This is a genomic window from Bacteroidota bacterium (assembly GCA_016715425.1).
Taxonomy (GTDB): Bacteria; Bacteroidota; Bacteroidia; order Chitinophagales; family BACL12; genus JADKAC01.
The window spans coordinates 173,015-230,685 of the sequence record JADKAC010000007.1 but is presented as its reverse complement, the minus strand read 5'-3'; the positions used below and the strand labels follow the sequence as shown (position 1 = coordinate 230,685).

Below are 57,671 nucleotides of genomic sequence, written 5' to 3'. Positions count from 1 at the left end.
GGTTGCTATTCTTGCTTTTGTTGTAGCGATAGTAGCTTATTTATTTTCGTTTTTATTTTAAGTTAAAAAAGTAGAAATAGAATTTTATAATTGAAGAGAAATAAATTTCATCTCCCCTTATTTCGGTATTTTTAATGTATTAATGTTGCAACATATTTGCAGAAAACAATGGATATCAAAGTTTCTATATTCGAAGATAACAAACACCTTAGGGAGAGTTTACAAATTCTTATCGGTGGCACACCGGGTTTTAAATGCATTGGTATTTATCCCGACTGTCGAGATTTATTGTTTCAATTAAAACAACATACACCTGATGTGGTGTTGATGGATATAGAAATGCCGGGCATGAATGGCATTGATGCGGTAACAAAAATTAAAGAACATTTACCTACAGTTCAGGTGCTGATGCAAACCATGTTTGATGAAGATGAATATGTATTTAAAGCTATCTGCGCCGGTGCCTCCGGTTATATTTTAAAAACTACAACGCCTTCCGGTTATATAGAAGCTATTCAAAATGTATTCAGCGGTGGTTCGCCCATGACGCCTTCTATTGCAAGAAAAGTGTTTGATTTATTTAAAAATAATGTTTCTCTGCCGAGTCAACACAACTATAAACTCACTGAAAAAGAAAAGGAAATTCTGCAACATCTTGTAAAAGGGAGAAGCTATAAAATGATGGCGGATGAAATGCATATCTCCACCGAAACTGTAAAGACACACATGAAAAACATTTATACTAAATTGCATGTGAACTCTAATACAGAAGCTGTTGCATTAGCCTTGAAAGATAGGATTGTGTAATCGCATATTGAATTAAAAATAACACTGAATTTTTTTATTACTCTCCCCCAATCTCGGTATGTTGTTTTGTTTAAAAATGATAGAATTTTACTTCGAATATTTAAAACTAAACTCTTATGAAAAATACAACTTTACAACTCACATCATTTTATTATAGAATTTTTTTTGTTGCTTCCTTTCTTCTTTTGCAATCATTTATAAGTTATTCTCAAACCTCGGGAGTTTTAGATATTACATTCGGCGATACAGGAACATTCACTACTGCTTTCGGACCACAGTATGACGTTCCTCAAGGATTAATAATACAGCCCGATGGAAAAATTGTGGTGTCAGGAACCGCAGGAACAATAGATGGGACAGTTACGAATCTTGTTCTTATCAGATTAAACCCTGATGGCACTTATGATACCTCATTTGGTGAAGATGGTATTGCAAGTGTTGATCTGGGTATTTCACAATTTGTTGAACAAAGTATTCCGTTAGCCATTCAGGATGATGGAAAATTAGTAACGGTGTTACACAAAAAAAATGGTGATTATTATGATTATGCAGCAATTCGTTTTAATACCGATGGCACATTAGATACATCTTTTGATGGCGATGGTATTGCAGAACAAGATGTCTTCTACCAAAATGATTTTCCAACTGCAGTTGCTATACAAAGCAATGGTAAAATTTTAGTGTACGGCACCGGTACGTCGGGTTCATTTTATAAAATAGGGTTAGTAAGATTTAATTCTGATGGAAGTTTAGATGAGAGTTTTTCTATTGATGGACAATTTATTTATGATTTTGGATATGGAGATAATAGTTCATCAGATGTACATGTTTTACCCGATGGCAAAATTATGTTGGCAGGTTATGCTGCTATGGATGGAACATCTAGGGATGTGTTTGCAATAAAGTTAAATGAAGATGGAAGTTTTGATACTTCCTTTGGGGAGGATGGGATTGCTGTATTTGCAATATCTGTTTACTTTGATTTTTGCGGCTCCTCTTTTATTAAAGAGGATGGGAAAATATTATTTTGTGGTAGCATAACTCCAGGTAGCGGAGATTATGATCCTTTTGCTCTGCAAATTAATGCCGATGGAACTATGGATACTTCATTTGGTACAGATGGTATTACTGTTATTGATTTAGGTGACAGACCCGATTATGGTCGTTTTATAACTGAACAAAGTGATGGAAAAATTTTGATTACCGGTTATAATGATCAATTTGATACTATCAAATGTGTAGTCATTCGATTGAATGAGGATGGCAGTTTGGACAATACTTTTGGAACTGAAGGTAAAACTATTTTTTCTACTGGAAACCCCGATTATCGTGGTGAGGCAATGGCTATTCAAAACGATGGTAAAATTGTAGTAACTGGATGGAACAGGGCTGGCACTATTGGCGGCGGGGGACTTAGTTTCGAATGGAGTGTAAGCAGATTTACTACTTCAACACCGGTTGCAATTCAATCTATTAATGAGTTGTCAATTACTTTATACCCAAATCCTGTTTCTGATAATTTAATAATTCAAGTTCCGGATGTAAATACAATATATACCTTGCAAATAGTAAATAGCAACGGCGAATTAATAAGTGAACAAATAATTAATCATACTTCTTACAAAACAATTTCTGTTCAGCACTTGCCTTCAGGATTTTATTTTCTTCAACTGAAAAATGAAAATGAAAATTATGTAATGCCTTTTCAAAAATTATAATGTAAAATGGCATACAAGTTTTAACCTGCTTTTATACATCGGTTAAAAACTGGTTTCTAGAATCAAGCAGAGTTTTATAATAATATTTATATTTGAAGAATAATATTTTCAGTTAAAACTTCTGTAACCAATTCACTCAATGAAACAATATCCTTATTCCTTTCAAATTGCTTTAGATGGTAATGGAATTAATGGACTTGAGGGAATGGCAGGTGTTTGTAATTTTTTATTTGATCCTTCAGACAATTCTTTTGCGTTTAAAGTAAAATATTTTAATGGAATGGCAGGCGGGCATGCTGTGAGTTTAAGTCCGGATGGAAAGCATGGTTACATGGGTACTTCAGGTCAACATCTTGCCTTGTACGATCCACATTCCTTAAACGAATTAGACCGAATTACCACTCTTAATTTAGAAATTAATGATACCAGCATAAGAGGTAGTACGCATGTTGCCTGGCTTAATTCAACTGAATTTATTGCTGCTATCGGCGATTACTTTTACAAATTCAATATTAATAATTTAAGAAAGGGAGAAAAGCTCGGAGCCCATAAACTGATGTTGCCACATAGCATGAAGTTTACTGCTTCTAAAAAATATTTATGCTACGGCAGTATGGATAATCCAACATTTGGCAAAAATGGTGAAGCAAAAATGGTGGGTGTACTCGATATGGAAACAGGCGAGGCCACAAAAATTGATCTGCCTGCTACTTGCTGGCATTTAATTCCGCATCCGCAAAAAGATATTTTTTATGCCGTTTCATTTCGTGTGTTACCGCAAGATCATCAGGATTATCACGAATGGGCAATTGCATTTTTTAAAGAATACGCTTTTGAAATTGATGCAAAAGAAAAAAGAGTGTTACGCCATTGGTGTTGTAGTCGTGAAATACCTTCACATATTAATTCTGATGTTACTATTTCTGATACAGAATTAATATTTTGCAATGGAGGGAGTCATACAATCGTATTTATTGATTTGAATAATTTTTCAGATTTTAGAATGATTGATGAAAAGCCGGATTTTTCGGAGTTATTAAATCATAAAAGAACCGTGTCTAATACTATTTTTGATGTGATGCTCAGAGGTGGAGTTTTTACTAGTACTAAACATATTTTAACTGCGCTGCGAGTAAGCCGTTTTCGTTTTATGGATTCTATACATGCCTGCCAGTTATCCGACAATCAGCAATTATTATTTACAGCAAACAGAGGTATGAATCATATCACCATTTATGATTATCCCTCATTAAATAAAAGGATAAGAGTTAATATGCCCGACATACAGGAGTTTACTCCTTACGCAACAAAAATGGCAGATCCCAGATTAGGTTTTCATCATAGTTATTTAAAAAGTCCGGTATAAATTATTTTAAAAAAAATATTATGAAAGACGAAAAAAAAACATCCAACCCATTTGACAACATTTTTGATTTCTACTTTGAGCAAGCAGAAAAAGCAGAGCCACAAGTGAAGCAAGGAATCGAAGATTGGTTTATACTCTGCGATAAGGTTGCAGAACAAACTATTTCTTTGCAAAATAATTTGTTTACTTCTACTGCGGATAAAAAAAGCAATAACGATAATGTTATTCAACAGAGTAAATCCTTAGCTAAAGTAATTATTGCCACACAAAAGGAACTTGCATTAAGTATGACAGACTTTGCATTTAAAGGATTGCAGACGTTAAAGAATACAAAGAATAAATAGTCAAACTGCAATTGCAATATGCCTGAATCAAGAGTTTCCATTGTTACCAGCAGAGAAGATGATATGTTTTTTCTCTTTGATAACATGCTTAATACATCGGGTTTTTGGAAAGCTATTGAAGCAAAAAGAAAAAAATTAAAAAAGACGAAACAACATTTCCGGATACTTATAAAGCCGGATATTGATTTTTTTGTTCTCAATTCTTCCACTTGTATTCAACCTGCACTTGTAGAATATTTAATTGATACACTTGTAGAAAAAGGATTTGTAAACTGCGTGATTGCAGGTTCTGATAATTCCACTGATTTCTATCTTGAAAATCGTGATGTAAATATTCTGGCAGATCTTGTCGGATATAAATATATTACTCCGGGAAATCATCCTTATGATATTATTAATCTGAGTGAAAATTTATCACCTGCAAATTTTGATTCTAATTGTGTTTTAAAAAATGAAATGCTTTCTGCAGATTGGCTGGAAGCAGATTTTAGAATTATAATATCTAAAAATAAAACCGATGAGGAATTTTATTATTCACTTTGCCTGAATAGTCTCATTGATATTCTTCCTGAAAAAGCAAAGCATTTTCATTATTATTTTAAATATAAACCGGATGAAGTTGCGCTTGCATTGTACAATCGCAATGAAGTGGATTTCTGCATTATTGATGCGTATGAAAGCAATCATGGTTCGCTGGGTGCTTTGCATCAAAATCCTATTGAAACCAAAACATTTATTGCCGGTAATCATGTCTTGTTAACTGATTGGGCTGCGGCTTTAAAAATGGGACTGGATCCTTATGCATCTTCCATGAATAGTTACGCATTAAAAAATGCAGGACTTCCGGAAAATTATAAATTAACGGGTGATCTTTCTATTTATCCTGAATGGAAAAATGTTTCGCTTACATTTTCAGAATCTGTAAAAGCAAGAAATATAAATCCGGTAATGCGACAACTTTCTCAAGCTTGGTTACAGGAAATTGATACAGATATTTTTCCTTTTAAAAATATTGCAGATTCGCAAGTGAATAAAATATTATCGCCAATTATAAAAAATATTGATGAACATCCTTTAGCTTATTCTGCACTTATATTTTTAAATTACTCTTTAGGTAATATTCAAAAATTTATTGAGTCGTGGCAAATATTATATGATAAAGAAAAGGTGTTCAGAAAAGATACCGACTTGGGATTTGATCCCGCAGAATTCAGCAGCAAAAATTATCAGGATGTTGTAAACTATATTAAACCGCTTGCACAAATAGTTGAGCATATTGAACCCGATGCAAATGGGTTGAAATGGAGATATATCGATGATTCAGTATTGTTTGAATATACACGGACATTACCTTACAACTTCTCTGCATTTATTGCCAAAGTGGATATTGCACAAAGTGTTCAATTCATGTTTGATAATATTGGTGGAGCTCGAATTCCTGTTAAGTATAATCAAAAAAATAAAATCATTCATCAGGCAGAAAGAGATTTGTATTTACCGCAACCCAATTGGATGGTTTTTTTCGGTGGAAAATATATTGACGTTTGTAAAATTGAATGCATTGAATATGCAAGCAATAAAGAGACAATGTATTGGCGAACAATCAAGAGTTTGAATAACTCTGCGGATTATGATGATGGCATGGTGGAAATAAGTGCAGCCGGAAAGAATATTACGCAAATAAAAATTGTTGCCCGACAGAAATTCACGTTGCCTTTATTTTTTCAGGTAATTAACATGGATTATTTACCTAAAGTAAAAAATGCCTTGGTATCAGATGCCTACAATAATTTCTTTTCAAAAACTATTGCAAATTTTGAAGCAGCATATGAAGGTCGCAATGTAAAAGGCGGAAAAACTATTGACGAAAATTTCATTGCACATAATGAATACAATCAACCATTTGAAGCTGAACAATTTAAAAATGTAATTGCTGTGTTTAGCGGAATAATTGAAAAGTGGGTAAATAGAAATAAAAAAACTACGGATGAGTTGGGAGCAGTTACTGATGAAAATGGTTATCGGCATTTTGGCGGAAACACGGATAAAGATGCTGCGGATATTCTTAAAGAATTTGCAAGTGGTGTATCAGATGCACTTAAAAAAGATATGAAATATTTAACCGGTAATAATTAAATAACATTGAAAGTATTTGTCACAGGCGCAACAGGATTAATTGGTAATCATCTGGTAAAAGAATTACTGGCAAATGGTGATGAAGTAAAAGTATTTGTGCGTAAAACAAGTAATCTTGAAATTCTATCCGGCTATAATGTGGAGTTTGCTTTTGGTGATATCAATTCAGAAGAAGAATTAACAAAAGCTGCAAAAGGCTGCGCACTTATTTATCATACTGCCGGAGTTTTTGCGTATTGGGGTTATGATGAAAAAACATTTATAGCAGAAGCAAAGCAATCCATGGAAAATGTAATTCATGCAGCAGCAATAAATCATATAAGCAGAGTTGTTTTTACTTCTTCATCTGTTACACTTGGGGCAAGTGATACCAAAGAAATATTATCAGAAAATAAATCCGGTAATTTTAATGATGCACCTGCTTATATTAAAGCAAAAGTGATTCAGGAAAACAGTGCATTTGAAACAGGAAAGAAAAATAATGTGGAAGTAATTGCGATTTGTCCAACCATAACAATTGGCGCTCCCGATTTTCATTTAACTGAGAGCAATCGCATGATTGTAAATTTTTTAAAAGATCCTTATAAGGCTACATGGATAGGGGGTTGCAATATTGTTAGTGCAAGAGATATTGCAAAGGCGATGATTTTATTAGCTCACAATGGAAAGAGTGGAGAGATATATATTGCAGGAAGTGAGAATATGGAATGGAAAGAGATACATAGCATGATTTCAGAACTATGTGGTATGTCCGGTCCTTATTTTGAAGTGCTGCATACATCTGCATATTTATTATCTGCAATGCATGAATTCTTATATCATTTCACTAACACCCGACCAACATCAACTCGAGAACAAGCAAAAATGGTTGGTAAATATTATTGGTATAGTTCTGATAAATTAAAACAATTAGGTTATTCTCCTCAATCAGCCGAAGATGCTTTTATAGAAACTATTTCTTGGTTGGTTACCTCAGAACATATTCCGGCTTCGCTAAGGGCATCAATAAAACTATCAGAAAAGATTTATGCATATAGAAATAAGAATATTTCTGAGTAACATTTATTTTGATTGAGGATTAAATAAAATTATATTTGACTTAACATCACCCAATAATTAATTCATGGATTTTACAACGGTAAGTATATTAAAAATTCCAACTGAACAAGTTTGGGAAACTATGTTAAATCATCTGCCTGATATTGCCGAAGGAGTTGCTGAGTTAAAAACTATAAATGTAATTGACAGAATACAATTGCCAAACAATACTAACACTGTAATTAGTATCTGGACTGCATCACCACAACTGCCATCATTTGTAATAAAATATATTAAACCAGATATGCTTATTTGGACGGATACCGCAGTTTGGAATACCGCAGACAAAATCATTAATTGGAAAATTAAATCTCACTACTTTGAAAATGCGATGCAATGTGAAGGAACCACCGAATTTATTTCTGCATTGGGTGGCAAAGGATGTCGCTTAACATTTAGTGGAAGTTTACATATTGATGCTACACATATTTTGCCCGGAATAGGTATGCTGGATAAAACAATTTCAAAATCAATTGAAGGAATTCTTGCTCAACTCATTCCATCAAATTTTAGAAAATTATCAGGATCAATTGAAAAATATGTGCAATAATAAATTGACAAATTTTATATGCATTTAAAACATTAACACAATCGTGCATAAATAAACCTTCGACGTTATTGTACTTTTTATTTTTAATAGTTACATTTGATAAAACAAAAAGAATATGTCAACTTCATTTTCTATCCCATCAAAATATACTTTCACACTTGCAGGTGGCTTGTCCATAACTGCAATGGATGTAGAAACGAAAGTAACAGGTGATCCATCAAAACCTGTTGCGGCACTTATAACCGGAGACTCTTCAAAACCTGTGGCGACATTAGTAACAGGTGATTCTTCAAAACCAATTGCTACACTTGTAACAGGAGATTCGTCGAAGCCTATTGCAACATTAGTTACAGGAGATTCCTCAAAACCGGTTACTGCATTAATTACCGGAGATACATCAAAACCAGTTGCAACAATTTCTACATTACAAGGTGATCCTGCAAAACCAATTTCAACAGCAATTGATCTTTTAAATTTTCCAAAATTTACATTGGATGATATTAAAGAACTTGCTATACCGAAAATGAGAGTGCGCATGCCCAATTATTCGCAAGCATGTTTTAAAATGTTAGGAATGGAAATATTTTCATTTTGCGTGAGTGGTGAATCACAGGCAATTACTGAACCTTATATTCCCAATTCTTTTGAAAAATGTGAGGATGGTTGTTGCGAGCCTGACACCCGACCTTTTCCCGAGCAGCAAACACGAACAGATAATGTAATTACAAATACAACAAATATTAAAGAGGTGGCTACGGATGCAACAAGAGATGCAAAAACTGATTCAACTCGAAATGTAGATACGGATGCAACAAGAAAAGCGAAAACGGATGCAACAAGAGATATAGCTACTGATGCAACGAGAAAAGTAGATACCGACACTACCAGAAATGCAAATACAAATGCAAAAAGAGATACCAATTCAAATGCTAATAGTGGTGCATCTACAAATGCAACAAGAAAAGCAAAAACAAAGGCAACACGGACCGCCACAAGAAGAAATAAATAAATTCATAGTTTAATTTTTAGTTATGCTTAGAGTTGATAGCAAAAAGTTTTCAAAACATGTCACATGTTCGGAAAATGAAATTATTCTTTCAGGGCCACCTGATGAATTGGCGGGTTATATCACCTTAAATAATGCAATGGATGAATCTGTTTTTATAAAAGATATTGCATTGCATTCTACCGATAAATCTGAAAAAAATAGAAAAGCATCTGTTCCAAACATGCAGAATAGAATTCAGATTAATACTGCCTTATTACCCCAATCAAAAAAATCTTTTGAGATGTTGCATCAATTAGATTCTACAACTCCTCCCGGCACTTATGAAATGATGATGGAGATAGGTGGCGAATTAAAAAAGGCAAAGTTAATTGTGCATGAAAATCTGGATATTCAATTTACTCCGGATCATCTTACGCTTTCAGGTATAAATGCCGGAGCTGTGCATACCCGAGAAATTAATTTTGTTAATCAGGGAAATATTCCGGTTACAATTCCAAACATCCGCCATAATACTATGCTTGACATGGATATTATTTGTAGAAACTTATCCAATGCGGTTCGTGAAAAAGGTACTGAAGGAACTGAAGCCACATTAGATTCTTTTGTGAATGGAATAAAAAAAGATATGGCTGATTGGGTAAAAATTTCAATTAAAGAAGCAGGTGAAGTGATAGAGCCGGGAAAAAATATTTTACTGCATGTGCAAATAGAATTACCAAAAGATTTGCAGGAGCAAAGATTTTATGAAGGTGAAATTCGCATATTCAATCAATTATTAAAATATCAGATTGTACAAAATACTACACCACGAATTAATAAAATTCAAAAAGCAAATTATGAAAAACAATAACAAAGGTATTACCGATATATTCTCAAATTTTCAAAATTTGAATGATGCTACATTAAAAATTATGAAAGATAATTTGAATGCAAATACAGAATGGTGGACTGAATTCGGGAAGTTATTTTCCAACCCGGGTGAAAAAAAATCCAAATCGAATCATGTACCCGGATGTAATTGCAATGACTGTTGTCCGCCTTGCAATGAGTGTCCTCCCAATTGTCTTATCTCAATTCATCGGGAAGCAAATGCAGGCGAAACAATTAAAGTACCCTTCAAAATAAAGAATGATTTCTTAGTTGCAAAAACTTATCGCATTGGTGTGCGCACAATTTATGATGCAGATGGAAATACAATTAATATTCAACCAACACTTGATAAAATCACTGTTACCCTGCAACCCGGTGCATCGCAATTAATTACTATGACACTTCAGATTTCTGCGGATTATATGCCCGGTTATAGCTACGAAACTGAAATTGTTATTCGGGAAAAAGATGTAAATCAAAATATTTGTTTTTCACTTGCAGTAAATGCGTTTGAAAATATTCCTGTTGCATGTCCGAGAAATGAAAAAGATTATTTTATTAAATGGCAAAGTTGGCAAAGCCATTTTTATTGTGAAGAAAAGCTACCGGTTTCAACTGTAACTCTTAATCCTGTTGTTGAAGGTCAAATAGTTGGCAACAAAGTAAATCTTCAAAGAAAAAAATAGAAGTTATGGAAAATGATAATATCAATGAATTACTGAATTCTTATAAATCACTGTTGGAAAAATCCGGGGAGGCCAATAAAGCTATAATGGATGAGGCAGGTGAAATATTCAAGAAAATTTTAAATAATAAATTAGAACTGAGTCAAATCAGTAATTTCAATAACGAAGTAATGAGTAATGCGGTGTCGAATTTAATGCGCTTAAATATTGCATACACTGAAAATTTATTAAACCTGAGTGTTATCACATCGAAAAGCATTAGTAATTTTTTTGATCAAGATAAATCTACCGCCAACACTAAAGAAAAGGAACAAGTAGTTGCTGAAGAGAAAATTCAATATACCAAGAATGTAATTAATATTTTAGCACATCAAGGAGAAACGGTTTCCACCTATTTTACAATTGAAAATGGTGAGCGTCGTGTACAAACCGGAAGATTTATTTACAATACATTCATTTCAGAAAATGGCAAATCTGCTGCAGGTATTCAATTAAAAATTAAGCCTGCAAAATTCGATTTACCCGCCGGGCATTCCACTGATATTGATATGATAATAACTGTTCCCGAAAAAATGATGGCAGGTAATTATATGAATTCAGTAATTATTGAAGGAATAGAAAATTCTGAATTTGATATTGAACTGGAAGTAATAAAAAAGACAGTGAAAAAAACTCCTGCTAAAAAAAGTAAACCTACTACAGCCGCTAAAAAATCGGTTTCCGCAAAGAAGTCAAAAAAATGATATAGTATAAGGTATCTCTAAATTGACAATTGACAATGAAAAATAAACTTAGACTATTGACTTTTGACTATTGACAAAAAGTGTTTCGGGTTTCGGGTTTCAGGTTAAAAAAAACTCATCATTGATCACTCATCACTGATTTTTTTATTCACCTTTCACTATTCACCATTCACAAAAAAAACTCATCACTGATCACTCATGACTAATTTTTTACTCACCATTCACCACTCGCTATTCACTAGAAAAAAAATTTGCATTTCGATAAATAAAACTCTACACTTGTAAATCCAATCAACTTAAAAATTAACTGCCATGAGTAATTTTTTACACAACCCGGTTCTCAGAAACTCACAACCAGTTGTTTTCAATATGGATATATTTGAAGATGATCCATCTACTGAAGTTCAAATGGGCGCAGAAACCCATAACATAATTTTATTAAATCCTGCATCTAATACTGCCTATTATAGAAATGAATTTTTTGATATTGTAAATTATTGAAGTATTTAATATTTCAGGACAAAAAATGGATATCAAATTCAATTTAGAAAGTCAATCAATTGATATAAGTAAAATTAGTGAAGGATTTTACTTAATTAAATTTATAACAGAAGAAGAAATCATCACAAAATCTTTATTAAAATTGAATTATGAATAAATTATTAATTCTAATTTTTTTTCTGATAAATTGTGCCTATGGTTTTTGCCAATGGGAACCAGTTTTTCATAGGGAAGGATCTCCTTCTTTTAAAGAATTATTTTTTTTTAATCAAGACACAGGTTTTATAATAACCTATAATAGCCTAATTAATACTTATGATGGTGGTAATAATTGGGAAGAACAATTTATGGATAATGTTTACTTTCAATTTGCGGATGTCGTTTCAGATTCTTCTGCTGTCATTTGTTGCAATTATGAATTTGATAGTCTTTTTGTTACAACGAATAGAGGTGTCACTTGGATAAAATATCCAACTAATTTGGAATCATTCATACCAATATCTGATATAGATTATATCAATCTACATAAATCGCTGGCAATTTTCCAGTCGGGGTCATTAATATATTCAATTCAAGGTGATTTCCCTTATGGATATATATATTCATACTCATTGATGGAAGCAACAGGTATAGTTAATGTTATTACTATGATAAACGAAGACACAGGTTATGTTTGTGGCGAATTAATTGGTTGGGATAATATAGGAACGGTATATAAAACTACAGATGGAGGATACTCATGGTTTAGCAATAATGATATGTTTGGACCAACTTATTTTATGCAATTTACAGATGTAAATACTGGATTTGGCTGGGGTTACGATGGTTTTTGTAGTACAACCAATGGAGGGCTTAATTGGAGTTTTTATGATATTAATATAGGTATAGAATATAAATATCGATCCGAAGGGCAATTATTTTTTTTAGATAATTTATCTGGATATACCTTAGTACATGATGTAAAGATTGACTCCAGCCATATTACAAGTTTGGTTAAAACAAATGATGGCGGATTGAATTGGTATCGAACTGATTTTATCTTATCAGATTTTGATTTTGGATATCAAGATTTATATTGTTTTAATGATGATACTTGCTTTATACTTACAACAAATACAATATACAAATCCGAGAATGCAAGTGCACCGGATTTAACCATAAATATTTTAAATGAAACCAGAGAATTATTTCATTTATCTCCCAACCCGGCCACTACCATTCTTCATTTACAATTAGCATTAAAAGAAAATAATTACACCATCCAAACATTTAATTTAGTTGGAGAATTAATGCCAGTAAATTTTCAAAACAATCAAGCAGATATTTCTCACTTGCCACCCGGCATTTATTTTACAGAAGTAATTACCGAACAGGGTAGGGCAGTGCAGAAATGGGTGAAGATGTAAGTAAGCAATTGACAGTTGACAATGGACAGTTGACAATGAAAAAAAACTTAGAAAATTGACTTTTGACATTGACAAAAAAAGTGTTTCGGGTTTCAGGTTTCAAGTTAAAAAATTATCGTTCGTCTTTGCATTAAAAGGCTATTGGCTTTTGGCTTTTGGCGATAACTTTGACTATTGACAGTTGACTATTGACAGTTGACAATGAAAAAACTCATCAACGAAATTCATTATTGATTACTCATCACGGATTTTTTTTATTCACTACTCACCACTCACTATTCACTAAAAAAACTCATCACTCATTACTAATTTTTTATTCACCATTCACCACTCACTATTCACTAATAAAAACTCATCACTGATCACTCATAACTGATTTTTTTATTAACCACTCACCACTCACCACTCACCACTCACTACTCACCACTCACTTTTCACCATTCACTTTTCACTATTTTTATCCTCAATGAAGCCCATTTTAAATTCTATTCACTTTAGTATCGCTCTGCTGATAACTATACATTCTTTCGGACAGCAAAATATTGATTCTTTAAAACACATTATTGATTCTTCCTCTGATGAAGTTCAACTTATGCAGACTTATAATGATTATGCTTTTTTATTCGTCAGAAGCAATCCCGATACTGCAATTTTTTATGCAGAGAAAGCGCTAGCACTTGCGGAGAAATTAGATAATACAATCGAAAAATATTCTGCTTATAATGGAATGGGACTTTCTTATCACACTAAAGGTTTATACAAACTTTCAATAGATAATTATAATAAGGCATTACAAATTGAAAAAATTAAAGATCAGGATAGGGCTAAACTGTATCACAATATTGCGCTTTCGTATAGATCAGAAAGTAAAAATACCGATGCATTGAATTATGAATTAAAAGCCATCAATATTATGGAAGATAAACAAGATTCGCTTGTACTCGGTGTAGTGTATCAATCCTTATGTAATATTTATCGTGATCTCGGGGATTTTAAAAAAGGAGAAGAGTATATTTTAAAATCTATAGCTATATATCAAAATATGAAATCTGAAGGAATGGATAATCTGAAAGCTTTTCTGGCAAATAGTTATAGTGGTTATGGAAATTTATTGCAGATGTCAGGCAGGTTAAATGAAGCGGTGGAAATGCATAAAAAAGCAATTGCATTACATGATGAATCCGGGGATATGTACAATCAGGCAATTGCTTATGAAAATTTGGGTGATGATTATTTGATTCTTAAAAAATATGATCTCTCTATTGCCAGTTTTAATCAGGCAAAAAAGAATGGCAGAATTAAATTCTGCAACCGGTGTAGGTTATGAATTATTAAATATAGCAAGCGTGTATAAAGAAACCGGAATGTATTCTAATGCATTGCAAAATTTAGATTCTGCGTTGCAAATTTTTACGGAAATTTCCGTTGACAATTATCGTCTGAATGTATATCAATTGCAATATCAGATTTATGATGAAATGCATGATGCCGAATCTGCTTTGGCTGCATATAAGCAATACAATAATTTAAAAGATAGTTTGAATTCATTAGATCAAACAAATGAATTATTAAGATTAAAAGAGGAATTTGAAACTACAGAAAAAGAGCAGCAAATACTGTTGCTTGAAACTGAAAATACATTGAAGGATAAAGAAAAAAGCGAACAGATTGTTTTAAGAAATATTGCTATTGGTGTTATTGCACTTTTACTTGTTTTCGGTTTATTGTTGCGCAATCGTTATCGCATTAAACAACAGGTAAAGCAATTGCGCATGCGCAATGAAATAGCTATTGATTTGCATGATGAAGTAGGCAGTTCACTCAGTTCAATTAAAATGCTAAGTGAAATTGCTTCCACACAACATAACAATGAAAATTATTTAAATGAATTGTTGAGTAAAATAAATATCAATGCAAAAGAAACCGCTGAGAAGATGCATGACATCATCTGGATGATAAATCCTCGCAACGACCAGATGGAAAATATTCTGCAACGCATGGAAAAATTTTTATTTGAAATGTGTACTGCAAGAAATATACTTTTTGAATTTCAGAATAATATGTCAGATGATATTGAATTAACTATGATTCAACGAAAAGATATTCTGTTGATTTTTAAAGAAGCAGTGAATAATGCAGTGAAATATGCAGAGGCTAAACAAATTATTGTTACAATAAATCATACACAGCATCAGCTTTTGTTATTCATTACAGATGATGGTAAGGGTTTCGATATTAATACAATCCAGCCGGGCAATGGTTTGGATAGTATGCAAATGCGTGCTAAAGAATTAAATGGATTATTAAGTATTAAATCGCAGTTAAATCACGGTACTGAAATTTCTTTAAATGTTCCTCTGTAATTTATGAGTTACTTCATTCCAATGCAAACACAATTTAATTGCAAGCATTTTTATTGCTTTACAAATCCGGCTACTAAGTGATTCCCATTATTTAATTCCATTTTTAAAATATAAAATCCCTGAGGAATATCTTTTATAGATAATTGATTTATTGAATTATTAATTGTGAAAGTGTTGACAATTCTGCCATCATAAGAAATTATTTCAGCAGTCTTAATAATTTCATTACACTCAAAATTTATTTGATCTGTTGCAGGATTAGGAAAAATTGAAATTATATTTTTCGATGTAGTTTCAGTTATAGCTACTGGTGTATCATTACTTATAATTCTGGTTATGAAAAAATCATCATTTCCCGATAATCCATCTGTATATCCTAGCACTACAATTTTTCCATCAGGTTGAAGAAGCATATCGGTTCCAATAATATCATCTTCTTCAATAGTGCCCGGTACATTAATTTTAAATTGACCCGGTAAATCATTAGTAAAGGAAGAATCTAATGAGCCATCGTTCAATAATTTGTAAACTGTGGTATAATGATTTTCAGTTAAAAGATATAATTGATTTTCTGTATTTGCCTCAAGTTGTGCCACATGAAAACCTATACTGCCTGAAAGATAAACATATCCATTATCGCCAAATTCAGGTTGCAAAATTCCTTCATCATTAAATTTAATTGCCATTATAAAATAATCGGGAGCAGCAGCCAGATTTCCCGCTGCAAAAATATTTCCATCACTTCCTAAAGTCATTTCTGAAATTTGAAATTGACCATGTTCAAAATCCGGTTCGGGATATAATATACCTGCATCGCCAAAGCTGGCATCAAGAGAGCCATCAGGTAGGAAACAACAAATGAATGCATTAAAAGGAGAAAACATATCTTCCGTGTGACCGGCAGCAAGAATCCTTTCGTCAGGCAGCTCCAATACACTATTGAAAACAGTGCGCTCATTAATACTTAAAGTGATATAGTTAAAAAGATTGTCGAAACTACCATCTGCATTAAAACACATTAGCCCTGCACCGTTGGCATAAACAACATCTTCACCTGCGATAATATATCTTCCGGAGTTGCCATGACAGGAGGCATGCGGTAAAAATTTTTCAATACTTTCTGCTATAATAATTCCATCAACACCAAAAGCATTATTGACTAAACCGTTTTCTAATATATCCTCATTGAACGGACTATAAACATCTGCTTCAGGGATAACTATACCTGTAAGCCTGTACCCACCATCGTGAGCAAAAACATTAACATAATCATCTGAAATATCAATATCATAACCTTGCACTCCATCTACACCAAAATCCATATCATGCGAACCATTCGAATTAAACCGATGCAGATTTGCTCCATCGCCATTAAATTGGTTGAGCATAATTAGTTTTCCTGAACCTTCATCATAAATAATATCGGTGGGGATTTCAATTTGATTAACTCCGGCATAAGTATCAGGGCCGGTTACAAAACCATTGCCGTTGAATGTAGGATCGTAAGATTGCGCAAGTGTAATTTGTGTAGCGAATGTGCTTATGACAAAATAAAAATAAAATGGTTTCATATTTTTTTTATACAAATGTATGGGGAAAAATTATTGTGTACCATCCCCAAATCGGGTGAGTGAATGTTGTATTCAAAATTTATTCGGTAACAGTTGAAAAATCTAATTTATTAAAGTAAATGAAAGCGATAGAAAATTCCTTTACCATTATAAAAGTGATTCAAATTGTTTTGTATTCAATTAGTATTTCTACAGAAAATAATAATACGGAATAAGATAATGCGGGAAGTAAGAATTATAGCTTAGAAATAATAAGTATAATTACTGCATTACAATTTTCCTTATTCCCCCAATCTCGGTATTTCCAACACTTCTTACTGAGCATACTTTTGCTTTTGTTAATCATTTATTAAAACATAAAATCAAAACGTATGAAAAATTCTATTCTACTATTATTCATTATTGCTTTAGGATTTAGTATAAAGTCCACAGGACAAAATATTTTTCCGGCAACAGGAAGTGCGGGTATTGGAACTTCCACACCAGTGAGCTCTGCTATCCTTGAATTGTCTTCCACTTCACAAGGTATGCTGGCACCCCGAATGACGAAAGCTCAGCGTGATGCAATTGGATCTCCTGCAGCAGGTTTATTAATTTATCAAACGAATAGTCAACCGGGTTTTTATTATTATTCAGGGGCTGCATGGACAGCTTTAGCAGGTAAAGGACCTAACAAACAATTGTCTAATCTATCTGCAACTTCAATTAATGAGTCATTAATACCAAATGCCAATAATACTATAGATATTGGTGCTGTTGGTTTAAATTGGAATGAAGTGTATGTGAACTCCATTAAGTTTATGGATGGCACAACACAATCTTCTGCATCCGCAGGTGGAGGTGGTGCTGAAACTGATCCACAAGTAGGAACAAACACTACCAACAAAGTTTCTAAATGGGATGGTTCTGCATTAGTAACCGGATCTATTAATGATGAAAACAGCCGCATTGGTATGGGTGATATTAATACAAATGCCAAAGCTACTTTCCGCAATCGTTTAAGTTTGTTCAGTACAGAAGATATGGCAGTATATGCAACAGACCAAACTGTATCCGCAGGTGGTACAGTTACCACGCATGCCACAAGTATTTTAGGATACAATTCAAGTGGCCTATTGTTTTTTGATACACCTGTAAGTCATGTAGGAAATTGGAGTTCTGCCACTACCACAACAAACTCTGCTGCTGTATATGCCACAAACAGTTCAAGCGGCACAAGTAATTATGGTGTAATTGCAAAAAGCACAGGAGTGGGAACTACGAATTATGGCTTATGGGCTAAAGCAACAGGTGCTACAAATAATTACGCAATCATTGTTCCTGATGATGGAGGAAAAGTGGGTATTGGAACTGAATCGCCAAGCGCTAAGCTCCATACAAATTCAGTAACAGGTGAATCATCATTTGTAGCTGGAGTAAATGGCGTAAAGAAATTTATTGTAGGTAGCAATGGCGGTATATCCATGTTTACAAGTGGTTCTGCTCCAATAAATGGATTATATATAAATGGTGTTACAGGTATGGGTACTTCATCGCCAGATTCAAGACTGCATATTAATTCTTCATCTGGAGAAGATGCAATGCGTGTGCAAGTAAATGGTTCTACCAAACTGCATGTAAATAGTAATGGAGGCATCGCTATGTTTTCTACTTCAACACCTCCGGCAAACGGATTATATATTAATGGAAATACTGGTATAGGAATTAGTGCTCCTTCAGTTAAACTTCATGTTTCCGGTGGCTCTGATGCGGAATTAGGTTCAGGTGGATATTTTATTATTGGTTCTACAACATCTACAAATATTGTAATGGATAATAATGAAATTCAAGGTCGTGATAATGGTGCTGTTTCTAAATTATATTTCAATTATGAAGGTGGTGATATTGCTATGGGGGTACTTGGTGGTAATGTAACCATCGGAACAAACACTGCTGCTTCAGGATATAAATTAAGTGTGGATGGCAAAGTAATGTGCGAAGAATTAAAAGTGCAATTATCAGGTTCATGGCCGGATTATGTTTTTAATGAAGACTATAAATTAATGCCATTAAATGAATTGGAAAACTTTATTTCTGCTAACAATCATTTACCAAATATTCCTGCCGCATCAGAAATTGAAACCAATGGTTTGGAAGTGGGTGAAATGCAAAAATTGATGATGGAAAAAATGGAAGAGTTTACTTTATATCTTATTGAAATGAAGAAAGAGAATGATGCATTAAAAGCAGAAATTGAATTGTTGAAAAAATAATTATTCATCACTAAATAACAATGACATGAAACGAATTAATTTCAAACTAAAATTCTTGCTCAGCATGGGTTTAGTTTACGCTTCGTTATCATCCTATTCTCAAGCAATTATTTTGAGTGATGATAAAATGGCGGGTTGCGATATGGAATATCAATTGGAGCAAGGGTACTCTTCACCTACTGAATCAGGTGGCTCCACAAGTGCAAATAGAACAGTAAGTGTCCCGTTATCCTGGCCACTACGAATGAGTGATGAATACCGTGAAGTTGATGGCGTATATTCTTATTGGTACATCTCCAATTTTGCAGATATAAATCATACTGAAGGCTCAAGAGAAGATTGGATGTGTAACACAGGAAGTAATGCGAAAAATTATGATCAACACAATGGAGTAGATATAGTACCATTTCCATTCGGCTGGCAAATGATGGATGATGAAAGTGTTGATGTAATTGCCGCAGCAGATGGTGAGGTAATTGAATGGTTTGATGGAAATAGTTTTGATAGAAATTGTGCTACACCACACTCCTTTGTTTACGAGTCTTTTAATGGGGGCTATTATGGAAATTTTATTGCGTTGGAACATTCCGATGGTAGTGTTACTGTATATGCACATTTAAAGATTGGTAGCCTTGCAAATATTTCTGTTGGGGATGATGTAGTAAGCGGTCAGTACCTAGGAAAAATTGGTAGTGCAGGAAATTCTACCGGACCACATTTACATTTTGAAGTTAGGCCATGTGAAGGATGTTCTTATATAGAACCTTGGTGGGATAGTGAAGGATGCAATGATGATGTTACCGAAAGCCAATGGATAAGTCAGCAGCCTTATGATGAACCTCAAGTATTGAGAGTGGCTACACATGATGTTACTCCCAGTTATAAATCGTGTTCAGAATATGAAAGTGGTGAAAATGAAAATGTGAATTTTTCTAATCATTTTAATTCTGCCGGCACTATTTATATGAGTGTTTCACTGCGTGATTTTTTGGTGGGAGATAATTTTACTATTGATATTCTTAATTCATCAGGCACTTCAATATATAATTCAAGTTATACAACCCTTTCTAACAATCAGTCGATTACATTAATGTTTTCTTACACTTATGTTTTTTTAGCCACCGGCACTTACAGAGTGAAAGTGGTGCATGATGGAAAAACGTATGATCATTACTTTTCTGTAAACTGTCCGGGTTCACTTACTTTATCAGGTGCGCAGAGTGGACATAAAGCATATATTACCGGCGATCACACGAATGCAACAGCTACAATTTCCGGTGTAAGTTCTAATATTATTTTATACCAAGCAGCAGACTATATTCAATTAAATGCAGGATTTGTTGCTACTTCCGGTTGTGAATACAAGGCAGAAATAGATGATTGTGCAATTGGCGGAATGAAAATAGCGAATACAGAAGAGTTGGAAATTAAACAAGATGCATTTAATGTATTTCCAAATCCATCCAATGGTATTTTTACTTTGTATTATAAATCAGATATAACAGAAAATTATAGAGTTTTAATAAAGAATATTATGGGAGAAACAATTTATGATTCCGAATTTTTTATGGGAAATAATGAATTAACCTATTCTGTGGATTTACAAAATCATGCAAAGGGAATTTATCTTATAGAACTCTATCATGGAAATAAAATAGAAACTCAAAAAATTGTGCTACAATAATTAGCATCGTAGTTTTAAAAATAGATCCAATTAGTATTAGTAAAAAAAACTTCAGCAGATTTCTGCTGAAGTTTTTTATTTCCTGGCTTTACACGATCTGTGATTTGTTTTATAATCACTATAGTAGATTGAATTTTTGAAGATTAATAATTTTAATCGTGATTTAAAGCTTACAGTTAAATTTATTCAGCTAATAATAATTATTCAAGTAGCGCCTTTCTAAAAGGTATAAGTAAATGAATTTACGCCGCACTTCCTCTTATCAATCTGAATAATACTGCAATCACTGCGAATACAAGTAGTATATGAATAATACCTGTTAAACTGTATGCAAATACGCCTATCGCCCAACCTATAATAAGAATCAATGCGATAAAATAAAGTAGTCCACTCATAATATTAATTTTTTGGTTATAATATTCCTAAGGGGAAACATTATACCAAACATTTGAAATTACCTGTGAACCTAGTAGGGGAGTGGCGCTTACATTGATTTAAACAATTAGCTCACATATAGTAAATTGTGTAATCCGTTTCACACTCGGGGAAATTATTACACAAAGTGTATCGGGTATCGGGTATTAAGTATTGGGTATTTATGATTTACGATTTAATTTCATTTCATAAGATTGTTATTTAATTATTCTTTTGGTGTATTAAGATTTATGAAAAAAAACGAAATCATTTTTCTAATTACTTTACCTAATTTTAGAAACTATTACTATGCATAGAATACAATTTATAATATGGATTTTCCTGCTTTGGATATTGAGTTCCTGCGCCACCAATAAAGGAGGCAACCTCCATATTGTAAAACTTTCCATGGAAAGTAAATCATAGGAAGTAATAGTTAAAGAAAATTCTATAATTGCATTTATAGAAAAAGAAATACAAATTATTGCAGGAATATTTAACTCATTTGAATTATATTATTTGTTACTAGCCTTATTATAAAATGAATGATATCCAGTTTAATAACCAAGAATATGTTTTAGTATATTCTATAACAATTTTAATCTTAAACCAAGTTACAAACTTTTACAAATGCTGCAGATTTGATTATTAATTAAGTTGAATAAAAATTGCATGATAGGTATGGCTAAATTATTTAAAATGTTTTTAACCTCTAATTAATCATGGCGGAGGAATTTATAGCTGTAAGGTAAATTTCAAGGTAAAATTTATTTATTAAATATTTTTTTGCAAAAATGTACAACCTATTAATCTTTAATCTAATTTGGCATTCTAAAAACTTAAAATTTATGTTAAAAAACATTACACTCACATTGGCAACATTTTTAATGCTTGCCTTAGTAAATCCAGTTTCTGCACAAAACACTTATCCGGGCTCCGGAGCAGTGGGAATTGGTACACTTTCACCTAACTCATCATCTTTATTAGACGTCACCTCTACTTCCAAGGGTGTTCTTTTGCCAAGGATGACTAAAGCACAAAGAGATGCTATTTTAACTCCTTCTGTAGGCTTACTGATCTATCAAACTAATTCAGCACCGGGATTTTATTATTACAATGGTTCTGCGTGGACAGCAATTTCCGCTAAAGGTGCTAATACAGGCCTTTCAAATTTGAGTGCCGGTGGAACTGCAATTAATCAAGCTCTTACACCTGCAACAACTGGCGCAATTGACTTGGGTTCTAAAACCAAACGGTGGGATGAAACTTACACGCAATCTGTAGATGCAATTAACAACAGCGCAGATATTGAAACAGGAAGTTTTGTAAATCAATATTTAGCTGGAGATTTCGATCCAGTTGCTGTATTTGCTCAAGCTGATACACTTGATACATTTGGTTATGGCGTATTAGCTTCCGGTGGATTTGCTGGAGCTTTTGGCGTTGGTTATTTCGGAGTAGCTGGTATCGGTTCTCCGGTAGGTGTTTATGGGGAAGCAATTGATACAATTTCTGATTGGGCAGGTTATTTTATTGGAGATGTAGGTATCTCCGGTGGTTTTTATGATATCTCAGATCGTAAATTCAAAACTAAAATTGAGCCTTTAACTGGTAGCTTGGATAAGTTGATGCAATTAAATCCAACATCTTATACTTTTAATAATGATGCTGAAACTGTTTCATTGCGTTTAAACGGAAAATCTGAAATGGGATTAGTTGCAGATGAACTTGAAAAAGTATTTCCTGAATTAATTAAAAATTCATTTGTACCAATGCGCAAAAATCCAATCACAGGCGAACAATTTCCTGAGATTGATTACAAAGGCGTAAATTATGTTGGACTAATTCCTGTATTGATTGCATCTATTCAGGAACAACAAATGGAGATAGAAGCTAAAGATGCTGAAATTCAAACTTTAACTGAAAGATTGGAAAGATTGGAAACAGCTTTTGCAACTGCAGATGGTGATATTAAAACTATTGCAGGATCAAATTATTCTAACCTTGCTTCTTTAGATCAAAATTCACCTAACCCGTTTAAGTCATCAACAGTTATTAGTTATAACATTCCTGAATCATTCCAGAATGCATTTATAAAAGTGTATTCTATAAATGGTGCTGAAATGAAAACTGTAAGTGTAAGTGGAACAGGTAAAGGAAATGTTCAATTAGATGGTGGCAGCTTTGCACCCGGAACATATACTTATCAGTTAGTAATTGACGGTAAAACTATTGATACCAAACTGATGGTAATTACGCAATAAGATTTATTAAGTTTAAAAAATAATTAAGGGCGGACTATACAGTTCGCCCTTTTTATTTATGAATGTATCTTTCATTTTTCTCTCAACTAAATCAAAGCAAGTAGTTTTGAGCATGCAATTTTTAAAATCGTATTTTTTTCTTTTATATAGTTTATTTGTATTGATACATTCTTCCGCAAATGCACAAATCACTTTCGCATTTGGCTCTTGCAATAAAGAAAATTTACCACAGAATTACTGGGAGGAAATTGCAAAACAAAATCCTGATCTCTGGATATGGATGGGTGATAATATATATGGTGATAGCTATGATACTTCTGTACTTGCTTTTAAATATCTACTGCTAAAAAATAATTTCTATTATAAAAATTTTACAAAATCGGTTCCTGTAATTGGTACATGGGATGATCATGACTATGGGAAAAATGATGCAGGAAAAAATTTTGAAATAAAAGATGATTCAAAAGAATTGTTTATGCGATTTTTTGATATTTCTGAAAATGATCCCATGCGATTTAGAGGGGGAGTATATGACGCTTATTTATTCAATGAAAATAACATAACTATTAATATCATAATGTTGGATACGAGATATTTTAGAGATACACTTATTGCAGATCTGTGTGATGGAAAAAAGTGCTATCTGCCTAATTATGAAGGTGATATTTTAGGTGAAGAACAATGGGAATGGTTAGAAAATGAATTGAAAAACAGCAATGCGGATGTCAATATTCTATGTTCAAGTATTCAGGTGATTGCACAAGAACATCGGTTTGAGAAATGGCATAATTTTCCAAATGCAAGAAAGAGATTGCTCGATTTAATAGCAACAAATAACGAAGTGCCAACAATAATAATTAGTGGCGACAGACATATAGCAGAAGTGTCAGCTATGCAATTACAAGGAGAAGAAAATATACTTTACGATATCACTTCCAGCGGACTTACACATACATGGAATAATGCGTGGAGCGAACCGAACACCTATCGCATTAGTGATTTATATGTCGAGAAAAATTTTGGAGTATTACACTTTAACAAGCTAAATCAAAAGGTGCAAATTGAGTTGCAACTTTTTAATACTGATGGGAAATTATTGTATGTAAAGGAGTTATTTTAATGCATACAATAATAAATTATTCGGTGCAGCAGAGCATGCAATAAAGCTGTTGATTTACTTTGAAACTGAAGTCTGTGTTAAAAATGATAAGCACAGATTACTTCATAAAAAAGAAAAATATTATTGCATCCGAGAAATAGGCACATAATCAATAAACTCCGTATCAGTACTGAAATAATTTTCCTTTACTGATTCTTCTTTCATAAGATCAGTACTCAGATACTTTTTATTTGAATCACAAAAAATAGTTACCACATTAGCATCATCACCTAATTGATTTTGTAATTGAATAGCACCAATAATATTTGCACCGGAAGAAATACCTACAGCCAATCCTAATTGTCTTGCTAATTTTTGCGCCATAATAATCGAATCGCCATCAGATGCTTTTAGGATATGATCAAGTACATCTAATTTAACTATGGAGGGAATAAACTCATCAGAGATTCCTTGAATACGATGTGTTCCTACTTTATATCCTGTACTTAATGTTGGTGATTCATGTGGCTCCAACGGACATACTAAAATGTTTGGATTTCTTTTTTTGAAATAAGCTGCAACACCCATTACAGTTCCACCCGTACCAACACCGGCAACAAATGCATGTGGTTCCAAATCTACTTGTTGCAACTGCATCCAAATTTCTTTAGCTGTAGTTTTTTCATGTGCTTCAATATTGTATTTATTATCAAATTGTCGAGGAAGAAAAATTTCATTATCCTCTTTCGCCATTTGTTCTGCTTTTTTTATACTACCTAAAAAGCCACCTTCTTCCTTCGTCATTAAAATAATTTCAGCTCCTAAACTGCGAATAATATCCATACGTTCTTTGCTTAACCAATTCGGCATAATGATAATTACACGATTTCCTAAGGCTTTGCCGATTGCGCTAAATGAAATTCCGGTATTGCCACTTGTTGCTTCTATAATTGTATTTTCGGAATGTATTAAACCCGCTTTATATGCATTCTCCAAAATATATAATGCCATCCTATCCTTTATACTTCCTGTAAGATTGTAATGCTCACATTTCACAAACAGATGTTTTTCATTACCCTTATAAGTATAGCGAATTTCGAGCATTGGCGTATTGCCAACCATACACCATAAGTGTTTAAATTTATTTTCTATGGATTCTTGTGGGTAACGCATTTTTTTAGTTTGGTGCAAGTTAAAGTTTTAAGACAATGGACAATTGACAGTTGACAGTTGACAATGGACAGTTGACAATGAAAAAAATCAGCAAAAAACTTAAACTATTGACTATGAATAGACTAAAAAAAATTAGCCACGAATGCACGAATATCAATAATATGAGCAAACGAATGCACGAATAAAGAATAATTTATTCATGCATTCGATTTTTAATTCGTGTATTCGGGGCTTGTTTTTTCTCATCTCACTAATCACTTTAAATTGAAATTGACAGTTGAAAATTGACAATAAAAAAAAATACTATTCATACATCACTCATCACTGATTACTGATTTTTTTTATTCACCATTCACTACTCACCATTCACTAAAAAAAACTCATTACTGATTACTCATTTACTGATAAAATTGCTGTTAGCATTTGGCCGTTAGCTATTGGTGAAAAAATGTTTCAAGTTTCAGGTTTCATGATTCGTGTTATAAAACTCATTACTGATTACTCATCACTCATTTTTTTACTCACCATTCACCATTCACCATTCACTATTCACTATTCACTTTTCACCATTCAATTCCACCTCCACCAATATTTATTTTCACATAAGGGATATACATAAAGCCTGGTACTGGAATGTTTCCTACAACAAGATCTGATTGTGAATACCATCCACCAATAGGAACCATCAGATTACAGCCGAAATCAATTCCTAACATAAACCCTCCTCTTCCTTCATCATCATCACTGCCAAATGCCATTGTCTGTATAGAAATACTTGGATCAAATATGGAACCTCCAAAAGAATATCTGCGAATATCGCCGGGAGTAGCAGGTTTTGCAGGGTTAAAATAAATGGGATCTACTGAATTATTATTCGTAATCTTCATTTCATAACCTGCATATCCAACTCCTAGATTAGTAGAGAGAAATGTATTGCGGCCGGGAGCAATTACATATCCAAATTTAAAATAACCGCCACCTCCAAACATCTCTGCTTTTCCTTTAGAAGAGGATGAAGTAAAAGGTCCAATGCCATATCCGCCGCCGCCAATTAAAAATCTGCCCTTCATACCAAAACCTTCACCGCCAAACATCATGGCAACACTATTGAATTGACCATCATTACCTAATACCGAAAAACTTTGAAGATGATCGTTAATGGTAGCATTATTTAAATAGGCGGGGCCGGTAAAAAAATATCCATAACCTCCTTGAGAAGAATTTGAAATTTGAGCCTGTGTGGCAATGCTTACACCAATAATAAAAAGCAGTAAAAATCTTTTTTTCATAACAAATATTTTATTGAAAATAAATTGATTTTATTAAGAACTCGAAGATACATTATAAAAAAAACCTGTGCTAAATACACAGGTCTTTTATTACATAGAAGTTATGTAAATTAATAATCTAACTCGCCGATAAATGGAATGTTGTTCATAATCTCAACACGAATCACACTTAACAAATATGCTTCCATTTGATAGAATTGTGCAGCTGGTTTTGCTCCTGCAGCTTTCGACAATTTCGCAAAATAAGAAGACATAAGTTTTTCGTAGTCACTACTAATTTTTGACATTTCTTTTATCAACTCAGTAGTTTTTGCATCATCCATTGAAGTGTAGTTTTCAGCATATTTGTTGATTAAGGCAATACGCTTTTTTCCTAACTCTTTTCTTTCAGTTTCATATTGGTCGTATAGATTCCAAAATGCATCTTTTTTATCAGCATCTAACTTTACATATTCAGACATTAACGCTTTTTTTTCTTTTCCAAAAGCAGCCTGAATCATATCTACATCTTCTGTGTTCGTTTGTGAAAATGCAACTGCACTACTGGCAATGATAATAAGGGATAAAATAATCTTTTTCATTGTAATATTTCATTTATTTGATGAGCGGTAAAGGTAATGCTTCCAATAAAATACTGGGGTGCATATATCAAATATTTTCCCGGATAATGTTATTTATTCTTAAAAGTCAGTGTTACAATACTTCCTTCCTTGTGAAGTGTATATTCAATCAAGGCTTGATTGCTGCCCGGCTCGGAGTTAGCAGCATCATTATCATACACTGGAAATCTTCTTTGTAAAGCATTGTCTTTAACAGTGTAAGTGTCATGCCCTCTGTATCCTTGCATTATCGCATCATGACTTTCCGGTTGTTGTATATTAATAACCGTGTAACTCTTATCATTTAACGAAGCAATTCCCAATAATCCTGCATAGCTACCTGATCCAACAGAACGGGTAACGATATATAATTCATCAAATCCGTCATTATCCAGATCAGCAATAAATTGATTTTCTATTGGATCTGTTTCACCGATGATAATGGGCTCATTAAATGCGCCAAAACCATTTCCTATTACTGAAATATCACTTATGCTGGCAGATGTTTCATCTTCTGTTATTACAAATTCTTTTTTGCTTTTAGTAAAAACAGAAATGGTTTCTAAAGCAGGTAATAAATTAGGTGTGGTATGATCATATATTTCTACGGGTGCAGCTTCCTCTTTTGAATTTGAATAGCAAGATGCAAAAAAGAAAAATGCATAACTCAGAGTAAATATTTTTAACCAATATATAATCTTGTTATGCATTATAAAAATTTAAAAAAGTATTAAGCAACAGCCTCCTGAACTAATGCAGCGGCTTCTTTTAATAAAATGGCGCTGCTCACTTTCAGTCCACTTTCATCAATCATCTTTTTTGCTTCTACAGCATTAGTACCTTGCAATCTTACAATTATCGGTACAGGTATTTCACCAATGTTTTTATAAGCATCAATAATTCCCTGAGCAACACGATCACATCGTACAATACCACCAAAAATATTTACAAGTATTGCTTTCACTTCAGGATCTTGTAATATAATTTTAAAAGCAGTTTCAACACGTTTTGCATCCGCAGTTCCGCCTACATCCAAAAAGTTTGCAGGGCTACCACCAGAGAGTTTTATGATATCCATTGTTGCCATTGCCAAACCTGCACCATTCACCATGCAACCAACATTGCCATCTAATTTTACAAAATTTAAACCTGCTGCTCCGGCTTTCACTTCAGTAGGATCTTCTTCTGAAAGATCACGCATGCCTGCAATTTCAGGATGACGACTCAACGCATTTGCATCAATTACACATTTTGTATCTACTGCAATTATTTTATTATCCGAAGATTTTAATACAGGATTTATTTCAAGTAACGAACAATCATTTCCTACATAAGCGGCATATAAATTTTGTACAAATTTTACCATCTCTTTAAAAGCCTCACCTTCTAATCCCAGATTAAAAGCAATTTTTCTTGCTTCAAACGGCATTATTCCTATAGATGGATCCACCCATTCTTTATGCAATAAGTGTGGTGTTTTATCTGCTACTTCTTCTATGTCCATACCGCCTTCTGTAGAATAGATAATTACATTTTGACTTTTTTCACGGTCAAGCAAAACACTCATGTAAAATTCTTTTGTTTCACTTACTCCGGGATAATATACATCCTGTGCAATTAATACTTTATTTACCTTTTTTCCTTTTGGTCCTGTTTGCGGTGTAACTAATGTTGCACCCAGAATATTTTTTGCTTTTTCATATACATCTTCTAAGTTCTTCGCCACTTTCACACCACCTGCTTTACCACGACCACCTGCGTGTATCTGTGCTTTCACCACCCAAATATTTGTGCCTGTCTGATCTTGTAATCTGCGGGCTGCTTCCACCGCTTGTTCAGGAGTTTCTACCGGTATCCCTTCCTGAATACGCACTCCGAATTTTTTAATTAGCTCTTTTCCTTGATACTCGTGTAAATTCATTGCTTATTATTTTGCAGCAAAGTTAAATCAATTGAATCTTTCCTTTGATTTCATTCTAATTCGCCTTAATTTAGAATTTCATCTATTAATGAAATCCATGAAAAAGATATTTCTGTTCTTCTTTTTATCTGCTTCCATATTTTTAAATGCACAAGAAATTATAATACCTGTTGTAGTGCATATTGTATATAATAATGAATCTCAAAATATTTCAGATGCGCAAGTGTATTCTCAAATAGCTGCACTTAATCGGGATTATGGTGCAACAAATGCAGATACGATTTTAATACCTGAAGCATTGCGGGATTCTATTACAGATATGGATTTGCATTTTGAATTGGTTACTGCTGATCCTTTGGGTAATCCAACAAATGGTATTACAAGAACGGAGAGTATAATTACACAATGGAATTTATATTCAGCCGGTGAAAACAATGTTGAGAAAATAAAATCTTCTTCTACTAATGGCATTGATCCCTGGAATCCTGAATGTATTCTGAATATTTGGGTGTGTAATTTCATTGTTCCTGGATATGCGCCTCCTCCGGGTGGCGATCCTGAAGCTGATGGATTGGTAATGCATTCTCATTATTTTGGAAATGGTGATGTTTTCTCTTTAGGTAGTGATAGTGGGAGAATAACAGTTCATTGGGTTGGTCATTGGTTGGGTTTGCATGATATGACTAGTGTGGATGATCTTGATTATTGTATTGAGGATGACCCGGAGCCGGAAGCCGAAGATTTTAATTTTATGCATTTTGATATTTTGAGTGATGATTGTACACTAATGTTTTTTCAGAGTCAAAAAGATAGCGTGCATAATATTCTTGCTACTTTAAGATCTGAAATAGGCAATTGTGATTATACAAGTGCAATATTAACTTCTACAACAGAAACGCTACAAATATTTCCGAATCCTGCGAATGATTATTTAGTAATTGATGGCCTACAAGAAGGTACACTTTGTAAAATATTTTCTATGTCGGGTGATTGTGTTTTGGAAATTTTTGCAAATGAAAAATCTATTGTTCTCGACATTAGTGATTTTTCAAAAGGTTTGTATGTTGCTACATTTTTTAATCCTGCTATTTCCTATTCAAATAAACCATTTATAAAACAATAATTACTATAGTTAAATAAATGGAGTAATTTTTTTCGCAATACATTTGCGTTAATTATTTTTTATGATGACTCCAAAAACTGTTTCTTATTCCTGCACTACAGTAACCCAATTAGTAATGCCCAATGATACCAATACCATGCATAATCTGATGGGTGGTAATTTATTAAAATGGATGGATGTTGCCAGTGCAATTTGCGCAAGTAAACATGCCAATAAACCGTCGGTAACGGTGTCGGTAGATAATGTTTCTTTCAGCCGGCCAATTAAGATAGGAGATGTGGTAACTATCAATGCAAAGATTACCAGATCATTTGTTACTTCTATGGAAATTTATATTGAAGTATTTAAAGAAAATTTTACGATAGGGAGCGACCGTATTCGATGCAATGAAGCGTATTTTACTTTTGTTGCATTAGCAGATGACGGTCATCCGATTGCAGTACCGGAAGTAATTGCTGAAACTGAAGAAGAAAAATTTCGCTATGAAAGAGCATTGCGCCGTCGTGAGTTGCGATTGATTTTATCAGGCAGAATGAAAGCGAATGAAGCAACGGAATTAAAATCTATTTTCTTTGAAGATTAATTTCTAAACTCTTTCATAATATATTTTGAAAAAGCATTCTGCCGACTAATAAATAAAATCATTTTTAATTAAAATTGAAATTAATCCCTACGGTAAAAAATGATTCATCCTGCATGAAGTCGGCATTGGTAAGATTAAAACTATAACCATACTGCAGTTGTAATTTAAATTTCTCAATACCACCTTTCACTGTCAAAGCCGGTTCAAAAAGTAAGTTGGACGAATTATCTTCTAAGTAATCTATTTGATTATCATCATCAAATACTAAGCTCCCTTGAATATTATTGTAAGAAATATTCGAAATTCTTGTAGATATAGCTGCAGAAAAATATTTTGATTTATATCCAAAATTGGGCTGTATTCCTACTCTTAAAATATTCGCAGAAATATCACCAGTTGTTTCAGGATAATCTATAAGTGATGAAGGAAAGTGATTTTCAAAATTTCCAATTCCAATTAAACCATAGGCTTCAAAAACCCAATGTTCATCTATCGGATTAAAATATCCACCGCCTACTTCAATGAATTTACCTGAACCTCCATTTCCATTATCCAGATCCGCCGGAATAAATAATCCCCCGTTTGCCTGCAATGCAAAATGTTGAGTGACAGCATAAGCACCTTGAAATTCCACTTGATTAGTATTGCCCGCTAATGTTAGATTAGTTTCTCCTTTCTCTGTAAGTAAAGGAACATTTTGAGTATTAGGAGTATAAAATTTCGGGCTACATGAAGCAAGGACTAAAATCGTTACTGCAAAAATCAACTTTATAAAGTTTTTCATCATTTCAGTTTTTAGTTTATAATAATTTAAACCACCGTTCGAGAAAAAACCAATAAATATTAAAAATGTTTTTGGAAGAAATATAACAGCCACAAAATGAGAGAGAAATATTTATATTTAATAGTATAATTGATTAATAAAATCAGACAAATTTTTACTGACTACAGTTTTGTAATTAATTGAACCGTAATATTTGGAATAGTGCTTAGTATATTTTTAAGTTCTATAACTTCTGTATTTTTCAAATCATTTTTAGAAATGATAATTGCGGATAAGGTATTGAGATAAACTAAAAAATAATTTTTCTTTTCTTCAACCTTAAAAATATTTTCCCAGACAAGCTCTGTATAAAATGTTTTTCCACGTATATTAAATTCATGCGATGTTATATATATATCTAATAATTCTGTTAAATGGTTGTTTGAGTTATAATTCCTTTTTATCAGCCAAAAGATACCGGAAGGTTGTACAACTGCAATTAATATGAGTGCGATGTATTGGTAGATTTCCGGCTTGGGAACAGGGAGGAAATGCAAATAATAACCCAAAATCCAAAGCAACATTGCTATACCAACGCTTACTATGATTTTTAGAATTATTCCACTGTAAATCAATGCAAATATGAGTTTACAATATTCTTTAAAGGTGATAGAAGTTTTAATTCTCATTGAATATATTAGTTCTTATTCGGGAATTTACTTGCAAATTTATATTGTAATTATTCCAACTTGCTATGATAAAGTGGAATATCCAAATAATTTAAATAATGATCTCCAGTAAATATATACTTCCCACAAATTTAATAATCCAGTACTTATTGAAATAGGTAGGGAATATCTCGAATGGTATCTATACTATACTCTCCTATTCGGAAATTGCTTACGCTGTAGGGGAAAGAAAAATAACATGAGAGTCATCGACTGCACTGAGAAATGTTATTGGACAAAAGTGACTAGCAGACATAAAATTAGAAGAATCAGCAATTACCTCACTTATTTTTTTTATATCAAAGTTTCAGTTTATCTTGTTAAAAATATTATATGCTAAAAACGCTATTCAAAATAATTTTTTGCATTTCTTTTGGTCAGACTTTTATAGGTTGTGAGAATGCCAATTATGAAGTAAAGAGTGAGGATATTCGGCCAGCATCAGAATACGAGGAAGCGAAATGGGAAAAAGTTACAAGATTGAGCCTAGGAATTATAGGTTATGATCCAGTAGATACTTTAATTAAAAATGATTGCAAAGGCTGGGGTTTTGAGGAATGGTGTAATGTTCTTGATAAGAAGGTAAATATTGCAGGTAAATTTAATAGGTTTGGAACCTACTTCGAAGATGGAATTGTATCACCTGGAATTGATGCAACGGATTGGAATATTATTGTAGAATTATTTAATGAATATACTTCTACATATGATGCAGTTAGGCAGTCATCAAATATTACTTTCTCAGATTGGTTTGGTTGTATTGATGTTGATAAGCCTTGTGGTTCACCTTATAATGCATCAAAATGTATGTTTGCTGAAATTGCACCGACAGGAGAATTGCTTTTAGATGGAAGATGGTTTCCAATTAGTGAAAATAACCATTGCGTTGAGGGAACATACTTGAAAAAAAATGATACTGTAGGTGTTTTTGGTTGCTTTGTCTTAGATGAGGCACATGGAAATCAACCGGAGATTCATCCGGCTCAACAAATTTGGTTTAGAAATAAAACAGAAACAGATGCTAAAAAACAAAAGTATTGGTTGATGTTTATACAAGATGGGTCTGACCGATATGAAGATTGGGTAGCATCCCCTCTGTATGGTCAATTTCGTATTGCATTTAAAGTGTATCCAGTAAAAATTAAACAAGATTTATATACTCCACTAATTTTAAATATACAGGTTGCTTATAATTCAGATTTTATTTCAAGTAGTTCAGAGCTTCCATTAGCATTTAATGATTGTGATGATAGTAATATACATTCGCTAGTTATTGATGGTGATAAAATCATAACTGTAAATGAACCATCCCAGTTTGATTCCAAAATTGGAATCCAGTTTTCAGATATTCGAATGCTGAAAGACGGATCAGTGATTGGATACATTGACATAACGATGGTAATTGGCGACGTAGAAACTAATGAATTCGGAGCCAGCGTGCTTGATTTAGAAATTATACAACCAATGAATACTCTTTTTCAAGAAATTCAAGATCTTCCAGCTCATCAATAATTATGCATTTATTATTGCAAATTTTGATAAAAGCCAGGTTTCTGTAGTAGTTGATTTTATTTCCTTCGACCTCCGATTTTTTTATTCCGAAAAAATAACTGCAAAAAAGTAACCATCAGGGTGAGTATTTTTTAAAATACTAATCATTTTTACTAAGTTCATTTTGCCTTTAAATTAATGGAGGTGATTTTTTGAAAACAGGATTTATATAAAATAATTTCTTTTAGTAAAGCGTAAGTAATGTGATAATATTTTGTTTTTATATATTGATGATAAGTGTTGTTCCTCAGCATTTCATATTTGGGTTTCTGCTTCTCTTACCAAAATAGTTATTGTGTCTAATGTTATGATATGTTGTTAATTGAAAACATCATAAAGCCCCCAATACGTAAATAGAATTATTAATGTTAAGAAGATTAAGTTGTTAATTGTAAATAGCCATATAGATAAATTTCTCCAGGCATTTTCAGTAAATACTTTTCTATTGATTAGCAGCAATGGAATTATCAATAACAAAGTCAAGAACGGGATATAAGCAGCAAAGTCTAGCATAGAGAAATAATAGCCTTTGTAAGGAGCAGGGAAATAAAAGATATTAATTTCTCGTGCTAATACAAAAATATAATACATCATAATTAAGCACATAGAAGATAACAGTAATTTATAGGGTGCATATTTTATTTTTCTGTTTCTGATATAACTTACAAAGAAATAAATTGTAGAAATCAGGAATATCAATATACAGAAACGCATAAATAAATTAATGGAAGCGCTATTCATTGGTGTCTTGAAGTCAAGTAATTTTTGATACTCTGCGTTTGCTGGAAATAAGGATGGTATTTCAAATGAATGATTGCCTTTTGCAAGCTCTTCCTTTAAATTAAATGCAACCACGTTGTTGTAGTCATGGTAAAAGTATAAGTTCACTATGCCTTTGTTTAAGTCATAAATTGAAGTAAGTAAAGTGCCATCACCAATTTTATTTCGGCAAACATGCATGGTGTCTGAAAGTGCTGTGCAAAAAGCAATTGAAGTATCAATTTTGTTATTTAAAAATGTTGTTCCATTTATGTAACGCTGTTGTTTAATTGTTCTAAAGTCAGTGATAGTTGAAGGACAAAAGTTTGCGAGAACATACTTGTTTTCATTACCCAAAGTCATTGTGTATGGTTCAACTATAAGATATTGTCCAGACTTGTCAGTGTAAATAAATACATCATTGGAAAGTGAGCTTTGGTCATACTGTTCAATATATGCTTTTACTTCCTCTACAGTTTTACAGTTATGCAAAATGTCTTTGAGATAAAAAGATCTGCTGCTTATTTGTATTTTATTTGGTGATGCTTTTCCGTTTTCAGGAGTTGCCGTTGCAAGTGTGCCGAATGAAAGTCCAAATTCATTCATTCCTGATTGTGGTGTAAGGTCGTTCCCACCCTGATAATTTGCACCTGAAAAGACGGCACCATATCCATTTGTTTCAAACCAAATTCGGGGATGCTCGAACCATGTATCGTAATTCATTCCATACATAGTTGAGCCGTTTACTGTTACTTTATATGTGCTGCATGGAAATCCAATATCAATTGATAAAAACAAGATGAGTATTACAGAAAGGGTTTTTATTAACTTCGGTTTTGTCATTATCAATAACTATAGTTGTCGATTTCGTCTAACGGATTGGGTAGAATATAATTGTTAAAAGTTCAAAGTTAGAACAGTCCACCTAGCATCATATCATTTAAAAAAAATCAAATTAATTCTCAATTAATTCACCTATTGAACTTTTGCATCGTTGCAATACGAGACTAGATGATTACTAATGCAGAAATTATTTACAGAGAGGGACATAATAATATTTTTTATCCTGAGTCTAACAACATTCACAATGGCATTCATTGTTGTTAATTGGTAAAGGAATTATCTAAAGTAACCACAAAAAAAAACACCCGCAAAGCGAGTGTTTTTTTATAAGGATTGAATATGCCTTAATAAGGTTTGTTTTTTGTTTCAACCGGTTGTTTGAAATTTTCTTGTTTCACCATACCTTGTTTTCCAAGATATGTCCAAACGATTGCTTTTGAATATTGATCGAACACTTTATTTACTTCTTTTAATGTAGTTTCATTTACATCTTTAGTAAAGTTGTCCATCATTTCCCAGCCGCCTGCCATTTCACTTACACCCAATGCATTCGCCTGGTTTGCGGTGGTTTCTAGAGTAAGATAGTATTGTGTTAAAAAAGTTTCTCTCGTATCTGTTAATTCTTCTTCTGAGAAACCTTCTTTCTTTATTTTATTTATTTCATCCACCATCACCTGCATACTTTGTTCAGGATCTGTTGTTGAAATATAAATCACACTGTAAGGATTAAATACTGCTGCCTGCGCATAGAATGCAGCGGGTGCATAAGATAAACTTCTCTTAGTACGCAATTCAGTAAAATAACGATCACCTAAAATATTCATTGCAATACGCATTGCTACACCTTCTTTTGTATTTAACATCGGGGCACTCATTACACCACGAATATAATTTGTTGCAATATCTCTGTCTTCAATAAATACTTTTCCTTCAGTAAGAATAGTTTGTTGCTCTCTTGCAGTGGTAGTACCTTGTGGTAATTTCGCAAGACTTTCTTTTATAGCTTTTGTAATTTCTGCTTCTGTAATATTTCCTACTACAACAATAAAAGTTCTTTTCTTCACAATTATCTGCGAATAATATTTCTGCACCTGATCTAATGTCAATGCATTTAAACTTTCTGCAGTACCATTTGGTTCTTTACGATAATTGGAATTAGGAAATGCATTGCGACGTGAAATCAATGCGAGATGTCCATCAGGATCTGATTCATTTGATTTTGCACCTGCAACTAATTGTTGTTGAAGAATAGTAAATTCATCTTTACTTAATGCAGGATTCATCACCGCATCTGCAAATAAATTCCATGACTTATCCCAAAATGCTTTTATACATGTCATGCTGATAAATCCATAATCCAAATTTGTTGCAGCACTGAATGATGTACCTATTTTTTCTGATTCTGTTTTGAAATCTAATTTTGATAAATTTTTTGTGCCACCATCTATCATCAGACTTAAAGTCATGTTTTCAATACCTTCTAATTTATCATCGTAATTAGCGGTACCGCCTTCAATAAACATGCGTACACTGATTACTTCTTTAGGTGTAGTTTTCAGAATCACTTTTATACCATCAATATTTAATTCTTTGGTAGTGTTATCCGCAAACGTTAAACACGTAGTTGCAATAAAAGCAAGCAAAAGTGTTCCGGTTTTTAATATTATATTTTTCATATTTGAATTTTAATGTTGGTGATTAATTATTTCGCAATTTCAAATCCCATCTCTTTCAAAACAGGCATATCTTTCATAGAAGGATTTACCATTAAACCGGCAACATAAGGTTTGTCAACTATATATTTATTTACATAATTGGTTATATCCTGGCGAGTTACTTTTTGAAGATTGGCAACATAATTTGTGTAGTAATCTATAGTTGCACTTGCCCACCAATACGTTACCAAATGTACAAATTCACTTGTACTTTCTTTGCCATAGGCATCATCAATTGCCAATAAATTTTTTGCTGTTTCTAATTGTTCATCTGTATAATAATCCGGCTTTGTCCAATTAAGAACATTTTCCCAAAGCTTATCATAAGCCTCTTGAATTTTCATAGGATTAGGCACTAAAATAATTTGTATCGGGCCTGTATATTTTTCTGTTTGATAACTTACGTTTACTTGAAACGCTAATCCACTTTCAATTAAATCTCTTTGTAATTGTGAATTTGCTTGTTGTAAAATATAAGAAAACACATCAGCTGCATAAGTTGCTTTAATATCATTGCGAGTATCAGGACCATGAAAACCAATAATAAAAAGTGGTACTTGTGCATTTGCATTAGTTGCCATGAATTTTGTAATTCCGGTTAACGGTTTTACTTCAGGTATTGGCCATTTTACAAATGGATCGAAATCCGCCGGAACCCAATCGCCATATATTTTTTCTATCAAAGGAAATACAGCATTGTGATCTACATCACCGGCAACTACCAGCATACTATTATTTGGATAATAATATTTTTGTTGAATGGTGCGCATTTTTTCTGTTGTAGCAGTAAGAATTACATCATGCAAACCAATGGGATTTTTTCTGTAATAATTAGCACCCCAAAATTTACGGCTAAATTCTTCAAACAAGAAGTAATATGGATTCGATTCTGCTCTTTGGAATTCACCATCAACTACAGGATTTTCATTTTTCATTTCTTGTTCCAAAAACATCGGATAGCGAATTGCTGAATTCATAAATTCTAATCCTTCAGTAAGTTTCCCATTACTTAAAGTGATATAATAATTCACACGTTCGTTAGAAGTTGTTCCATTAAAAGATATTCCCAACTCATTGATACGCTTCAGAAATTCTTCTTGTGAAGGGATGTCCTTATTTGCTTTAAAGAACATGTGTTCGTACAAGTGAGATAATCCATTAAACGCACTATCTTCTGTATAGGCGCCATTTTTAACCACCATTTCAATAGTGGCAAGAGGAACAGTATTATCTTCAATCACCAGCATTTGCAGGCCATTGGGTAATTCTTTGAAGAAGAAATTAGAGGGTAATTTATCCTGCGCAAAACTTTGTAATGCAATTGCGGAGATAAAAAGTAATACATAAATTTTTTTCATGTTCATTTTTTTAAATTAGTGTGTAAAGATAATAATTGAGAGGCAGGGGAATAAATCAATGTGGTTAAACTGTGTTAATGCATTTAAAACCTGATGCTAACATTTTGTTTGGTAAGTAATTCCTTTTGTGTAAAAACAATGCCTTTATAAAAGAGATCAACGGTTAATCGTGATTGCGGATGATGCTTAATTTCATTCCATGCCTGTTCCATTTCACTGCTCCAATGAATATCATCTAAAATCAAAATGCAATTTTCATTTGCACTTTCTAAACATGTATTAAAATAATCTAGAGTGGGTTTCATACGATGATTGCCATCTATATACACTAAATCAGGATGATAAGATTCTGATAACAATTGCGGTAATGTATCCGAAAAATTTCCGGTTATTAATTGGATATTCTCTGTATGTGTTTGTTCAAATACTTGATGGGCAATATGGGAAATCGCTTTACTTCCCTCTAAAGTAGTGACGGTACTTGTTGATTTTGCCTTTGCTAAATACAAAGCACTTATACCGAGTGATGTTCCTAATTCCAAAATATGATGTGGTGAATAATGATTTACTATTCGAAATAATAACTTGCCAAATTTTTCATTGGTCAAACTTGTCTTTGCTATATCGCTGATTTTTCTTTTTGTTGCATGTAATTTTTTTGAGCCTGCTCCTAAATCCTCAATTTCAATTACAGATGTATTCTTTAATAAATGTTTACGTACAGCTTCTATCTCACCAAATGCATTGAAATATCTGTTATCATTTAATACATGAGTTATAAAATCGAATAGGAAAGGAGAGTGCACACCATAGGATGTAAGTGATTGATTGAAATATTTGATATATGCTTTTGTCTGCACTAATTTGCTCATGCAGCGAAATTATAATAAGTAACCATAGTATTTCATGGTATAGAGAATTACATTTATAATTACCTGCATCTTGTTTACAACTTGCTTGATAAATATTTTTGTGTGACGTTACTTTGCAAAAAAAATATTCTATGAAACACCATTTTTTAATTGCATTATTTTTAGTTACTTCAATTACATTATCTGCGCAATCATGGCATGTAGGCACAAACCTCGGAGTGAATAGTGTTTGGATTTTAAATCAAAATAATTACGGTTTCTCCGAATTGGATTATGAATATAAATTTGGAGGCTTTGGAGGGCTTGCTGGGGGATATAATTTCAATGCGCATTCCGGTATACAATTAGAAATTGATTTTGTTGGAATGGGTCAGGATTATTATGGTAAAGTATGGGATTTTGGTCCTACAAATAATGCGGGGGATGATGTGAGAGTAGCTACTTATCGCTATGTAGATTTAAATTATTTGCAGATACCTGTTATGTATCGTTTTACCTCTAATAGAAACAAGAGTGAAAAGATTGCTTTTCATGCAATGATAGGTCCTTCGTTTGGTTTCTTATTATCTGCAAGTCAATCTTATGAAGCGGATGTAAAGGATGATGGAGTTCTGGTGGATATTCCTTTGGAACTAATTGCACAGGCAATACCGGCGTTTGCAACAACTCCCGAATCGGAAGATGCAAAAGCATTTTTTAATAATATGGATATGGGCGTGCAATTAGATCTTGGTGTAGATATTTTTGTGAATGATAATTTATATGTTACCCCTGCTATAAAAATGTATTACGGATTAAGTGATAATAATGCAGAAGAAACACGTTTTCGTGATGATTATGAAGCTTCACATAATTTCTTTTTTGGATTAAATGTGGGCATTCATTATTTCCGTGAGAAATAATTATTAAATTCAGATATTACTTATCAATGCATTCCAAACAGGATCTTCACCGGGTAATGCTTTTATATAAATATCTACTTTACTTATTGGATGTTTGAAACTTATGCTATACGCATGTAAATGAATGGAGCCATCCGGATTTGATCTGGAAAAACCATATTTTAGATCACCTTTTATAGCACAACCAATATGTGCTAACTGTGCACGAATCTGGTGATGTCGACCGGTTTCTAATTCTACTTCCAACAAATGATAAGTGTCGCTGCTTGCAATGTGTTTGTAATGTAAAACTGCTTGCTTTGCATTTGCTTTATCTTTTGAAACAATAAAAGATTTATTTTTTTTTTCGTCTTTCAATAAATAATCTTCAAGTGTATCTTCTGTCTTAAGTGGTGCATTTTTTACTACTGCCCAATAGATTTTTTTAAAAGCTCTTGTCTTAATTATTTCCGACATTCTTGCGGAAGCTTTGCTCGTTTTTGCAAATAGCATGACACCACTAACCGGCCGGTCGAGACGATGAATTAATCCCAGATAAACATTACCGGGTTTGTTGTATTTTAATTTTAGATACGCTTTTATTTTTTCGTTAATTGGTATGTCGCCGGTTTTATCACTTTGCGAAATATCACCAGATTTTTTTAATACAGCAATTAAATGATTGTCTTCAAATAGAACGGTGTTCTCCATTACAATGCGTTTAGTTCTGCCTGTAATTTTTTTGGTAAACCATTTACAATTAATTGATAGGAGATATCTATTAATCGCAACAATTCTTTTTTTGCAATACTACCATCCACAAGCACTGTATTCCAATGATTTTTATTCATGTGATAGCCGGGTGTAATTGCCGGATGTTTAGATCGCAATTCTTCTATTTCTTCACTGGTGTATTTTAGATTTATGCTGAATGTTTCGCTATCCAATCCTGTAAGGGCAAATATTTTCCCCATTACTTTAAACACCAGCGTATCCGGACCAAAGGGTAATTCTTCAGTAGCACCCGGCATTGCCAGGCAATAATTTCTAAACTCTTCCAGATTCAGCATACTTGTAAAAATAACACTACCCAACAGCAATAAAAAAAGACGCCGTTAAGCGCCTTTTAAATATTTTAAATAATTGAATTTATTGTTTGATAAAACTTCTGCTTGATGAGAAATGATTTCCAATAATTCTTATTGAATAATATCCTGATGGTAATCCCATCACCGGTAATGAAGATTGATTAATCATACCCGGAGTGAATTTAACAGCATCAGTATAAACTACTTCGCCAAGCATATTTACAATTTGAATATCAGCCTCAGTATCTTCTGAAATATTAAAGGTGATATTTAACCAATCCATTGCAGGATTTGGATACACTTCTATCCATGCATTGTTATCCATATTATTTACTGCAAGAGTTCCGGATGCAATATTGATATTATCCAAATACATATTGTTTTCCCATTGACAAACAGCTCTGAATTTTACTACTAATTTATCTCCCACATATGGCGTCAGGCTCACACCTTCTGTACGCCATTGATCTTGAGATGGAATAAATGCAGATCCTATGGAAGGAGCAGTATTTAATTCGGGGAATGATTTATAATAAATACTTGTCCATGTAACACCACAATCAGAACTCACTAATACTTGTAATGAATCTGAATATTCACCATCGGGAGAATAGTTGGCGTAAGCAACATCAAAATTTAAATACGCTGCAGTAACTCCTGACATATTATATGCAGGCATTGATAATTCATCAACGGCACCGTAGGCAGAATAATCATAATAATTCATAAATACAGATGCTGACCCTGTTTTTGCGGCAGCAGTAGTTCTTTCCCAAGTATAAGTGCCATCAGGATTTGTAACTGTATATCCGGTGTAAGGGAATCCGGTAGTTTCGAAACCTTGAATTAAAGGAAGTGTAAGTCCGAATGTATTTATAAAGAAACTTCCACTGATAAAATTATTTACGATGTTCTCATCTGTAAAGCCACTTGGATTTTGAACTGTAATAGAAAGTGTATGCGCACCATCACCCAAAGAAATACTTGGCAATGTAACTTCTTCTGCTTCGTAAGTTCCTAGTAAACCTGTCCAGTAATAAGTAGTAGCTGTGGCTCCATCCACAGAATATAAAATTTCGCAACTTGTCATATCAGCAAATCCAATATTTCTAATTTCGATAACCGGATTAAAAGTGGAATAACAATAAGTGCCCACAGGAGTAATTATTTGTACTGCTTGCACATCATAATCATAAGCAACGCATTTAAGTGAATTACCCAAATCATATCTTGCGCCACCGGGTGCAAATAATGCTTGTGCTCTTGATTTCTGATCTTCAGTAAACATATTATAACACGCATCATCGGTATAGTCCATAAAGTTTTGGAATTGTACAGATTCACTGCAATCGTCTGCTAATGGATAAGTAGGACAACCATAATTTTCACCTGCCTGATTTGGAGTGTCATCACAAAAATCTGAGCCACCGCATCCACCACCATCATCACCCCAAATGTGTAATAAGTTTAACCAATGCCCTACTTCATGAGAAGCTGTTCTTCCAAGATTATAAGGTGCTATCACAGTGCCTTCAGTTCCAAAGGCTGTATAATTTACTACTACTCCATCGGTAGCATCTGCGCCTCCGGGAAATTGCGCATAACCTAATAATGAGGAACCGAGATCACCACACCAAAGATTTAAATATTCATCTGCAGGCCATGCATCGGAACCGCCACTTGCAGTATATTTTATATCATCACTGGTGCTGAAACTAGGTACTGCTGTTGAAACACGCACAATACCGTTAGTAGGATTTCCCTCAGGGTCAACCGTAGCAATGCAAAATTCAATTTCTAAATCTGAGGCAACGGAAGCAAATTCTGCCGGTGTTTCTGAAGCATCGGGATTTAATCTTCTAAAGTCGAGATTCAATGCCTCTATTTGTGAATAAGCTTGTTCATCGGTAATATTTTCAGTAGCATTTTTATATACTACATGTATTACACAAGGTATCACTATTACCTCGCCGCTTCTTCCTGCACCGGTATTATTTTGCTTGGCTAAATACTTTGCAGTAAAATCTTCAATTGATTTCCGGTTAGCGGCATAAATAGGATCTGTTGCTAATAGGTAATTATCTCTTTCTGTATTACCGCATTTTAAAGTGTCCTGGGCAAATGCCAATGAGGAGGAAGCGATAATTGCCAATACCAATAGTAATTTTTTCATATTGTGAAACTGTGTATTTTAAGTGTTCAAAGTTAAATGTTTAGCCCGAGCAAATTATTAGTATAGAATTATTGAAATGTTGAAAGCGGATTTATGACATTATTTTGAAAAGATTTAAATGTAAAAATGTCAAATAATTCTTCACAAATAATTATACAGCAGTAACCTTACGCAAATAAAAATATCCTAAAAGTCCACCAATGGTTGATGCTGCAAGTACTCCTAATTTCGCTTCAAAAATATATTCCGGATTTTGAAAAGCTAATTCAGTAATAAATAAGGACATTGTAAAACCAACTGAGGCTAACAATGAAGCGCCGATTATCATTTTAAAATTTGTACCCGTGGGTAATGAAGCTATTTTAAAATGAATAGCGAGTTTACTCAACAGCAACACACCAATTGTTTTTCCAAACAGTAAACCAAACATAACTCCAAGCGCCACATTACTGGTTAAGCTGGATAGCACATCTCCTGAAAGAGTAATCCCTGCATTTGCAAAAGCAAATATGGGCATTACAAAGTATGCTACAATTGGATGTAATCCGTGCTCGAGTCTTTGTAATGGTGTAAGTGCTGCTTTGGTATGCGTTACAATTTCTTCTAAAATATTAAATTGTTCCTTGGTAACTAAGCTATTATTATTAGGATCGGCAGATTCAAATTGGCGATTTAGTTGATTTAATTTAGAAACGTATTGACGCTCATTCACCTTTACATTTGCAGGAATAGTTAATGCTGCTAATACACCTGCAATGGTAGCATGCACACCTGAAAGTAAGAATGCAAGCCATACACCACCAATGCCAATGATACCATAGAATAATGCTTTTCTAACTCCCATATAATTGCCCGCAATTAATATTACAAGAAATAATAAACCATAAGCTAAGGAGCTAATAGAAATATCTGATGAATAAAAGAAAGCAATTACAAGCACAGCACCTAAATCATCTGCAATAGCAAGTGCTGTTAAAAATATTTTTAAAGAAGTGGGTATTCTATCGCCCAATAAATATAAAATGCCAAGTGCAAAAGCAATATCTGTTGCCATTGGAATTCCCCAACCACCGGAGGAATCAGTATTTAAATTAAATAACGCATATATCAATGCCGGAAAAACCATTCCTCCCACCGCAGCTATAATAGGCAACATCGCATCTTTTGGATTTGATAATTCACCCGCCATAATTTCCCGTTTCAACTCCAGACCTACTACGAAAAAGAATATTGACATTAATCCGTCATTGATCCAGTGATGCAGATTTTTTGAGATAGCGTAAGGTTCAAAACCAATGGTAAATTTGATTTCCCATAAATTATGATACATGTGTGAAGTGGCAGGAATATTTGCCATAACAATAGCACTCAATGCTGAAATAAAAAGCAAAATTCCCGAGGTAGCAGATTTTGAAATGTAGTTATTTAAGGGTTGTAATACACGATCTATAGGTGTTCTTTTCATACAAGTATTAAGATTGAAATGGGATTAAAGATAATCGGACAATGGAAAATTAAAGGAATTACTCCTTTTTCATATGAACAAAAATCGCACTTTCTTATTTTTAATACCTTTGTAGTTCGAAGAAAAATTACGATGACATCATTATCCGATCCTTATCCTGAATCTACGGCATGGGCAAGCATGCATTTTTTTTTACTTATATTTTTTCAAATTAAATAGCTTAGTCTTTAAATTATGATCTCTGAGTTATTAATAATATTTGTGCTGGTGTTGATTAACGGCTTATTTGCAATGGCAGAAATTGCTATGGTATCTGTGCGTAGATCGAAATTGGAATCAGCGGTAAAGCGTGGCGATATCAAAGCAAAACTTGCACTTGCTATTCACAACGATCCACCAAAATTTTTATCTACTGTGCAGGTGGGTATCACACTCATCAGTATTTTGTTGGGAGTGTTTTCGGGTGAAAAAGTAAAAGAATTTTTTACTGGACTGTTTGTGCAAATAGAATTTTTAGCACCTTACGCCGCAAATATTAGTTTAACGATAGTTATCATATTAATTACTGCATTGACATTAATTGTGGGAGAACTTATTCCTAAGCGCATTGGTATGGCCAATCCGGAACCTATTGCGATTTATTTGGCCGCACCAATGACTTTTTTGTCAACAATTGCCAAACCATTTATCTGGTTTTTAACGAGTTCATCCGGTGCAATTATTAAATTATTTGGTATAAAATCCGTGAGCGATGATAAGGTAACGGAAGAAGAGATTAAAGCCATAATTCAAGAAGGCACTGAAACAGGTGCAATAGAAGAAATCGAGCAGGATATTGTAGAACGTGTATTTCATTTAAGTGATAGAAAAGTTTCATCGCTGATGACACATCATAGCGATATTGTATGGTTGGATATTAATGCATCTGTTGAAAAAACCATGGAGACTATTAAATCTGAAGTGCATAGCGTGTATCCCGTTTGCGATGGTGATTTGGATGAAACAAAAGGTATTGTCTATATAAAGCATTTGTTTCTTGCCAGTGCTACTAATCAGATTGAAGGATTAAAAAATTATATCAATCCAGTGTTATTTCTTCCCGAAAATAATACAGCCTATTCTGCATTGGAAAAATTTCGTGTTTCTCAAATTCATTATGCATTGGTTATTGATGAATATGGTTCTGTGCAAGGGTTAGTAACTATTAATGATATATTGGAAGCAATCGTAGGTGAATTTGATGAATTAAATTTACCCGGCACCACAATACTCGATAGGGGAGATGGTTCTTATCTGGTGGATGCAGGTATGCCCTTTTATGATTTTCTACATTATTTTGAAATTGAAGAATTTGAAAAGTTGGATGATCAGGAATTTAATACCGTTGCCGGATTTATAATTAATGCATTGGATCGTTTGCCTACAGAAGGAGAAAAAATTGATTGGAAAGAATTTGAATTTGAAGTGGTGGATATGGATGCTACTCGTATTGATAAAGTAATTTTTAAAACTAAAACGGAAATAAATGATATTGATAGCTGATAGTGGCAGCACTCGCACGCAATGGGCAGTGATTGATAAGAATGGAAGGCGATTGGATGATTTTCTTACACAGGGATTTAATCCAAACTTAGTTACAACTAAACAGATTATTCATGAACTCAATCAAGTGGACACTATACAACAAATAAAAAATGATGTTCATGATGTTTATTATTATGGAGCAGGGTGTGCGGATAAAAAGCTAAACGGTATAATAAGTTCTGCGATAACCCATATTTTTCCCGATACAAAAGTGCATGTGAATAATGATTTATATGCGGCTGTTTATGCTACCACGCCCGCTAACCCGGGTATAGTTTGCATATTAGGCACAGGTTCTAATTCATGTTATTTTGATGGCACTAAAATTTTAAATGATGATTTTAGTTTGGGATTTATTTTGGGTGATGAGGGAAGTGGGTCTTATCTCGGCAAAAAATTAGTGCGTGATTTCTTTTACAATAAATTACCGAAGGATTTACATGAAGCTTTTGAAAATGAATATCAACCTGTAAGAAGACAGGTGATAGAACAAGTATATCGTTTGCCTCGTCCGAATTTATTTCTTGCCTCTTATTCTGAATTTATTTTAAGGCATGTTACTCATCCTTATCTACGCAAAATGATTTCAGATGGCTTTAATGAATTTATAGAATGTTTTGTTTGTCGTTTCGATAATTATAAAACTACACCTGTTCATTTTGTAGGATCTGTTGGTTATTATTTTTCTGATATACTTATTGAGTCGATTAAAAAATATGATATTCAGGCACAACTGATTGTAAGAACACCCATTGATGAATTAGTAAATTATCACCGTAGAAAAATTGCGTAAAAAATGTTAGCAAAAAAAGCATTTGTAAATACAGAATCTTACCGCAAATTACAATTGCATTTTACGGAAATTAATCAATACAATCTCAAACAACTATTTCAAAAAGATCCGGAAAGAGCTTCTGGATTTACCATTCATTTTAATGATATCATTTTTGATTTTTCAAAAAATAGAATCAATAAAAATATATTCGATTTGCTATGTCATATGGCAGATGAATGTGAGTTGTCGAAAGCAATTGAACTGATGTTTAATGGCGCAATTATAAATGAAAAAGAAAATCGTGCGGTGCTACATACTGCATTACGCAATATGTCGGATGCACCGGTATTTACTAATGGAGAAGATGTAATGCCGGATGTGAAAAAGGTGAGAGCTCATATGAAAGATTTTTGCAACAAAGTGCATTCGGGTGAGTGGAAAGGATATTCAAATAAAAAAATTACAGACATTGTAAATATTGGAATCGGTGGTTCGGATCTCGGTCCTGCAATGGTGGTGGATGCACTTGCTTATTATAAATTGCCCGACTTTAATTTCCATTTTGTTTCTAATGTGGATGCAACACATATAATAGAATCATTGAAATTATTAAATCCGGAAACTACGTTATTTCTTATTGCTTCAAAAACATTTACTACACAAGAAACTATGACCAATGCACAAACTGCAAAGGAATGGTTTCTGAAATCAGCACAACAAGAAAAATATGTAGCAAAACATTTTGTTGCACTTTCTACAGCGAAAAAGGAAGTGTTAGAATTTGGAATTGATGCAGAAAACATGTTTGAATTCTGGGATTGGGTTGGAGGCAGATATTCGTTATGGAGTGCCATTGGTTTAAGCATTGCACTTGCAATTGGTTATGATAATTTCGAAGAATTATTGCAAGGGGCTTATGAAACAGATATACATTTTCGCACTGCCCCATTTCAAAAAAATATTCCTGTAATAATGGGTTTGATTGGAATGTGGTATATTAATTTTTATAAGACTTCTACTTACGCAATACTTCCATATGATCAGTATTTACACCGCTTCCCTGCATATATGCAACAAACAGATATGGAGAGTAATGGTAAATCGATTGATCGCAATGGGAAGAAGGTTATGTACAATACAGGCCCTGTTGTTTGGGGTGAAGCCGGTACAAATGGACAACATGCATTTTATCAATTAATACATCAGGGCACAGTATTAATTCCATGTGATTTTATTGTTCCTGCAAATTCTTTAAATGAAACAGGTGATCATCATTTAAAATTATTGTCCCATTGTTTTGCACAGAGTGAGGCGTTGATGAATGGCAAAACAAAAGAGGAAGTGATTGCACAATTAAAATCGCAAGATAAATCAGAAGAAGAAATTGAAAGCTTAACACCTTTTATGGTATTTGAGGGAAATCGTCCTTCCAATACTTTTTTATTGGATAAAATAACTCCCCACTCTTTAGGAAATTTAATTACAATGTATGAACACAAAATTTTTGTGCAAGGTATATTGTGGAATATTTTTAGTTTCGATCAATGGGGAGTGGAATTAGGAAAAAAATTAGCATTGAAAATTTTACCTGAAATAAATACAGACCAAAATATTACATCGCACGATAGTTCTACAAATGCATTGATTAATGCAGTACATGCATTGCGCAATAAAAATTAAACTACCATTAGGTTGCAACCACGCACATCGGCCGTATCGAAACGACCTGTTACTCCAAATGAATTTTCAGTATATAATATGCCGGTATCTTGTGTTGCAATAAAACTGCATGAGTATTGATTTGCAAGATCTATAATATTTATTAATCCGTTTTTTTGTGTTTCTAAAATTGTAAATGGATCTGTTGTATCCCGAATTAAAATGCGCATCCATGGTGGTGTAAAAAAAATACCATTTCCTGTACTATATGCTTGTGATAATAATTCAGTCATACCATATTCTGAATGAATAGTTTTTAATTGAAAAGCATGCATTAAAATTTTGTGTAATTCATTGCGTGTAATTTCTTTTCTGCGTCCTTTCATTCCACCGGTTTCCATAATTATAGTTTGCGCTAATGCCATTGGAAATTTTTCGGCAAAATCCAGTAATGCAAAACTGACACCTATCAATAATGTCTTTATTTTTTTAGATTCATTATAACTTATTGCATCTGCTAATTCCTGTTGATTATTCAAATAGAATCCATTGTTGCTATTGCCACTTAATTCCATTAAATAATTGCACATATAAATCAGCGAGGCATTGTTGCGCTCTATGTATGAAGGTAATAAGGCAAGTATGCAATAGTCTTTTGGATTTCCGTAAAATTTTTTAAATGTTTGCAAAATACTCTGCTTATATATTTCAAGATTTGCAACCGGATGTTTTGAAGTAATGCTATCTGTAGTGCCGCTGCTTTCAAATACTATTTCAGGAGTAAAACCATTTGCAATTACCGAATGTGTTTTAAATAATTCCACAGGTAAAAAAGGAATCTGATGCAGTGCCGTAATTTTTTCAGGCTTCACGTCAAGCAGGTGTAAAAAATCACGATATACCGGAACCGCTTTTGCCTGATAATAAAACACCTGAAGTGCTGGTGCTATAAAATTATCAGGTGTAATATTTATAAAATTGTCTAATAGTGGCAACTCTCTCTCCATGTGCTAAAGTTATAATAATGCATTATTTTTGGTGTTATCAAAACTATGATTAAAATATTTTTTTCAGTTGCAATTACTGCCATACTTATTACATCCTGTATTAAGCCACCTGAATATCCTATAGAACCATTTATTCGTTTTGAATCTGTGAACAAAGTAAATTTTATAAAATTTGATCCGGATAGCTTGAAGGTGGATATTTATTTTGAAGATGGTGATGGTGATATTGGCGGATTGGAAATTGATTCATTAAATATGTTTTGGGAAGATAGTCGTGTTCCGGGTTATCGAATCGGTAGTAAAATTCCATTTGTGAATTTAGAGGGAAATCATAAAGCAATCTCAGGAGTAATTCATGCAACCCGAGGAATCTCTACTTGCATTTCTGCAACTGATGTAGATACATTTCATTACTCAATTCAAATAAGAGACAGGGCAGGAAATTGGAGTAATATTATCGAAACTCCGGATTTGTATATCAATTGTGATTAACTGTTGACTTAGAACATTGACTTAGACCATTGACTTAGACCATTGACAATAACTCATTACTGATTACTCATCACTGATTTTTTACTCACCACTCACTACTCACCATTCACCATCCCCTAAAAACTCAGTACTCAATACCCGATACTTATCAATCCGTTCCAAAATTTACAGGTAATTTCTTTTTATAATTCAGGTAGTTTTCGAATTTGCAAAAAGCACCTAAGCAGTATGCAGGTAGAATAATATTCGGATAATTATAATTCAATGGATTTTTATCTTCTAAAAAAAATATTGTGTTTCTATTTTCAGTAGAAATTGCATTGGAAAAATTATAATTGTTAAAGCTCAAATCTATGGATATAGAATCGGAGATTTCCTGATATTGTGCGCTACAAGTAAAGGATGCAAATAGAAAAAATAGAATTATAGGTGTAAATAGTTTCATTTAAATTTATATTCATAACTAACGCCAAAAATCAAATCTAGTGTTGGGCTTGCTTCATAGATTTCCTGATCGGTTATTATATAAATATCAAAAGCATTGTGTTTGTTCAGTTCCCAATCAACACCAACTGAACCTCTGTAAGTGGTGAGATTTATTTCCTCATTATTTTTATTAATAAATAATTCGTAAGATACATAGGGTTTCACATCTTTAAAATAATCAAAACGCATCTTAAAACGATTTCTCCATGCGGATTCCGGAGATCCATATTGCCTCCATTCATATTGCAATTTCGAGCGAACATATAAATCAAAAATCCCCATTCCTTCACGAAAGTTTGCAGATAAAGCAATGCGATTTCTGTATTCTGATGGTAATAATTTCAATCGGTATTCACCAGCCACAGACCACTTTTTTGAGAGGTCGTATTTCAAACCTAATTCTGTAATATAAGCTCTGCGTATTGGAGTTTGTAAATCCTGACGATACATTTCAGAAACAGAAGCTTTTAAATCTTTTGCAATATCAAAGGAAACACCTGCCTGCGTCCATACTCCATAATTAATATCCTGCCCATAAGTGTAAGTACTCAGGAATAGAAAAAATAGAATTATGTGTAATCGTCGTTGCATTGTAATTATGATTTATAATATACACGCAACCTTGCAATATCACGTACGAAATCGGTTTCTACAATATCAAATTCACGTATATCCAATCCTGTTCTGTTACGCAAATCCTCTAACATTTCTACACGATTTTCCGGTTTAATATTTTCAATTTTTTCATAGAGTATAACTCGTTCGTATAATCCTTCCCGATACCACAATCTTTCCAGAATTACTGTAATGCTTATGATAGCCACATTTGTAAATAACAATTCTACAAATGATACTTTCTTAGTGGTTAATGCATTGATTACAGATATGCCGATTACTAAAAATAAATAGGTCATTTCTTTCATCGGAATACTTATCGTTCGATATCGCAGAATAGAAAATACTGCAAACAATCCGAAGGCAAAACCTAAACTGAGTTTTACAGAGTTCATCATATAACAAAGAAAGAATATTAATGTGCTGAACACATAATAAGTAAATACATAATTTTTATTTTTCTTATCACTGCGATATATGAATCGCAACAACAGATAAGTCATCAGCAGATTAAAAAAGAATCTCACAAAGAGATCGATGAAATCATCATCATATAATTTAATATCCATAATCTGAAACGTCTCTGTATCCGTTGATTCTACATCAGTCATGTTAAGTGAATCTAATTCATTCATATACTAATTTATTTTTCTCAATTTTTTGAATAGCAAGATGCTTTGGTTTAAAATGGTTTTGTTTCAATTCAGGATGTAGGTAGGATAGTCCGATACAATATTTGCTGAGGCGCAATTCACGGGAATAATGATTGCGCATTACTTCACGAAATATGGAGCCTGAAGCAGTTCTGTTTTGTTTTAATTCTGCGATGGCAATAGTTTCAAATTTTTTTTCCTGATCCTTATTTTTCAAAATAAGTCCTGTATCAATAGTTGCCCGTTCCTGAAAGTTTTTTTCAACTAATGTGATTCGTTTGAAAGTGATTTCTGTATTTGGAATTAATGTTTTTGGATTGATTGGTGTTTCTTTCAAAATAAAATTTTCAATCTCAGAAGTGATTACCGGTTCAAATTTCTCCAACCGCATTCTCTTTTTTACAGTGCGACCGGTATTGGTTTTAAATTTAATTTCAAAGAAGCATAAGCCGGTATCTGTGTATTGACGAATCCGCATTTTATAGCGATTTAACCGGCCGTTATGATGCTGAAAATAAAATTGAAAATCTTTGGTATCAAAATACAAATTAGCATAGCTGATTAAGCGAATGTTATTTATTTCCAACACAAAGTAATTATCAATAAGATCGCTGAGCACTCCAGAAAGTTGGTTAATGTCGAACAGAAACTTTGTATCCTTTCTGTCTAACAATTCCACTGCATTCATTTCAGGAAGTGTAATGGATTGTAATTGATTTAATATGGATTGTAAATTATTCAATCAGTGTTTTTCAATTGTAATTTCAGGTACTGAAATTTCCTCACCATTTTTTGTAATGCTTACGCTTTCAAGGATTGCTTGAGTTTCACCATCACAAGGAGGGCAATCGGAATACACATAAATGGTATAATCACCCTTCCTTAAAAATTCAAATCTGTAAGAGCCTTCATAACTTGTGCGCACTTCATCACTTTGAAAAGTTTCGTCACCATAAATAATATATACCCTTTCATCGGCAGCATAATATTCATTTACTAAAATTCCTGAGCCGTTATATTCCAAAACTTTTACCTTGCCGATTATGCTTGCAGTGCCGCCTTCGCCTGGCCCAAGATTACAACCGCTGAGAAGAGCTGTAAAACAAATGAATATAAAAGTCCGCAGTAATAATTTTGATTGCATATATGTGTTGATTGACTTTCAAAGTTAATAATACAATCCAATGTTGAAAGAGAAGATAAACGGTTTTAGTTTGGAGTCATATTCACCTGAAGGTCAAACACCAATTCGATTTCATTTTTTACAGAAATAAGACCCAGCATTGCCTTGGGAGGAGAGATGTTATAATTGGTGAGATAGATGGTATGCTTTCCCTGAATTTTATAATTGTTATTCTGCAAATCCATAATTTTAATTGTAAAGGATTCAAAATTCCTTTTTCCAGCAACTGTCATATACACTTCCACTTTGGAGTTTATCCATTTGGATGGTTGCAGTTTTTGAGTGAAGGTAATTTTTTTCAATTCAATATTTATAGTTGGATAAGTATCAGCTTTTAATGTTTTATACATATCACCGTTAATACCAGAGCCTCCACAATCCAATGCTTTTGTTTTTGCTTTTAGCGTATTTTTTTCAAATGAAATTTGTGTTTCAGAACGGTTGATTGGTATTTGAACTCTGTTGTAATATTGATTGCTTTTACACGAAAAGCCAACTACATTCGTGGTACCATCCACTTGAAAATTACTTTCATCTGATAAGTAAAATGTATAAGTGTTAGCTTGGGAAAATAAATGCGTTGCTCCACTTAACAATAGAATCAAAAATAAAATATACCAAGGCGTATTCATGATAAGTGTAAAATTAAAACTCCCGTACTCTTAAAAAAGATACGGGAGTTTATTATTATCAAAATCAAAATCAGAACGCTATAGAGCCACTCAGCATAATGCCATTAAATCCTGCATCACCGCTTAAATCTGTGTCGTCCCAACCATCATAAAATATTGTTCCACTGCTGAAACCAGTATAAGATTGAGTAACATATTCCAATTTGGCAAGAATGTTATCAGTAACAAACCAACCAACAACACCGGCAAAGCGAGTTATATCCTGGTTCTGATCCAGAATTATACCTTCACCTTGATCATTTACTCCACGTTGCTCACTACTTACCATCATATATCGCAACCCAAGATATACATTTTCATTATCGAAGAAACGATAAATAACATCACCACCATATTGACTTACACTGCGGTCTTCCGGATCAATAGCTTCAGTTAATGAACGACCTGATGCAAATTCAATAGTACCGAATATTTCCAATCCGTTGTATTTAAAGAATGGATTGAATTGGAAAGCAGTTACGGCATCTTTAAAGCCGGGATTATATCTTCCTGAGAATGCATTTGCAGTTGCATTTGCAGCAGTGTTTTCCATAACAAGATAATAATCTGAACCACTGCGGTCGCCACCATAAAGTGTGTTTGTAGTTCCGGCTGCAGAACTTGCAGTGGAATACATAGAGCCCGTAATTCTGAAACGCATTGATTCATTAATTTGCTTGTCGTATCCTAGTTTTATAATAATTGCAGGAGACCTTTTATTAGTATCTGCAGAAACAGGATCAATTGCATTTTCTTTAAAAATATTTCCTTTCAATTCGCCTGTGGTTAAACCAAACATTGCAAGCCATCCATTATTCTGATAATATAATTCACCTGCAATTTCTGTAGTAAATGATTCCATGATATTACCTTCAATAAATGGATTTTGCATAGTATAACCAGCATCGCTTCTTCTGAAGTGAGAATCGCCATAGTTAATTTCCATGTGACCTACTTTTAAAGTCATGAATTTATTAAAGAAGTTATCCTGATTTGCAACAAAAGGTAATTTATCAAATTGGATATATCCACCTTTTACCCATGCTTCATTATGGTGACGAGTGGATAGATAAGTTACTAATTCAAGACGTACACCATCTGCTAATTGTACATTTAAATTTAAGTTTGCTTCGGCAAGATTGAAACCGGGAGCTAAGCGATATAAACTACGGTCGTCAACACCGTCAGTATTTCCATCTAAAAAGAAAGAAGTGTCAACAACATTTTCGTGGCTTAATGATTGAAAATTTTGATTAAAGGCACCACCAACCCGCACCTTCACTCCTGTAAAAGGTACCAGATCTTCTTTGGTAGTTTCAAATTTATTTATACCTGCTTTATCATTTTCATGATAGTAATTAATAGTAGGTTGTTGGGCTAATAAAGTGTTACTTATAAAAATAACAACACTCATTAGCATTAGTCTGATTTTGGTTTTATTCGTTCTCATTGTTTTTAATTTTTGGTAATTGTAATGTATTAGATAATTAAGGGTTTAATTTATTGTTATTGATAGGTTACTTTAAAATCAATGCGTACAGGATCTTTCACTTTCATTGTACCCATCATTGCAGTAGGGGGATCAATTCCGTACAAACTCATGTTAAATGATTTATTGCCTTCAAAAGAAATTGTTCCATCGCTGTTCATTATTGCTTTCACATCCAGATCAATTAATTTCGTTACACCATTCATAGATAAATTTCCTTGAGTAGTAAGCCAAAATCCTCCGGCTACTACAGAAACTGATTTTACTTCTGCCAAATCGAAAGTGATATATGGATATTTATCTGCATTAAATGCTTCATGAGTTTTATCATCCATAACACTGCCTTTCGTACTTTTTATGGATTTTACTTCCGCTTTAAAGGTGAGTTGATTAAGTGTGAATTTGGTTTTGCTATCTGTATCAATTGATGCAGAGCCACTCATGGTTTTTACTTCTTCTGACCAGTCGTGGGCATTTGATCCACCTGATATTTTCATGGTGGAACCCGATACTAATTTGTAGGTTTTACTTTGAGCTTGAACTAATGTGCCTGTCATTAAGAGAAATAAAAAGCATCCGATAATTTTAATTGATTTCATTGTTTTGATTTTTAAGTTATTGATCTTTTTAATTTCGAAACAAAATTAAAGGGGAAAGATAGGGCAAAAGTGCAATTAAGTCAAACACGTTATTGACTTTTGTCACCCTTGTTTTCGAACGGGTTTAATAACTAAAGTGGATAAGTGCATCTGTTATTGGCGCAATCATTTTATAAGTAATATCCAGATGTGTAACAAAACGGATTTGATTATTACCTAATGCAAATGCTTTGATGTTTTTTGATTTCAAATAATGAATAAAATCCCTATCTAAAATTGAATCTTGTAATTGAAAGATGATAATATTGGTTTCTACAAGCATTACATTTTTAATGTAGTTTGTCTTAGAAAGTGTTTCTGAAATTATGGATGCATTGCTATGATCTTTTTTCAATCTATCTATATTATTTTCCAATGCATAAATTCCTGCCGCAGCTAAAATTCCTGCTTGGCGCATTCCGCCACCAAATACTTTTCGAATGCGACGTGCTTTAAGAATTGTTTCTGCATTTCCCAATAATAATGCACCAGCAGGACAACCCAAACCTTTGGAAAGACAAATAGTAATCGTGTTAAAATAATTGCCATATTGTTTAGCATCATCACCTGTAAATGTGAGTGCATTAAACACACGGGAACCATCGAGATGCAATGCTAAATTTTCTTTTTTACATAAATCGCTGATTGAATTAA

General features: G+C 33.2%; 56 protein-coding genes (2 of these 56 running past the window's edge). 29 read left to right on the top strand and 27 right to left on the bottom strand.

Annotation, left to right across the window (positions count from 1 at the left end):
• From IPN31_13300 to IPN31_13220, 17 genes are all read left to right on the top strand, one after another.
• A protein-coding gene (locus tag IPN31_13300; GenBank protein ID MBK8682851.1) for a hypothetical protein crosses the window boundary here: on the top strand, nt 1-61 show its end. Its footprint begins 596 nt before the window's first position; the window shows 61 of its 657 coding nt (coding positions 597-657); its start codon lies beyond the left edge, outside the window; its stop codon occupies nt 59-61.
• Nucleotides 62-168: 107 nt separating this feature from the next.
• Nucleotides 169-807 (top strand): response regulator transcription factor, encoded by a 639-nt coding sequence (locus tag IPN31_13295; protein MBK8682850.1) that lies wholly within the window; start codon nt 169-171, stop codon nt 805-807.
• A gap of 116 nt (nt 808-923) precedes the next feature.
• Nucleotides 924-2,525 (top strand): T9SS type A sorting domain-containing protein, encoded by a 1,602-nt coding sequence (locus tag IPN31_13290; protein MBK8682849.1) that lies wholly within the window; start codon nt 924-926, stop codon nt 2,523-2,525.
• A 139-nt stretch (nt 2,526-2,664) separates the two neighbouring features.
• Entirely contained in the window at nt 2,665-3,891 is a 1,227-nt protein-coding gene (locus IPN31_13285) for a hypothetical protein (GenBank protein ID MBK8682848.1), read from the top strand.
• Between the two features lie 20 nt (nt 3,892-3,911).
• On the top strand, nt 3,912-4,235 hold the full coding sequence (locus IPN31_13280; protein MBK8682847.1) for a hypothetical protein: 324 nt from the start codon (nt 3,912-3,914) through the stop codon (nt 4,233-4,235).
• Nucleotides 4,236-4,253: 18 nt separating this feature from the next.
• Nucleotides 4,254-6,371 carry a DUF362 domain-containing protein gene (locus tag IPN31_13275; protein MBK8682846.1) on the top strand — a complete coding sequence of 706 codons (2,118 nt, stop codon included), beginning with the start codon at nt 4,254-4,256 and terminating at the stop codon, nt 6,369-6,371.
• A gap of 6 nt (nt 6,372-6,377) precedes the next feature.
• Complete coding sequence (locus IPN31_13270) at nt 6,378-7,430, top strand: NAD-dependent epimerase/dehydratase family protein (GenBank protein ID MBK8682845.1); 1,053 nt, start codon at nt 6,378-6,380, stop codon at nt 7,428-7,430.
• 64 nt (nt 7,431-7,494) lie between these two features.
• Entirely contained in the window at nt 7,495-8,019 is a 525-nt protein-coding gene (locus IPN31_13265; GenBank protein ID MBK8682844.1) for a hypothetical protein, read from the top strand.
• Nucleotides 8,020-8,134: 115 nt separating this feature from the next.
• Nucleotides 8,135-9,028, top strand: a complete 894-nt coding sequence (locus IPN31_13260) for a hypothetical protein (protein MBK8682843.1) — start codon at nt 8,135-8,137, stop codon at nt 9,026-9,028.
• Nucleotides 9,029-9,050: 22 nt separating this feature from the next.
• Nucleotides 9,051-9,878 (top strand): hypothetical protein, encoded by an 828-nt coding sequence (locus IPN31_13255; GenBank protein MBK8682842.1) that lies wholly within the window; start codon nt 9,051-9,053, stop codon nt 9,876-9,878.
• A complete protein-coding gene (locus tag IPN31_13250; protein MBK8682841.1) occupies nt 9,865-10,584 on the top strand; it encodes a hypothetical protein in 720 nt (239 codons plus the stop codon). The genes IPN31_13255 and IPN31_13250 overlap by 14 nt, the downstream gene beginning before the upstream one ends.
• 5 nt (nt 10,585-10,589) lie before the next feature.
• A complete protein-coding gene (locus IPN31_13245) occupies nt 10,590-11,327 on the top strand; it encodes a hypothetical protein (protein MBK8682840.1) in 738 nt (245 codons plus the stop codon).
• Nucleotides 11,328-11,639: 312 nt separating this feature from the next.
• Entirely contained in the window at nt 11,640-11,828 is a 189-nt protein-coding gene (locus tag IPN31_13240; GenBank protein MBK8682839.1) for a hypothetical protein, read from the top strand.
• A 25-nt stretch (nt 11,829-11,853) separates the two neighbouring features.
• A complete protein-coding gene (locus tag IPN31_13235; protein ID MBK8682838.1) occupies nt 11,854-11,985 on the top strand; it encodes a hypothetical protein in 132 nt (43 codons plus the stop codon).
• Nucleotides 11,978-13,234: a T9SS type A sorting domain-containing protein gene (locus tag IPN31_13230; protein MBK8682837.1), complete on the top strand. Its 1,257-nt coding sequence runs from the start codon at nt 11,978-11,980 to the stop codon at nt 13,232-13,234. Before IPN31_13235 ends, IPN31_13230 begins: the two co-directional genes overlap by 8 nt.
• 466 nt (nt 13,235-13,700) lie before the next feature.
• A complete protein-coding gene (locus IPN31_13225; protein MBK8682836.1) occupies nt 13,701-14,561 on the top strand; it encodes a tetratricopeptide repeat protein in 861 nt (286 codons plus the stop codon).
• Complete coding sequence (locus IPN31_13220) at nt 14,524-15,597, top strand: hypothetical protein (protein MBK8682835.1); 1,074 nt, start codon at nt 14,524-14,526, stop codon at nt 15,595-15,597. Before IPN31_13225 ends, IPN31_13220 begins: the two co-directional genes overlap by 38 nt.
• Before the next feature lie 50 nt (nt 15,598-15,647).
• On the opposite strand, the gene IPN31_13215 is transcribed toward IPN31_13220, so the two are convergent.
• Nucleotides 15,648-17,168: a T9SS type A sorting domain-containing protein gene (locus tag IPN31_13215; GenBank protein MBK8682834.1), complete on the bottom strand. Its 1,521-nt coding sequence runs from the start codon at nt 17,166-17,168 to the stop codon at nt 15,648-15,650.
• A 371-nt stretch (nt 17,169-17,539) separates the two neighbouring features.
• On the opposite strand from IPN31_13215, the gene IPN31_13210 reads away from it, so the two are divergent.
• Together IPN31_13210 and IPN31_13205 are read left to right on the top strand one after the other, a co-directional pair.
• Nucleotides 17,540-19,420: a hypothetical protein gene (locus IPN31_13210; protein ID MBK8682833.1), complete on the top strand. Its 1,881-nt coding sequence runs from the start codon at nt 17,540-17,542 to the stop codon at nt 19,418-19,420.
• A gap of 25 nt (nt 19,421-19,445) precedes the next feature.
• On the top strand, nt 19,446-21,104 hold the full coding sequence (locus tag IPN31_13205; GenBank protein MBK8682832.1) for a peptidoglycan DD-metalloendopeptidase family protein: 1,659 nt from the start codon (nt 19,446-19,448) through the stop codon (nt 21,102-21,104).
• A 242-nt stretch (nt 21,105-21,346) separates the two neighbouring features.
• Here IPN31_13205 and IPN31_13200 read toward each other — a convergent pair whose 3' ends face one another.
• On the bottom strand, nt 21,347-21,499 hold the full coding sequence (locus IPN31_13200) for a lmo0937 family membrane protein (protein ID MBK8682831.1): 153 nt from the start codon (nt 21,497-21,499) through the stop codon (nt 21,347-21,349).
• Nucleotides 21,500-22,366: 867 nt separating this feature from the next.
• On the opposite strand from IPN31_13200, the gene IPN31_13195 reads away from it, so the two are divergent.
• Nucleotides 22,367-23,782: a tail fiber domain-containing protein gene (locus IPN31_13195; protein MBK8682830.1), complete on the top strand. Its 1,416-nt coding sequence runs from the start codon at nt 22,367-22,369 to the stop codon at nt 23,780-23,782.
• A 160-nt stretch (nt 23,783-23,942) separates the two neighbouring features.
• On the top strand, nt 23,943-24,902 hold the full coding sequence (locus tag IPN31_13190) for an alkaline phosphatase family protein (GenBank protein MBK8682829.1): 960 nt from the start codon (nt 23,943-23,945) through the stop codon (nt 24,900-24,902).
• Nucleotides 24,903-25,022: 120 nt separating this feature from the next.
• Here IPN31_13190 and IPN31_13185 read toward each other — a convergent pair whose 3' ends face one another.
• The 5 genes from IPN31_13185 to sucC all read right to left on the bottom strand — a co-directional run bounded on the left by IPN31_13185 (nt 25,023) and on the right by sucC (nt 29,863).
• Nucleotides 25,023-26,054, bottom strand: a complete 1,032-nt coding sequence (locus IPN31_13185) for a cysteine synthase family protein (protein MBK8682828.1) — start codon at nt 26,052-26,054, stop codon at nt 25,023-25,025.
• 563 nt (nt 26,055-26,617) lie between these two features.
• Nucleotides 26,618-27,343, bottom strand: coding sequence for a hypothetical protein (locus IPN31_13180; protein MBK8682827.1), 726 nt, complete (start codon nt 27,341-27,343; stop codon nt 26,618-26,620).
• A gap of 110 nt (nt 27,344-27,453) precedes the next feature.
• Nucleotides 27,454-27,924 (bottom strand): hypothetical protein, encoded by a 471-nt coding sequence (locus tag IPN31_13175; GenBank protein MBK8682826.1) that lies wholly within the window; start codon nt 27,922-27,924, stop codon nt 27,454-27,456.
• An 89-nt stretch (nt 27,925-28,013) separates the two neighbouring features.
• Entirely contained in the window at nt 28,014-28,652 is a 639-nt protein-coding gene (locus IPN31_13170) for a hypothetical protein (protein MBK8682825.1), read from the bottom strand.
• 20 nt (nt 28,653-28,672) lie between these two features.
• Nucleotides 28,673-29,863 (bottom strand): ADP-forming succinate--CoA ligase subunit beta, encoded by a 1,191-nt coding sequence (sucC, locus tag IPN31_13165; GenBank protein ID MBK8682824.1) that lies wholly within the window; start codon nt 29,861-29,863, stop codon nt 28,673-28,675.
• A gap of 97 nt (nt 29,864-29,960) precedes the next feature.
• Here sucC and IPN31_13160 point away from each other — a divergent pair, with 97 nt between their 5' ends.
• Together IPN31_13160 and IPN31_13155 are read left to right on the top strand one after the other, a co-directional pair.
• The gene (locus tag IPN31_13160; GenBank protein ID MBK8682823.1) at nt 29,961-30,986 is read left to right on the top strand and encodes a T9SS type A sorting domain-containing protein; all 1,026 of its coding nucleotides are present in this window, start codon (nt 29,961-29,963) and stop codon (nt 30,984-30,986) included.
• Between the two features lie 64 nt (nt 30,987-31,050).
• The gene (locus IPN31_13155; GenBank protein MBK8682822.1) at nt 31,051-31,569 is read left to right on the top strand and encodes an acyl-CoA thioesterase; all 519 of its coding nucleotides are present in this window, start codon (nt 31,051-31,053) and stop codon (nt 31,567-31,569) included.
• A 64-nt stretch (nt 31,570-31,633) separates the two neighbouring features.
• On the opposite strand, the gene IPN31_13150 is transcribed toward IPN31_13155, so the two are convergent.
• On the bottom strand, nt 31,634-32,353 hold the full coding sequence (locus tag IPN31_13150) for a hypothetical protein (GenBank protein ID MBK8682821.1): 720 nt from the start codon (nt 32,351-32,353) through the stop codon (nt 31,634-31,636).
• Nucleotides 32,354-32,514: 161 nt separating this feature from the next.
• Nucleotides 32,515-33,021, bottom strand: coding sequence for a YcxB family protein (locus IPN31_13145; protein MBK8682820.1), 507 nt, complete (start codon nt 33,019-33,021; stop codon nt 32,515-32,517).
• Nucleotides 33,022-33,393: 372 nt separating this feature from the next.
• Here IPN31_13145 and IPN31_13140 point away from each other — a divergent pair, with 372 nt between their 5' ends.
• The gene (locus tag IPN31_13140) at nt 33,394-34,572 is read left to right on the top strand and encodes a hypothetical protein (GenBank protein ID MBK8682819.1); all 1,179 of its coding nucleotides are present in this window, start codon (nt 33,394-33,396) and stop codon (nt 34,570-34,572) included.
• 357 nt (nt 34,573-34,929) lie between these two features.
• Here IPN31_13140 and IPN31_13135 read toward each other — a convergent pair whose 3' ends face one another.
• The 4 genes from IPN31_13135 to IPN31_13120 form a co-directional block, all read right to left on the bottom strand.
• Nucleotides 34,930-36,213 carry a linear amide C-N hydrolase gene (locus IPN31_13135; protein MBK8682818.1) on the bottom strand — a complete coding sequence of 428 codons (1,284 nt, stop codon included), beginning with the start codon at nt 36,211-36,213 and terminating at the stop codon, nt 34,930-34,932.
• Between the two features lie 344 nt (nt 36,214-36,557).
• A complete protein-coding gene (locus IPN31_13130; GenBank protein ID MBK8682817.1) occupies nt 36,558-37,889 on the bottom strand; it encodes an insulinase family protein in 1,332 nt (443 codons plus the stop codon).
• A gap of 26 nt (nt 37,890-37,915) precedes the next feature.
• The gene (locus IPN31_13125; GenBank protein ID MBK8682816.1) at nt 37,916-39,286 is read right to left on the bottom strand and encodes an insulinase family protein; all 1,371 of its coding nucleotides are present in this window, start codon (nt 39,284-39,286) and stop codon (nt 37,916-37,918) included.
• An 83-nt stretch (nt 39,287-39,369) separates the two neighbouring features.
• On the bottom strand, nt 39,370-40,158 hold the full coding sequence (locus tag IPN31_13120; protein MBK8682815.1) for a class I SAM-dependent methyltransferase: 789 nt from the start codon (nt 40,156-40,158) through the stop codon (nt 39,370-39,372).
• 131 nt (nt 40,159-40,289) lie between these two features.
• Here IPN31_13120 and IPN31_13115 point away from each other — a divergent pair, with 131 nt between their 5' ends.
• The gene (locus tag IPN31_13115) at nt 40,290-41,060 is read left to right on the top strand and encodes a PorT family protein (protein MBK8682814.1); all 771 of its coding nucleotides are present in this window, start codon (nt 40,290-40,292) and stop codon (nt 41,058-41,060) included.
• Nucleotides 41,061-41,069: 9 nt separating this feature from the next.
• Here the strand turns inward: IPN31_13115 and IPN31_13110 are convergent, their stop codons facing one another.
• From IPN31_13110 to nhaA, 4 genes are all read right to left on the bottom strand, one after another.
• On the bottom strand, nt 41,070-41,750 hold the full coding sequence (locus IPN31_13110; GenBank protein ID MBK8682813.1) for an RNA pseudouridine synthase: 681 nt from the start codon (nt 41,748-41,750) through the stop codon (nt 41,070-41,072).
• Nucleotides 41,750-42,106 (bottom strand): MmcQ/YjbR family DNA-binding protein, encoded by a 357-nt coding sequence (locus IPN31_13105; GenBank protein ID MBK8682812.1) that lies wholly within the window; start codon nt 42,104-42,106, stop codon nt 41,750-41,752. The genes IPN31_13110 and IPN31_13105 overlap by 1 nt, the downstream gene beginning before the upstream one ends.
• 82 nt (nt 42,107-42,188) lie before the next feature.
• The gene (locus IPN31_13100; GenBank protein MBK8682811.1) at nt 42,189-44,300 is read right to left on the bottom strand and encodes a T9SS type A sorting domain-containing protein; all 2,112 of its coding nucleotides are present in this window, start codon (nt 44,298-44,300) and stop codon (nt 42,189-42,191) included.
• A gap of 151 nt (nt 44,301-44,451) precedes the next feature.
• Nucleotides 44,452-45,765: a Na+/H+ antiporter NhaA gene (gene nhaA / locus IPN31_13095; GenBank protein ID MBK8682810.1), complete on the bottom strand. Its 1,314-nt coding sequence runs from the start codon at nt 45,763-45,765 to the stop codon at nt 44,452-44,454.
• A gap of 234 nt (nt 45,766-45,999) precedes the next feature.
• On the opposite strand from nhaA, the gene IPN31_13090 reads away from it, so the two are divergent.
• From IPN31_13090 to pgi, 3 genes are read left to right on the top strand one after another with little or no spacing between them, the layout of a single operon-like run.
• Nucleotides 46,000-47,307 (top strand): HlyC/CorC family transporter, encoded by a 1,308-nt coding sequence (locus tag IPN31_13090; protein ID MBK8682809.1) that lies wholly within the window; start codon nt 46,000-46,002, stop codon nt 47,305-47,307.
• Nucleotides 47,291-48,142 (top strand): hypothetical protein, encoded by an 852-nt coding sequence (locus tag IPN31_13085; GenBank protein MBK8682808.1) that lies wholly within the window; start codon nt 47,291-47,293, stop codon nt 48,140-48,142. The genes IPN31_13090 and IPN31_13085 overlap by 17 nt, the downstream gene beginning before the upstream one ends.
• A 3-nt stretch (nt 48,143-48,145) precedes the next feature.
• Nucleotides 48,146-49,804, top strand: coding sequence for a glucose-6-phosphate isomerase (gene pgi / locus IPN31_13080; protein ID MBK8682807.1), 1,659 nt, complete (start codon nt 48,146-48,148; stop codon nt 49,802-49,804).
• On the opposite strand, the gene IPN31_13075 is transcribed toward pgi, so the two are convergent.
• A complete protein-coding gene (locus IPN31_13075) occupies nt 49,801-50,790 on the bottom strand; it encodes an acyl transferase (protein MBK8682806.1) in 990 nt (329 codons plus the stop codon). The genes pgi and IPN31_13075 overlap by 4 nt on opposite strands.
• A 45-nt stretch (nt 50,791-50,835) precedes the next feature.
• Between IPN31_13075 and IPN31_13070 the strand changes: the two genes are divergently transcribed.
• The gene (locus IPN31_13070) at nt 50,836-51,282 is read left to right on the top strand and encodes a hypothetical protein (GenBank protein MBK8682805.1); all 447 of its coding nucleotides are present in this window, start codon (nt 50,836-50,838) and stop codon (nt 51,280-51,282) included.
• Between the two features lie 148 nt (nt 51,283-51,430).
• On the opposite strand, the gene IPN31_13065 is transcribed toward IPN31_13070, so the two are convergent.
• The 9 genes from IPN31_13065 to IPN31_13025 form a co-directional block, all read right to left on the bottom strand.
• On the bottom strand, nt 51,431-51,727 hold the full coding sequence (locus IPN31_13065) for a hypothetical protein (protein ID MBK8682804.1): 297 nt from the start codon (nt 51,725-51,727) through the stop codon (nt 51,431-51,433).
• Nucleotides 51,724-52,359 carry a DUF2490 domain-containing protein gene (locus IPN31_13060; protein MBK8682803.1) on the bottom strand — a complete coding sequence of 212 codons (636 nt, stop codon included), beginning with the start codon at nt 52,357-52,359 and terminating at the stop codon, nt 51,724-51,726. Before IPN31_13060 ends, IPN31_13065 begins: the two co-directional genes overlap by 4 nt.
• A 5-nt stretch (nt 52,360-52,364) precedes the next feature.
• Complete coding sequence (locus IPN31_13055) at nt 52,365-53,018, bottom strand: DUF4956 domain-containing protein (protein ID MBK8682802.1); 654 nt, start codon at nt 53,016-53,018, stop codon at nt 52,365-52,367.
• A complete protein-coding gene (locus tag IPN31_13050) occupies nt 53,011-53,778 on the bottom strand; it encodes a polyphosphate polymerase domain-containing protein (protein ID MBK8682801.1) in 768 nt (255 codons plus the stop codon). Before IPN31_13050 ends, IPN31_13055 begins: the two co-directional genes overlap by 8 nt.
• The gene (locus tag IPN31_13045; GenBank protein ID MBK8682800.1) at nt 53,779-54,180 is read right to left on the bottom strand and encodes a hypothetical protein; all 402 of its coding nucleotides are present in this window, start codon (nt 54,178-54,180) and stop codon (nt 53,779-53,781) included.
• Between the two features lie 65 nt (nt 54,181-54,245).
• Nucleotides 54,246-54,851 (bottom strand): YceI family protein, encoded by a 606-nt coding sequence (locus tag IPN31_13040; protein MBK8682799.1) that lies wholly within the window; start codon nt 54,849-54,851, stop codon nt 54,246-54,248.
• A 70-nt stretch (nt 54,852-54,921) separates the two neighbouring features.
• Nucleotides 54,922-56,340, bottom strand: a complete 1,419-nt coding sequence (locus IPN31_13035) for a hypothetical protein (GenBank protein MBK8682798.1) — start codon at nt 56,338-56,340, stop codon at nt 54,922-54,924.
• Nucleotides 56,341-56,396: 56 nt separating this feature from the next.
• Nucleotides 56,397-56,978 carry a YceI family protein gene (locus IPN31_13030; protein MBK8682797.1) on the bottom strand — a complete coding sequence of 194 codons (582 nt, stop codon included), beginning with the start codon at nt 56,976-56,978 and terminating at the stop codon, nt 56,397-56,399.
• Nucleotides 56,979-57,102: 124 nt separating this feature from the next.
• Nucleotides 57,103-57,671 carry the 3' portion of an aminotransferase class I/II-fold pyridoxal phosphate-dependent enzyme gene (locus IPN31_13025; protein ID MBK8682796.1) on the bottom strand. Its footprint extends 454 nt past the window's final position, so the window shows 569 of its 1,023 coding nt (coding positions 455-1,023); the start codon falls outside the window, past its right edge; the stop codon is at nt 57,103-57,105.

Excerpts from the sequence above, each read along its gene's own strand:
- IPN31_13295 (MBK8682850.1), top strand. The coding sequence starts at position 169 with ATGGATATCAAAGTTTCTATATTCGAAGATAACAAACACCTTAGGGAG.
- IPN31_13290 (MBK8682849.1), top strand. The coding sequence starts at position 924 with ATGAAAAATACAACTTTACAACTCACATCATTTTATTATAGAATTTTT.
- IPN31_13285 (MBK8682848.1), top strand. The coding sequence starts at position 2,665 with ATGAAACAATATCCTTATTCCTTTCAAATTGCTTTAGATGGTAATGGA.
- IPN31_13280 (MBK8682847.1), top strand. The coding sequence starts at position 3,912 with ATGAAAGACGAAAAAAAAACATCCAACCCATTTGACAACATTTTTGAT.
- IPN31_13275 (MBK8682846.1), top strand. The coding sequence starts at position 4,254 with ATGCCTGAATCAAGAGTTTCCATTGTTACCAGCAGAGAAGATGATATG.
- IPN31_13265 (MBK8682844.1), top strand. The coding sequence starts at position 7,495 with ATGGATTTTACAACGGTAAGTATATTAAAAATTCCAACTGAACAAGTT.
- IPN31_13260 (MBK8682843.1), top strand. The coding sequence starts at position 8,135 with ATGTCAACTTCATTTTCTATCCCATCAAAATATACTTTCACACTTGCA.
- IPN31_13255 (MBK8682842.1), top strand. The coding sequence starts at position 9,051 with ATGCTTAGAGTTGATAGCAAAAAGTTTTCAAAACATGTCACATGTTCG.
- IPN31_13250 (MBK8682841.1), top strand. The coding sequence starts at position 9,865 with ATGAAAAACAATAACAAAGGTATTACCGATATATTCTCAAATTTTCAA.
- IPN31_13245 (MBK8682840.1), top strand. The coding sequence starts at position 10,590 with ATGGAAAATGATAATATCAATGAATTACTGAATTCTTATAAATCACTG.
- IPN31_13240 (MBK8682839.1), top strand. The coding sequence starts at position 11,640 with ATGAGTAATTTTTTACACAACCCGGTTCTCAGAAACTCACAACCAGTT.
- IPN31_13235 (MBK8682838.1), top strand. The coding sequence starts at position 11,854 with ATGGATATCAAATTCAATTTAGAAAGTCAATCAATTGATATAAGTAAA.
- IPN31_13230 (MBK8682837.1), top strand. The coding sequence starts at position 11,978 with ATGAATAAATTATTAATTCTAATTTTTTTTCTGATAAATTGTGCCTAT.
- IPN31_13225 (MBK8682836.1), top strand. The coding sequence starts at position 13,701 with ATGAAGCCCATTTTAAATTCTATTCACTTTAGTATCGCTCTGCTGATA.
- IPN31_13220 (MBK8682835.1), top strand. The coding sequence starts at position 14,524 with ATGGCAGAATTAAATTCTGCAACCGGTGTAGGTTATGAATTATTAAAT.
- IPN31_13215 (MBK8682834.1), bottom strand. The coding sequence starts at position 17,168 with ATGAAACCATTTTATTTTTATTTTGTCATAAGCACATTCGCTACACAA.
- IPN31_13210 (MBK8682833.1), top strand. The coding sequence starts at position 17,540 with ATGAAAAATTCTATTCTACTATTATTCATTATTGCTTTAGGATTTAGT.
- IPN31_13205 (MBK8682832.1), top strand. The coding sequence starts at position 19,446 with ATGAAACGAATTAATTTCAAACTAAAATTCTTGCTCAGCATGGGTTTA.
- IPN31_13200 (MBK8682831.1), bottom strand. The coding sequence starts at position 21,499 with ATGAGTGGACTACTTTATTTTATCGCATTGATTCTTATTATAGGTTGG.
- IPN31_13195 (MBK8682830.1), top strand. The coding sequence starts at position 22,367 with ATGTTAAAAAACATTACACTCACATTGGCAACATTTTTAATGCTTGCC.
- IPN31_13185 (MBK8682828.1), bottom strand. The coding sequence starts at position 26,054 with ATGCGTTACCCACAAGAATCCATAGAAAATAAATTTAAACACTTATGG.
- IPN31_13180 (MBK8682827.1), bottom strand. The coding sequence starts at position 27,343 with ATGAAAAAAAGATTTTTACTGCTTTTTATTATTGGTGTAAGCATTGCC.
- IPN31_13175 (MBK8682826.1), bottom strand. The coding sequence starts at position 27,924 with ATGAAAAAGATTATTTTATCCCTTATTATCATTGCCAGTAGTGCAGTT.
- IPN31_13170 (MBK8682825.1), bottom strand. The coding sequence starts at position 28,652 with ATGCATAACAAGATTATATATTGGTTAAAAATATTTACTCTGAGTTAT.
- sucC (MBK8682824.1), bottom strand. The coding sequence starts at position 29,863 with ATGAATTTACACGAGTATCAAGGAAAAGAGCTAATTAAAAAATTCGGA.
- IPN31_13160 (MBK8682823.1), top strand. The coding sequence starts at position 29,961 with ATGAAAAAGATATTTCTGTTCTTCTTTTTATCTGCTTCCATATTTTTA.
- IPN31_13155 (MBK8682822.1), top strand. The coding sequence starts at position 31,051 with ATGACTCCAAAAACTGTTTCTTATTCCTGCACTACAGTAACCCAATTA.
- IPN31_13150 (MBK8682821.1), bottom strand. The coding sequence starts at position 32,353 with ATGAAAAACTTTATAAAGTTGATTTTTGCAGTAACGATTTTAGTCCTT.
- IPN31_13145 (MBK8682820.1), bottom strand. The coding sequence starts at position 33,021 with ATGAGAATTAAAACTTCTATCACCTTTAAAGAATATTGTAAACTCATA.
- IPN31_13140 (MBK8682819.1), top strand. The coding sequence starts at position 33,394 with ATGCTAAAAACGCTATTCAAAATAATTTTTTGCATTTCTTTTGGTCAG.
- IPN31_13135 (MBK8682818.1), bottom strand. The coding sequence starts at position 36,213 with ATGACAAAACCGAAGTTAATAAAAACCCTTTCTGTAATACTCATCTTG.
- IPN31_13130 (MBK8682817.1), bottom strand. The coding sequence starts at position 37,889 with ATGAAAAATATAATATTAAAAACCGGAACACTTTTGCTTGCTTTTATT.
- IPN31_13125 (MBK8682816.1), bottom strand. The coding sequence starts at position 39,286 with ATGAAAAAAATTTATGTATTACTTTTTATCTCCGCAATTGCATTACAA.
- IPN31_13120 (MBK8682815.1), bottom strand. The coding sequence starts at position 40,158 with ATGAGCAAATTAGTGCAGACAAAAGCATATATCAAATATTTCAATCAA.
- IPN31_13115 (MBK8682814.1), top strand. The coding sequence starts at position 40,290 with ATGAAACACCATTTTTTAATTGCATTATTTTTAGTTACTTCAATTACA.
- IPN31_13110 (MBK8682813.1), bottom strand. The coding sequence starts at position 41,750 with ATGGAGAACACCGTTCTATTTGAAGACAATCATTTAATTGCTGTATTA.
- IPN31_13100 (MBK8682811.1), bottom strand. The coding sequence starts at position 44,300 with ATGAAAAAATTACTATTGGTATTGGCAATTATCGCTTCCTCCTCATTG.
- nhaA (MBK8682810.1), bottom strand. The coding sequence starts at position 45,765 with ATGAAAAGAACACCTATAGATCGTGTATTACAACCCTTAAATAACTAC.
- IPN31_13090 (MBK8682809.1), top strand. The coding sequence starts at position 46,000 with ATGATCTCTGAGTTATTAATAATATTTGTGCTGGTGTTGATTAACGGC.
- IPN31_13085 (MBK8682808.1), top strand. The coding sequence starts at position 47,291 with ATGATATTGATAGCTGATAGTGGCAGCACTCGCACGCAATGGGCAGTG.
- pgi (MBK8682807.1), top strand. The coding sequence starts at position 48,146 with ATGTTAGCAAAAAAAGCATTTGTAAATACAGAATCTTACCGCAAATTA.
- IPN31_13075 (MBK8682806.1), bottom strand. The coding sequence starts at position 50,790 with ATGGAGAGAGAGTTGCCACTATTAGACAATTTTATAAATATTACACCT.
- IPN31_13070 (MBK8682805.1), top strand. The coding sequence starts at position 50,836 with ATGATTAAAATATTTTTTTCAGTTGCAATTACTGCCATACTTATTACA.
- IPN31_13065 (MBK8682804.1), bottom strand. The coding sequence starts at position 51,727 with ATGAAACTATTTACACCTATAATTCTATTTTTTCTATTTGCATCCTTT.
- IPN31_13060 (MBK8682803.1), bottom strand. The coding sequence starts at position 52,359 with ATGCAACGACGATTACACATAATTCTATTTTTTCTATTCCTGAGTACT.
- IPN31_13055 (MBK8682802.1), bottom strand. The coding sequence starts at position 53,018 with ATGAATGAATTAGATTCACTTAACATGACTGATGTAGAATCAACGGAT.
- IPN31_13045 (MBK8682800.1), bottom strand. The coding sequence starts at position 54,180 with ATGCAATCAAAATTATTACTGCGGACTTTTATATTCATTTGTTTTACA.
- IPN31_13040 (MBK8682799.1), bottom strand. The coding sequence starts at position 54,851 with ATGAATACGCCTTGGTATATTTTATTTTTGATTCTATTGTTAAGTGGA.
- IPN31_13035 (MBK8682798.1), bottom strand. The coding sequence starts at position 56,340 with ATGAGAACGAATAAAACCAAAATCAGACTAATGCTAATGAGTGTTGTT.
- IPN31_13030 (MBK8682797.1), bottom strand. The coding sequence starts at position 56,978 with ATGAAATCAATTAAAATTATCGGATGCTTTTTATTTCTCTTAATGACA.